55 protein-coding genes, 1 other RNA gene and 1 pseudogene (2 of these 57 only partly in view) are annotated in these 56392 nt (G+C 58.9%); 32 read left to right on the forward strand and 25 right to left on the reverse strand.

The genetic code is table 11. The features are described 5' to 3' along the window. Positions 1-318, reverse strand: the 5' end (the start) of a protein-coding gene (locus HDF12_RS01185) for a CADD family putative folate metabolism protein (protein ID WP_179580572.1). It extends 390 nt beyond the left edge of the window; 318 of the gene's 708 nt are visible here — the first part of the coding sequence; its start codon is at positions 316-318; its stop codon lies off the left edge, out of view. A gap of 277 nt (positions 319-595) precedes the next feature. Here HDF12_RS01185 and HDF12_RS01190 point away from each other — a divergent pair, with 277 nt between their 5' ends. Both HDF12_RS01190 and HDF12_RS01195 read left to right on the forward strand, forming a co-directional pair. Beyond that, positions 596-1645 carry a transporter family protein gene (locus tag HDF12_RS01190; RefSeq protein WP_179580574.1) on the forward strand — a complete coding sequence of 350 codons (1050 nt, stop codon included), beginning with the start codon at positions 596-598 and terminating at the stop codon, positions 1643-1645. A gap of 8 nt (positions 1646-1653) precedes the next feature. Continuing rightward, positions 1654-3216 carry a phosphatase PAP2 family protein gene (locus HDF12_RS01195; RefSeq protein ID WP_179580576.1) on the forward strand — a complete coding sequence of 521 codons (1563 nt, stop codon included), beginning with the start codon at positions 1654-1656 and terminating at the stop codon, positions 3214-3216. Between the two features lie 250 nt (positions 3217-3466). On the opposite strand, the gene folK is transcribed toward HDF12_RS01195, so the two are convergent. Together folK and lpxC are read right to left on the reverse strand one after the other, a co-directional pair. Next, positions 3467-3970, reverse strand: a complete 504-nt coding sequence (folK, locus tag HDF12_RS01200) for a 2-amino-4-hydroxy-6-hydroxymethyldihydropteridine diphosphokinase (RefSeq protein WP_373563826.1) — start codon at positions 3968-3970, stop codon at positions 3467-3469. Between the two features lie 90 nt (positions 3971-4060). Next, positions 4061-4978 carry a UDP-3-O-acyl-N-acetylglucosamine deacetylase gene (gene lpxC, locus HDF12_RS01205; protein WP_179580578.1) on the reverse strand — a complete coding sequence of 306 codons (918 nt, stop codon included), beginning with the start codon at positions 4976-4978 and terminating at the stop codon, positions 4061-4063. 152 nt (positions 4979-5130) lie between these two features. Between lpxC and HDF12_RS01210 the strand changes: the two genes are divergently transcribed. Continuing rightward, positions 5131-6267, forward strand: coding sequence for a M20 family metallopeptidase (locus HDF12_RS01210; RefSeq protein ID WP_179580580.1), 1137 nt, complete (start codon positions 5131-5133; stop codon positions 6265-6267). A 30-nt stretch (positions 6268-6297) separates the two neighbouring features. Here HDF12_RS01210 and HDF12_RS01215 read toward each other — a convergent pair whose 3' ends face one another. From HDF12_RS01215 to HDF12_RS01230, 4 genes are all read right to left on the reverse strand, one after another. Further along, the gene (locus HDF12_RS01215) at positions 6298-6897 is read right to left on the reverse strand and encodes a Maf family protein (protein WP_179580582.1); all 600 of its coding nucleotides are present in this window, start codon (positions 6895-6897) and stop codon (positions 6298-6300) included. Positions 6898-6964: 67 nt separating this feature from the next. Then, positions 6965-7873, reverse strand: a complete 909-nt coding sequence (locus HDF12_RS01220; RefSeq protein WP_257025296.1) for a D-hexose-6-phosphate mutarotase — start codon at positions 7871-7873, stop codon at positions 6965-6967. Between the two features lie 49 nt (positions 7874-7922). Further along, the gene (locus HDF12_RS01225) at positions 7923-8699 is read right to left on the reverse strand and encodes an NIPSNAP family protein (protein ID WP_373563901.1); all 777 of its coding nucleotides are present in this window, start codon (positions 8697-8699) and stop codon (positions 7923-7925) included. A 114-nt stretch (positions 8700-8813) separates the two neighbouring features. Beyond that, on the reverse strand, positions 8814-9917 hold the full coding sequence (locus HDF12_RS01230; RefSeq protein ID WP_257025297.1) for a nucleoside hydrolase: 1104 nt from the start codon (positions 9915-9917) through the stop codon (positions 8814-8816). 93 nt (positions 9918-10010) lie between these two features. Between HDF12_RS01230 and HDF12_RS01235 the strand changes: the two genes are divergently transcribed. After that, on the forward strand, positions 10011-10607 hold the full coding sequence (locus HDF12_RS01235) for a hypothetical protein (protein WP_179580586.1): 597 nt from the start codon (positions 10011-10013) through the stop codon (positions 10605-10607). A 26-nt stretch (positions 10608-10633) separates the two neighbouring features. Here HDF12_RS01235 and HDF12_RS01240 read toward each other — a convergent pair whose 3' ends face one another. The 3 genes from HDF12_RS01240 to HDF12_RS01250 form a co-directional block, all read right to left on the reverse strand. Further along, complete coding sequence (locus HDF12_RS01240; protein WP_179580588.1) at positions 10634-14332, reverse strand: TonB-dependent receptor; 3699 nt, start codon at positions 14330-14332, stop codon at positions 10634-10636. 259 nt (positions 14333-14591) lie between these two features. Further along, a complete protein-coding gene (locus HDF12_RS01245) occupies positions 14592-15281 on the reverse strand; it encodes an endonuclease III domain-containing protein (protein ID WP_179583211.1) in 690 nt (229 codons plus the stop codon). A 337-nt stretch (positions 15282-15618) separates the two neighbouring features. Further along, on the reverse strand, positions 15619-16539 hold the full coding sequence (locus tag HDF12_RS01250; RefSeq protein ID WP_179580590.1) for an isoaspartyl peptidase/L-asparaginase: 921 nt from the start codon (positions 16537-16539) through the stop codon (positions 15619-15621). A gap of 32 nt (positions 16540-16571) precedes the next feature. On the opposite strand from HDF12_RS01250, the gene HDF12_RS01255 reads away from it, so the two are divergent. Beyond that, positions 16572-16853, forward strand: a complete 282-nt coding sequence (locus HDF12_RS01255) for a KTSC domain-containing protein (protein ID WP_179580592.1) — start codon at positions 16572-16574, stop codon at positions 16851-16853. Beyond that, the gene (poxB, locus tag HDF12_RS01260) at positions 16834-18570 is read left to right on the forward strand and encodes a ubiquinone-dependent pyruvate dehydrogenase (protein WP_179580594.1); all 1737 of its coding nucleotides are present in this window, start codon (positions 16834-16836) and stop codon (positions 18568-18570) included. The genes HDF12_RS01255 and poxB overlap by 20 nt, the downstream gene beginning before the upstream one ends. Before the next feature lie 228 nt (positions 18571-18798). On the opposite strand, the gene HDF12_RS01265 is transcribed toward poxB, so the two are convergent. Both HDF12_RS01265 and HDF12_RS01270 read right to left on the reverse strand, forming a co-directional pair. Beyond that, entirely contained in the window at positions 18799-19437 is a 639-nt protein-coding gene (locus tag HDF12_RS01265; RefSeq protein WP_179580596.1) for a CDP-alcohol phosphatidyltransferase family protein, read from the reverse strand. An 89-nt stretch (positions 19438-19526) separates the two neighbouring features. Continuing rightward, positions 19527-20006, reverse strand: coding sequence for a GreA/GreB family elongation factor (locus HDF12_RS01270; protein ID WP_179583213.1), 480 nt, complete (start codon positions 20004-20006; stop codon positions 19527-19529). 76 nt (positions 20007-20082) lie between these two features. Here HDF12_RS01270 and HDF12_RS01275 point away from each other — a divergent pair, with 76 nt between their 5' ends. The 3 genes from HDF12_RS01275 (at position 20083) to HDF12_RS01285 (ending at position 22472) form a co-directional block, all read left to right on the forward strand. Further along, on the forward strand, positions 20083-20334 hold the full coding sequence (locus HDF12_RS01275) for a hypothetical protein (protein ID WP_179580598.1): 252 nt from the start codon (positions 20083-20085) through the stop codon (positions 20332-20334). Positions 20335-20434: 100 nt separating this feature from the next. Further along, complete coding sequence (gene mltG / locus HDF12_RS01280) at positions 20435-21442, forward strand: endolytic transglycosylase MltG (protein WP_179580600.1); 1008 nt, start codon at positions 20435-20437, stop codon at positions 21440-21442. A gap of 145 nt (positions 21443-21587) precedes the next feature. Continuing rightward, on the forward strand, positions 21588-22472 hold the full coding sequence (locus HDF12_RS01285) for a LolA family protein (RefSeq protein ID WP_218892279.1): 885 nt from the start codon (positions 21588-21590) through the stop codon (positions 22470-22472). A gap of 264 nt (positions 22473-22736) precedes the next feature. Here the strand turns inward: HDF12_RS01285 and HDF12_RS01290 are convergent, their stop codons facing one another. The 3 genes from HDF12_RS01290 to HDF12_RS01300 all read right to left on the reverse strand — a co-directional run bounded on the left by HDF12_RS01290 (position 22737) and on the right by HDF12_RS01300 (position 24636). Beyond that, complete coding sequence (locus HDF12_RS01290; RefSeq protein WP_179580603.1) at positions 22737-23222, reverse strand: DoxX family protein; 486 nt, start codon at positions 23220-23222, stop codon at positions 22737-22739. Between the two features lie 113 nt (positions 23223-23335). Further along, entirely contained in the window at positions 23336-24424 is a 1089-nt protein-coding gene (locus HDF12_RS01295) for a Gfo/Idh/MocA family oxidoreductase (protein WP_373563827.1), read from the reverse strand. Next, positions 24424-24636 carry a hypothetical protein gene (locus tag HDF12_RS01300; protein WP_179580605.1) on the reverse strand — a complete coding sequence of 71 codons (213 nt, stop codon included), beginning with the start codon at positions 24634-24636 and terminating at the stop codon, positions 24424-24426. Before HDF12_RS01300 ends, HDF12_RS01295 begins: the two co-directional genes overlap by 1 nt. Positions 24637-24763: 127 nt before the next feature. Here HDF12_RS01300 and HDF12_RS01305 point away from each other — a divergent pair, with 127 nt between their 5' ends. Beyond that, complete coding sequence (locus HDF12_RS01305; protein WP_179580607.1) at positions 24764-25582, forward strand: alpha/beta fold hydrolase; 819 nt, start codon at positions 24764-24766, stop codon at positions 25580-25582. Positions 25583-25764: 182 nt separating this feature from the next. On the opposite strand, the gene alr is transcribed toward HDF12_RS01305, so the two are convergent. Next, positions 25765-26961, reverse strand: a complete 1197-nt coding sequence (alr, locus tag HDF12_RS01310; protein WP_179580609.1) for an alanine racemase — start codon at positions 26959-26961, stop codon at positions 25765-25767. Positions 26962-27128: 167 nt separating this feature from the next. Here alr and HDF12_RS01315 point away from each other — a divergent pair, with 167 nt between their 5' ends. Continuing rightward, a complete protein-coding gene (locus HDF12_RS01315; protein ID WP_179580611.1) occupies positions 27129-28481 on the forward strand; it encodes an SGNH/GDSL hydrolase family protein in 1353 nt (450 codons plus the stop codon). Between the two features lie 377 nt (positions 28482-28858). Then, positions 28859-30220, forward strand: coding sequence for an FAD-binding oxidoreductase (locus HDF12_RS01320; RefSeq protein WP_179580613.1), 1362 nt, complete (start codon positions 28859-28861; stop codon positions 30218-30220). An 88-nt stretch (positions 30221-30308) separates the two neighbouring features. Here the strand turns inward: HDF12_RS01320 and HDF12_RS01325 are convergent, their stop codons facing one another. Further along, the gene (locus tag HDF12_RS01325; RefSeq protein WP_257025298.1) at positions 30309-30908 is read right to left on the reverse strand and encodes a TetR/AcrR family transcriptional regulator; all 600 of its coding nucleotides are present in this window, start codon (positions 30906-30908) and stop codon (positions 30309-30311) included. Between the two features lie 177 nt (positions 30909-31085). Here HDF12_RS01325 and HDF12_RS01330 point away from each other — a divergent pair, with 177 nt between their 5' ends. Next, positions 31086-31970, forward strand: a complete 885-nt coding sequence (locus tag HDF12_RS01330; protein ID WP_179580615.1) for an SDR family oxidoreductase — start codon at positions 31086-31088, stop codon at positions 31968-31970. Between the two features lie 570 nt (positions 31971-32540). On the opposite strand, the gene hpnI is transcribed toward HDF12_RS01330, so the two are convergent. The 3 genes from hpnI to HDF12_RS01345 all read right to left on the reverse strand — a co-directional run bounded on the left by hpnI (position 32541) and on the right by HDF12_RS01345 (position 36300). Further along, positions 32541-33722 carry a bacteriohopanetetrol glucosamine biosynthesis glycosyltransferase HpnI gene (hpnI, locus tag HDF12_RS01335; protein WP_179580617.1) on the reverse strand — a complete coding sequence of 394 codons (1182 nt, stop codon included), beginning with the start codon at positions 33720-33722 and terminating at the stop codon, positions 32541-32543. 66 nt (positions 33723-33788) lie between these two features. Next, positions 33789-35036 (reverse strand): ABC transporter permease, encoded by a 1248-nt coding sequence (locus tag HDF12_RS01340; protein WP_179580619.1) that lies wholly within the window; start codon positions 35034-35036, stop codon positions 33789-33791. A gap of 40 nt (positions 35037-35076) precedes the next feature. Next, a complete protein-coding gene (locus HDF12_RS01345) occupies positions 35077-36300 on the reverse strand; it encodes an ABC transporter permease (protein ID WP_179580621.1) in 1224 nt (407 codons plus the stop codon). 122 nt (positions 36301-36422) lie between these two features. On the opposite strand from HDF12_RS01345, the gene rnpB reads away from it, so the two are divergent. Continuing rightward, an RNA gene (gene rnpB, locus HDF12_RS01350) (RNase P RNA component class A) lies at positions 36423-36897 on the forward strand. Positions 36898-37505: 608 nt separating this feature from the next. On the opposite strand, the gene ruvA is transcribed toward rnpB, so the two are convergent. Beyond that, complete coding sequence (gene ruvA / locus HDF12_RS01355; protein WP_179580623.1) at positions 37506-38105, reverse strand: Holliday junction branch migration protein RuvA; 600 nt, start codon at positions 38103-38105, stop codon at positions 37506-37508. A 69-nt stretch (positions 38106-38174) separates the two neighbouring features. Between ruvA and HDF12_RS01360 the strand changes: the two genes are divergently transcribed. From HDF12_RS01360 to HDF12_RS01390, 7 genes are all read left to right on the forward strand, one after another. Continuing rightward, positions 38175-38825: a ribonuclease T2 family protein gene (locus tag HDF12_RS01360; RefSeq protein ID WP_179580625.1), complete on the forward strand. Its 651-nt coding sequence runs from the start codon at positions 38175-38177 to the stop codon at positions 38823-38825. Between the two features lie 36 nt (positions 38826-38861). Beyond that, positions 38862-40148 carry a bifunctional phosphopantothenoylcysteine decarboxylase/phosphopantothenate--cysteine ligase CoaBC gene (gene coaBC, locus HDF12_RS01365; protein WP_179580627.1) on the forward strand — a complete coding sequence of 429 codons (1287 nt, stop codon included), beginning with the start codon at positions 38862-38864 and terminating at the stop codon, positions 40146-40148. Positions 40149-40349: 201 nt separating this feature from the next. After that, complete coding sequence (locus tag HDF12_RS01370; RefSeq protein ID WP_179580629.1) at positions 40350-40997, forward strand: hypothetical protein; 648 nt, start codon at positions 40350-40352, stop codon at positions 40995-40997. 27 nt (positions 40998-41024) lie between these two features. Beyond that, positions 41025-41624: a nicotinate-nucleotide adenylyltransferase gene (gene nadD / locus HDF12_RS01375; protein ID WP_179580631.1), complete on the forward strand. Its 600-nt coding sequence runs from the start codon at positions 41025-41027 to the stop codon at positions 41622-41624. 168 nt (positions 41625-41792) lie between these two features. Beyond that, positions 41793-43184 (forward strand): class I SAM-dependent methyltransferase, encoded by a 1392-nt coding sequence (locus HDF12_RS01380; protein WP_179580633.1) that lies wholly within the window; start codon positions 41793-41795, stop codon positions 43182-43184. A gap of 151 nt (positions 43185-43335) precedes the next feature. Further along, complete coding sequence (gene rsfS / locus HDF12_RS01385) at positions 43336-43905, forward strand: ribosome silencing factor (protein ID WP_179580635.1); 570 nt, start codon at positions 43336-43338, stop codon at positions 43903-43905. Positions 43906-44142: 237 nt separating this feature from the next. Continuing rightward, a complete protein-coding gene (locus HDF12_RS01390; RefSeq protein ID WP_179580637.1) occupies positions 44143-44598 on the forward strand; it encodes a 23S rRNA (pseudouridine(1915)-N(3))-methyltransferase RlmH in 456 nt (151 codons plus the stop codon). Positions 44599-44657: 59 nt separating this feature from the next. Here the strand turns inward: HDF12_RS01390 and HDF12_RS01395 are convergent, their stop codons facing one another. After that, on the reverse strand, positions 44658-44900 hold the full coding sequence (locus HDF12_RS01395) for a hypothetical protein (protein WP_179580639.1): 243 nt from the start codon (positions 44898-44900) through the stop codon (positions 44658-44660). 353 nt (positions 44901-45253) lie between these two features. Between HDF12_RS01395 and HDF12_RS01400 the strand changes: the two genes are divergently transcribed. From HDF12_RS01400 to HDF12_RS01425, 6 genes are all read left to right on the forward strand, one after another. Beyond that, positions 45254-45421 (forward strand): hypothetical protein, encoded by a 168-nt coding sequence (locus HDF12_RS01400; RefSeq protein ID WP_179580641.1) that lies wholly within the window; start codon positions 45254-45256, stop codon positions 45419-45421. Positions 45422-45451: 30 nt separating this feature from the next. Next, positions 45452-46228: a hypothetical protein gene (locus tag HDF12_RS01405; RefSeq protein ID WP_179580643.1), complete on the forward strand. Its 777-nt coding sequence runs from the start codon at positions 45452-45454 to the stop codon at positions 46226-46228. 113 nt (positions 46229-46341) lie between these two features. Next, positions 46342-46764: a hypothetical protein gene (locus tag HDF12_RS01410; RefSeq protein ID WP_348641616.1), complete on the forward strand. Its 423-nt coding sequence runs from the start codon at positions 46342-46344 to the stop codon at positions 46762-46764. A gap of 81 nt (positions 46765-46845) precedes the next feature. Further along, entirely contained in the window at positions 46846-47685 is an 840-nt protein-coding gene (gene accD, locus HDF12_RS01415) for an acetyl-CoA carboxylase, carboxyltransferase subunit beta (RefSeq protein WP_179580645.1), read from the forward strand. A 19-nt stretch (positions 47686-47704) separates the two neighbouring features. Then, positions 47705-48562 carry a class I SAM-dependent methyltransferase gene (locus HDF12_RS01420; RefSeq protein ID WP_179580647.1) on the forward strand — a complete coding sequence of 286 codons (858 nt, stop codon included), beginning with the start codon at positions 47705-47707 and terminating at the stop codon, positions 48560-48562. Positions 48563-48679: 117 nt separating this feature from the next. Continuing rightward, complete coding sequence (locus HDF12_RS01425) at positions 48680-49246, forward strand: DNA-3-methyladenine glycosylase I (RefSeq protein ID WP_179580649.1); 567 nt, start codon at positions 48680-48682, stop codon at positions 49244-49246. 48 nt (positions 49247-49294) lie between these two features. Here the strand turns inward: HDF12_RS01425 and HDF12_RS01430 are convergent, their stop codons facing one another. The 3 genes and pseudogenes from HDF12_RS01430 to HDF12_RS01440 all read right to left on the reverse strand — a co-directional run bounded on the left by HDF12_RS01430 (position 49295) and on the right by HDF12_RS01440 (position 52013). Continuing rightward, entirely contained in the window at positions 49295-49696 is a 402-nt protein-coding gene (locus HDF12_RS01430; RefSeq protein ID WP_179580651.1) for a DUF302 domain-containing protein, read from the reverse strand. A 90-nt stretch (positions 49697-49786) separates the two neighbouring features. Then, positions 49787-51574, reverse strand: a pseudogene (locus HDF12_RS01435) (M20/M25/M40 family metallo-hydrolase). A gap of 121 nt (positions 51575-51695) precedes the next feature. After that, a complete protein-coding gene (locus tag HDF12_RS01440) occupies positions 51696-52013 on the reverse strand; it encodes a hypothetical protein (protein WP_179580653.1) in 318 nt (105 codons plus the stop codon). A gap of 19 nt (positions 52014-52032) precedes the next feature. Here HDF12_RS01440 and HDF12_RS01445 point away from each other — a divergent pair, with 19 nt between their 5' ends. From HDF12_RS01445 to HDF12_RS01465, 5 genes are all read left to right on the forward strand, one after another. Beyond that, on the forward strand, positions 52033-52803 hold the full coding sequence (locus HDF12_RS01445; RefSeq protein ID WP_179580655.1) for a hypothetical protein: 771 nt from the start codon (positions 52033-52035) through the stop codon (positions 52801-52803). Between the two features lie 166 nt (positions 52804-52969). Next, positions 52970-54082 carry a hypothetical protein gene (locus HDF12_RS01450; protein ID WP_179580657.1) on the forward strand — a complete coding sequence of 371 codons (1113 nt, stop codon included), beginning with the start codon at positions 52970-52972 and terminating at the stop codon, positions 54080-54082. A gap of 48 nt (positions 54083-54130) precedes the next feature. After that, positions 54131-54436: a thioredoxin family protein gene (locus HDF12_RS01455; protein ID WP_179580659.1), complete on the forward strand. Its 306-nt coding sequence runs from the start codon at positions 54131-54133 to the stop codon at positions 54434-54436. 520 nt (positions 54437-54956) lie between these two features. Continuing rightward, positions 54957-55595 (forward strand): helix-turn-helix domain-containing protein, encoded by a 639-nt coding sequence (locus HDF12_RS01460; protein ID WP_257025301.1) that lies wholly within the window; start codon positions 54957-54959, stop codon positions 55593-55595. 140 nt (positions 55596-55735) lie between these two features. Continuing rightward, positions 55736-56392 carry the beginning of a phytoene desaturase family protein gene (locus HDF12_RS01465; RefSeq protein WP_179580663.1) on the forward strand. It continues 888 nt past the right edge of the window, so 657 of the gene's 1545 nt are visible here — the first part of the coding sequence; its start codon is at positions 55736-55738; the stop codon falls past the right edge of the window.

The raw sequence follows: 56392 nt of genomic DNA on the forward strand, positions 1-56392 counted from the left end.
CATACCGGCAGCAAAGTCCATCCACAAATCGCTATGCGGACGAGCTGTAGCCGCATCCACGCCCTCTTCCTCCGCCAGATTGCGCAGAACCTCACGCCGCATCTCCCCATCCGGCAGCCGCGAGTGCAGCGCACTCAGATAAGTCGGAAACGCCGACACATGATGCCAGTACTCCGCCGCATACTCCCGCAGATCCTCACGCGTCAGCTCACCCTTCGACCACGCCTGATAAAACGGGTGCTGCAACAAATTGAACGGAGCAACACGCTCCTCGAAACGGCTCCAGAACCCAGCACTCCCAAACTCGATCGCAGACATAATCAAAGCTCCATTCAAAAATTTGCAAGCGAGCAGAACCGCCCGCGAGGATTCTCAGAGTGTACCCCGGCATACCCCCGGCACAAAGTCCGTCCCCCACACGATGGATAGAAAAACCATCCTTTGAGTTGAAGACAGCACCCGCGTGGGCGCATAAACTCCCTCGTGACCAGGGTATACGAATCTCTTCGCAGCCAGGCTTCGCAGTCACACGATGACCGCTAAGCTCCGCAAGAAGTCGTGCGTATGCTTTCCTCTCACGACACGGAGAACGACCATGACTTCGAATCACGCGCCAGCATCGTCCGGGTCTAAAAACCCGCTACCAAGGCGCCTGCCGCTCCTCTTCTCCCGTCGCCGATTCATCCTCGCCGAACGCAGCCCCAGACCCAAAGGGCGGAAGGCCACCCTTCCCGCCTGTCTTACATTCCTGTCTATGCTCTGCCCATCGCTTCACGCCCAGACCATCGACGACGGCATCATGCTGGCGAAGAGGTCCCTCTGTGCAGGCGCCCTCTACACGCACGACAGTTGGGACAACTACTGGCAGGGGAACCTCCAACGCGTCAACGGAAACATCGGCACCATCACGACGCAGACCGTCACCATGGCAGCCAACTACGGCGTGACCAGCCGACTCGACTTCATCATCAACGTTCCCTACGTTTGGACCGACGCAAGCAAGGGCGTTCTCCACGGCCAGTCCGGATTTCAGGACCTCACCCTCGCAGCAAAGTACAAACTCCTCAGCATTCCCGTCGGCAAATTCGGCGCGCTACGAGCGATCGCCGTTCTCTCGGGCACCCTCCCCATGACCAACTACACCCCCGACCTTCAACCGCTCTCGCTCGGCACCAACAGCAAGACTCTCTCCGGACGCGCCACCTTGAACTATCTGGGCAGGCGTGGCCTCTATCTCAACGGCACCGCCGCCTACAACTTCCGCGGCAACGTAACGCTCGACCGCTCCAGCTACTACACCAACGGACAGCTCTATCTCAGCAATCAGGTCGCGATGCCCAACCTCTTCAACTACGGCACCAGCGTCGGCTATCGCAAAAACGACGTTTCGCTCTTAGGCGACTTCTCCGTACAGCAAGCCCGCGGAGGCGGTGACATCCGCCCTCAGGATATGCCCTTCGTCTCCAACCGCACCAACTTCTCCAAAGCAGGCGCAACGATCAAGGTCCCGGTCCCGAAAGTAAGAGCCCTTCAGTACTGGTTCATCTACTCCAACACCTTTCAAGGCCGCAACGTTGGACAAGCCAACACCTTCACCACCGGCCTCATGTATACCCTTCCTTTCGAAAAGCGAGCCACCCCGTGACAATGAGAATGACCAGGAAAACGCCTCTCTTCCGCGCATCGATCTCAGCCGCAATCTTCCTTGCCCTGGCCCTGAGCACCTCCAGCTGTAGCAAGGACATCCCCTCTTCCGAGCCCTTGCCGACAGTCACTCCGGCGAACACCGACGCCAACGCCGGATCATGGAAGATGATCGTTCTCTCAGGTCCCACGCAGATCCCTGTGACAGCCCCGGCCCCTGTAAGCGACCCCGGCTATCAGTCTGAGTTAGCATCCATCAAGGCCGCACAGGCCAGCCTCACCGATGCGCAAAAGACCGCCATCACCTATTGGAGCAGCGGCGGCGTCCTCCGTTGGAATCAGATCATGCGGGAGATTGCAGCGCGCTCCGATCTGCCGCCCTCTCCAAATCCGGACGGAAGCTATCCCGTTCCAAATCCCGCAAATCCATTCGCGAATCCGCAATATCCGTTCAGTAACCCTCCCTACGCGGCACGCGCCTACAGTTACGTCTCTGTCGCGCAGTTTGAGGCCCTCAAGGCCGCGTGGTACTACAAGTACCTGTACAATCGCCCCTCCCCCTTCAAAGCGGACACCAGCATCAAGGCGCTGCTGCCGACCAGCGACATTCCCTCCTACCCCTCCGAAGATGCCGTCGAAGCAGGAGTCAACGTTGCTCTGCTCACGCTCCTCTTCCCCACCTCGGTCGATGAGATCAACGCCAAGGCAGCCGAGCAGCAACAAGTCGCCCTCATCTCCGGCAGAGCGTCCGCCAGCGACATCGCCGCGGGAGTAGCCCTGGGCAAAGCCGTCGCCGCCGTCTTCGCTGCCCGCGCCGCCTCCGACGGAATGAAGGCAGCCGGCGGAAACGCTGCTCTCTGGCAGTCCCTCGCCGACAATGCAACCGCGCGCGGAGAGATCCCCTGGATCAGCCAGGACGGTCCACCTCGCCCGCCCATGCTCCCCGTCTTCGGCAAGGTCAAGGCGTGGATGATGACTCCCAACGACATCGTGAACGAGCGGCCGGGTCCGCCTCCATCCACCTCATCCCCTCAAATGCAGACCGAAACCGCCGAAGTGAAAAGCATCGTCAACAGTCTTACCCGCGACCAGCAGGCGACGGTCTACAAATGGGCCGATGGAGTCAGTACCGTAACTCCTCCCGGCCACTGGGACGCCATCGCCGAGCCGTACATCAGCGCTGCCAGTTTCAGCGAGGTTCGCGCCTCACGCGTCTTCGCGCTGCTCAATATGGCACTCCATGACGCCGCCGTTGGCTGCTGGGATGCGAAGTACTTTTACTTCAACCCCCGACCCTCGCAGCTCGATCCCTCCATCAAGACCCAGACCGGACTTCCAAACTTTCCATCCTACGTCTCAGGCCACTCAGACTTCTCCGCCGCAGGCTCCGATGTCTTGTCCTATCTCTTCCCCGACGGGGCAACCTACTTTCAAGCGCAGATGCAGGAGGCCGCCATGTCCAGGCTCTACGCGGGCATCCACTATCGTTCGGATATCGAAGTTGGAATGGATCATGGCAAGAGAATCGGAGACTACACGGTCAGGTTTGCAAAGGCAGACGGAGCGAACTAAAAACGACAGACGGAAGACGTAAAACGCAAGCTAAGTCCGCGCAGCGCGAGATCACTATGGCCCTCCCGACCACTGGGAGGGCCACAGTGGATCGATTCGCCAATCAAGGGAAAGCCGAGTGCCCCATTCATCGCGTCGCACTTGCGCGATGAGTAGGCTCCGCTCTGCCGAAGGCCGGAGTGAAGGCGAAGCCGCAACGACTGAATTGCCTTCTTCCATCCGGCCACAACTCCGCCGGCTCATCAATGAATCAAGAATCCGAGCGTAAGCTATCCAGCATCTCCCGAACGGTCAGCCCAGACACCGGATGCACCATCTCCGGCGCAATCTCCGCCAGCGGCTCCAGCACAAATCTTCGCGCCTGCATCTCCGGATGCGGCAGCACCAGATCCTCGGTCTCCATCACCGCTGCATGCCCCTCTGCATCGACATATAGCAACAGATCCAGATCGATCACCCGCGGGCCCTTCGCCACAGCCCCAACTCGCTCCCGCCCCATCGCCCGCTCCACCACAAGCAGCTCCCTTAGCAAAGTCACCGGCTCCAACTCAGTCTCAAGCAGCAAAGCAGCATTCAGGAATCTAGGCTGATCCAGAAACCCCACCGGCTCCGTATCGTAAAACGACGAGACCGCCGTCACCTCACCCAGCGGTCGGATCAACCGCACCGCCTCCTCCAGATTCGCCTCACGGTCCCCGAAGGACGATTCCAGGTTCGACCCCAACGCGATCGCCGCCACAGCCTTCACGCCCACCCCGCTCGAAAACGGGGCTTAGCAGCCACACAAATCACCACATCGTCACCACGATCCACCATCAACAAACCACGCGTTTCGACCGCAAAATCACGAAACCGTAGCTGGTTGCAACTGGCCCATCACCCTGGCCGGCTCTGCTACCTCATCGTACCCATGCGCCAGCTCCCATGCCGACCTGTCTCGCATAAGTCGTTGCACAAGAGCAGTATGCATCGCATGTCCAGCCCGCTCGGCCACCACATGGCCCTGAATCCGACGCCCCGCCAACGCCAAATCCCCAATCAAATCCAGCACTTTGTGCCGGACAAACTCGTCATTGAAGCGAAGTGGCCCATTTACAACACCTTGCCGCGAAAGAATAATGGCGCTCTCATCCGAAACTCCACGAATCAGGCCCATATCCCGCAACATACCCTCATCCTCCTTAAATCCGAAAGTACGCGCGGGAGCAATTAATTTAACATAGTCCCCAGTCGCAAGATCCCCCCTAAACGTCTCATACCCAATAGGTTGCGGGAAGTCGATCGTGTACTGAATTCGATAGCCCGACCCCGGATAGACCCCGATAAACTTCGATCCCTCCCGCACCTCAACCTCTTTTAAAATCTTTAGGTACTCCCGTTTACGCCGTTGCTGCTTAAGCCCAACAGAATGAAATGCTTGCACATAGGGCAAAGAGCTTCCATCCAGAATCGGAACCTCGAGGTTATCCACCTCGACGATCACGTTATCCACACCAAAGCCGATGAGAGCAGAGAGCAGATGTTCAGTAGTTGAGATCAAAACACTCTGCCGCATCAGGCTCGTCGCGTAACTGACTTTGGCGACATTCCGCCCGATCGCTGCGATCTCGAAGTTGTCTAAGTCGGTGCGACGAAAGACGATACCAGATCCAGCCGGCGCCGGGACCAATCGCATCAGCACAGGCGCCCCGCTGTGTAAGCCGATACCGCTGAACTCTATCTCCGAACGAATTGTCTGCTCAAAATGAGCTTCCAATGCCACGAGTAGGCGTCTCCGGATAGAACCATCTCCGAGACTACAGCGGAAAGAACTCTTCCCGTTGTGGCAAATAAGCCACAGTTCCCTGAGAGGATGACTACTTTTTTCCTCAACATGTGGTCAACTAATCCTTTTGCTTGCTATAACATCCGTCCATGGACCCCAAAGCGATCCTCAGCGCCGTGGAGAACCAGGAGGGATTAATCGAAGAGACCCTCCGAGCTCTCGTCCAGCAGGAATCTCCAAGTGAAGACCCGCAGGCAGTTAACGCAGCCGTCGGCCTTGTCGAACAATGGGCTGAAGAGATAGGTGCCCGATCCAAACGCCATAGACAGCATCAATTCGGCGACGTTCTGGAGCTCCGCTTCGGCCCCTCGCGCTCCAAACAAAAACCTATCCTCCTATTGGGGCATCTCGACACCGTCTGGCCCCTCGGCACACTAAAGTCAATGCCATGGCGAAAGGCAAACGGGAGACTTTGGGGACCAGGCGTATTAGACATGAAGGCCGGAGTCGTAATGGCTCTGGCAGCCGTTAGATCATTGCAACAGTTGAAGTTAGCTCACCCGATAACGCTCCTGCTCAACAGCGACGAGGAGGTCGGAAGCACTATTTCGCGGCCAATAACCGAGAAGCTGGCCGGAGATTCGTCTGTCGTGTTGGTGCTGGAGCCGGCCCAGGGGTTGGCTTATAAGACTGCCCGAAAGGGCGTAGGCCAATACAATGTGCAGGTTACCGGAGTCGGAGCACATAGCGGCGTCGACTTTGAGCGCGGCCACTCCGCGATTCTTGAACTCACAAAGCTGGTCCAAACCATCTCCGGATTCACAAATCTGCAGCGCAAACTGACGGTGAATTGTGGTGTCATCGCTGGTGGAACGCGGTCCAATGTCGTCCCGTCGCACGCCTCCGCGGAGGTCGACGTCCGTATCGCGAAGGCTAGTGACGCCGCCTACGTCGACAGGCTTTTCCGGAAACTCAAGGTCTCAGACCCCCACTGCAAACTCACAATAACTGGCGGCATCAATCGTCCCCCGATGGAACGCAAGTCGGGAACCATCGCCCTCTTCAAAAAAGCGCGGGAACTCGCCGCCGAAATTGGCTTTAGCCTTGAGGAGGCGTCTACCGGCGGCGGCTCCGACGGCAACTTCACCGCTGCCCTCGGTGTGCCAACGCTCGACGGGATGGGCGCTGTGGGCGATGGCGCCCACGCCGCACACGAGTCCGTCGTCATCGAGCACCTCGTACCGCGAACGGCTCTGCTCGCGGCCATGATCGCCAGCATCGAGTGAGCGACCAGCCGGTATCAGCCAGTCGTCGATCTACACCTTCTCCGCGACGGGCGTATCCAGTTGAGCCTGAGCCAGCAACGCGATGGTGCGAGCGATCGGCAGGCCGACAACATTGAAGTAGCAGCCCTCGATCCGAGGTATCCACCGTGCTGCGTAGCCCTGAATCGCGTAGGCCCCCGCCTTATCGAGCGGCTCGCCACTGGAGATGTATCGTCCAACCTCCGCGTCAGTGATTACGTTGAATGTCACCTGAGTGATGTCGAGATCGCGCACTGTCTTTTTCGCCGTGATCGCAGCGATGCCCGTCAACACTGCGTGTGTGCGCCCGCTCAGCAACTCCAGCATACGTCGTGCATCGGCACTGTCGGCCGGCTTCCCCAGAATGTGTCCCTCTACAACGACGCACGTATCCGCGCCAAGAACTACCAGAGGATCCTCAGAACGATCCGACGCTCTGTGCGCGTTCCACACAGCTTGCGCCTTCTCTTCGGCAAGCCGTTGCACATAAGCTGCGGCAGCCTCATTCGGTAACAGGTCTTCGTTCAGGTTCGCGGCCTCGGCTCTAAAGGTGAGACCCGCCTGCGTTAGAAGTTCGTGACGACGAGGAGAAGCAGAGGCGAGGATGAGCATCACTCTCTGAGAGTATCGACACAGCGGCGGATCTGCAAAATCGTCGCCTCTGCTCTATCGAAGTCCGCTAGCCATGAAGCTTATCCAAGGTGACCCGCGCCTGCATGGTGTACGTAGCGCCCGGAGCGAGCGTGATCGCATCGGTCGCCGCGTTGACCGTCTCAATCGCGACAAACTCATGCCACTCCGAAGGGTCCATATCCGCCAACTTCGCCGCTCCCGACTCCCAGGGGTTCCACACGACCGTAGTGTTGGAGCCTGTCTTTGCAACAGCAATTCGCCGTTTGCGCACAGGATCACTCAGCGTGCAGGTAGCGGTCGTGTCCAGGTAGACGCGATCTGTTGGACCGGTCACGGTGATATCGCCGTGCTGCACCTTCTCCTTGAAGCTATCGACCTTGTCGAGATAGCTGACTCCATCCAGACCTGCAATGGCGATCTCGTGAACATCCGCGACTGCATAGTAAGTATGCAGCGCCTCCTCAAAGACAAGCGGTGTATCCGCATCGTTGGCCACCGTCAGCTGCATCGTCAGGGTGCGTCCGATGGTGAGCTGATAGCCAAGATGGAAGTGATCGTATCCGAGACTGCGGCTGAGATCGTTAGCCCCGAGCGTAAAGGTAAGGTGCAGATCCTCACCAGCCAGCGCAGCAAACGCGAGCGTCCAGTCCTGAATTCGCGCGAATCCGTGCGAAGGCCCTGTCTTTCCGTCGTGACGCGTTGCAAACCACGGAAACGCAATCGGCACTCCGCCGCGAATTGCCTTCCCTGGTGCCAGATCGGTCTTGCGGCTGGTAAAGATCGCAGGCTGATGGCCCGCAGGCTGCCACGCGGTCAGGTGCGCGCCTTGCAGGTATACGGTCGCAGTCGCGTGTGGCGTCGTAATGTCGGCACGTACAAGACCACCTTCCGTTGCGTGAAATGCGAGAACACCCGGCAGGCCAAAGTGTTCGTTCAATTGGTTGATATCCATCATTTCTTTTTTTCCTTACGCTTGCCTTGACGAACAGAATCGCTGGCGCGAGTCATATCTGCGAGTAAGCCATCGGGCTCAATATCAGATTTGAGATGTTACTCACGATCTCCTCAAAGTTATAACGCGGCGAGCTCTTCAACTTGGTCCACTCGGGATCGGTACGGAATTTGTCCCATTTGACGTTGAGCTCGGTCAGATCCGAAAAGCTGAGCATGTAGGTAAGGTTCGGCATTCGCGGACCGATTAGCGTATCGCCGTAGAAGACCTGGCCGAATCCTGCACGCTGAAAGATGTCGAACTCCCCGTGATGAAACATCTCGACCTTGCGAATATGGTCCTGATTGCTGGGACTTTCGTAGGTGCGCAGTTGAAATATTCTTTTGCCGTGCTCTACCGTTGCTACTGGCGGAGTCAACTTCGGCCAACCTTCAAACGCAATATGAAGCGAGCTCTCGATGCGCTGAAAGGCGGGTGCAGTCGCTGGCGCATTCCAGAACGGCTCTGCCGCCTTCATGAACTGCTCATCATGTACAAGTTGCAGTTCAGCCGAGACGAGCGTCTCCAGCTTTGAGCATGGCAGCAAAAGATATAGCGTCGGCGTCTCCGGCCCAATGTCCAGATGGAAGGCCCCAACCGGCGCAATGCCCATTCGATTCAATGCTGGAATCAATGCTTCTGATATGTAACTGTCGGTGAGCTTAATCTGTGGACCGGTCTGCAAATGGTACCTGCGAATCTCATAGAATTCGCGCGGTTTGCCGGATGAAGTCTGAGCCGACCCCTGATTCGCGAGTGCGAGCGCTGAAGTTGCAAGAGATGCGGTCAAGAATTCACGCCTTTCCATCAAGCCTCCCGTGGACCAATATCCCGTCGATACAGGACTGAGTCTCTCCTTACAGGATACAGACTCCGGCACGGGTTAACGCCAAAGCGCCTATGGTTAATTCACTGGAGAGCCAGGCTGAGGCGGCCCCTTCATCAGTTCGACGAAGAGCTTGTTGAATCGCGGCAAATCGAGGTCTGTCTGTACATGAACCAGCTGCAGATCGAGTTGAGGCTTGTTGGCCGAAGTCCACGAAAGCGTGTCTCCATAAAACGGCCCTCGAGTCAGGTCCACATCAACGTACAGCTTTTCCTCCTTGGTGATGATCGCTGGATCCAGCCACGCAGCGGCCGCAAGCTCGTCCCATAGGTAGTAAAACTCGCCCGTGTAAGCGGCCAGATACTTCGCTCCGGGGTTAGGCGAACGAGCAATCTCGCCCAGCATCTCCTTGGTGAAGCCTGTCTTGATGGAGATGTCGACCGTCGTCAGATCAATACGCGGCCAGTGGGCGCGAAGCGTAATGTGCGCGGCCTCGGGATCGAACCAGAAGTTGAACTCGTGTCGAGGATTGTTAGCAAACTCAGGATCGCCCGTCTGCGGACTCAGACTGCCACCCATGATCACGATGCCCTGCGTAAGTTCGGCGAAGTGCGGGTCAATCGTGATCGCGAGCGCAATGTTGGTGAGCGGGCCGGCGGCGTAGATCGTAACCTGATGCGGATGCGCATGGACCTGACGAACAAGGAAGTGCGCAGCGTCCTCCGCCAGGGGCTTCAGCGCAGGCTCGCCCTCAGCCAACTTCGGCACGACGTACGGCCCATGATAAGATTGCCGGCTCGTTGTCGCAGCAAGGTCGCCCCACGCCCCATACCAGGGAAAAGTCCCATAGAGTTGCTGCTGAACCTTCGACTCTTCCTCGGTCCTGACCAGCGGAAAGATCGCGCCCGGCACAACGGGAACATCCGGCCGATGAACCAGTTCGAGCATACGCAGAGTATGCTGCACCTCCTCCGGCTCCCACGCGTTCCCGCTCACCATGGTGATGCCCAGCACCTCGGCCTGCGGGGACTGCAGCAGCACCATCATCGCCATCTGGTTGGAGCCGCCAGGGCCGGAACCGTCCTGGTCGATCAAGACCATGCGCCTGGCCTGAGCGTTTGAAAGCTGCGAGATCGCAGCGAAAAAAACCGTGACGAGGAATAGAGAAGATCTTCGACTCATGATCAGCACAGATTACCAGCCATCCCGACAGATGGGGGTCGCAAAGATAACGAACAAGCTCTCCATCGCAACTGCCGTTATGCTTTAAACAACATGCGCCGAATTCCGCTCTGCCTGCTCCTCTTTGCTCTTCTTTTCTCTGCGCCTCACCCTGCCTCGGCGATCGAGGTGAAGGTCTCCGCGCAGGCCTTGGAGCGCACCCTGCGAGCACAGCTGTTCAACGGTCCACAGGGCCGCTACTACATCCGTGGCGATGCCGCCTCGCCCTGTTATGTCTACGCCGAATCACCCCACGTCACCTTCGTCCAGGACCGCATCGTCGTCCATGTTCATGCCAAATCGAAGCTTGGCACCTCTGTCCGTGGCGCCTGCCTCGGTGTCTCGCTCACTACCGACACCGACGTCTCGCTAATCCCCGAAGCAGAAGAAGAGAGCATCGGATTTCGCGACGCACGAATCGAAAAGCTCAGCGAATCCAGGGAGCTGAACTTCATCCTCGCACCCTTTCTGAGCCACAAGGTCCCCGCACAGATGAAGGTCAACGCCGCCGTGCTGATGCGTCAGCTCCTCAGCCGCTCGACCGAAACCACCGGCTACGCCCTCTCGCTCGACTCGCTGAAACTACACTCCCTGCTGGTCGAAGGCGAGTCGCTCGTGATGGACGCCGACGCAAACCTGAAGGTGAACTAATCCGAAATTTCAGCATGGCTCATCAGCTAGAACGAAAGACGGGCTCCAAACTGAAACTGACGCGGATCGGATGCTGCAGTCGGCGTACCGGCCGCGGTATAAAGCAGGTTCACATCCAAAGTATTGTTTTTGTTAATGATGTTGAAGACATCCATCGACACCTGCAGCGCGATCTCGTGCGGGAACATGAACGCCTTCGCTAGTCGAAGATCCGTAAACACGTTATACGGTTTCACCCCAACGTTGCGGCCAAGATTGCCGGCGTAATAGCTGCTCGCAGGCCCTGCATCTGGCGGCGCATCCGCGTAGCACGGCAGATTGAACGCCCCAGTCGGAGAGTACTTGGAGAGCACCGGAGCCGTGCCGCAGCTGGTGGGTGCGCTGTCACGAGCGACCGCGTTCGGCCGATCTGTCAGCGGATCGAAGTCAAAGTTCGTGTCCGTTCCCGTCAGGATGTTGAACGGCCTCCCCGAGGAGACCTCAAAGATCGGCGCCACCGTCACGCCGGAGAAAATCACAGGAACAAATCCCGAACCTCCAAGATGACCCGTGTTGTACACGCCCGAGAGTACAAAGCGATGGCGTTGGTCAAACGTCGAAGTGCTGCGTTCCGCATTCGGCGCGAAGTTGCTCTGAGGTGCATCTGACGTCGAAACCACATCAGTAGAGTCGTCGATCGCGTGGGACCACGTGTAGCTGACCAGAAACTCATAGTTCGTCGAAAGGCGCTTCCTCAAATTCACGCTCAGAGCGTTATAGCTCGAGCTTCCGGTCGTCAGATTGGGCGACATATCGCCGAACGGAACAGGAATGCCGACGCCTAGTCCATCCGCCGCAGCGATCTCGCTCGCCAAAGCAACGCACTGCCCACCGCCCACATTCGGATTCGCGAGGAACGTCGCAAGTGAAGTATTCAGCCCGGATGGGCGAAAGAAGTTCAGCAGCGCTGGCGTAACAAAGGGACCTGTAGGGCCCGCTCCACAGGGATTGACCCCAGCCGCCGTCCCGACAGTCAACGGATTCGAGGTCGGACTGGCCGTTCCAGGTGCTGCCGTTCCCGCCTTCACCGCGTTCACCGCATTGCGCCAGTTGGCTGTCAGCAACTGCGGATTCACAGGATTCACGTTGATCGGACGGTTCAGATGCCGGCCCCCAGTCGAAGTAAACGCGACGTTCAACGAAGTATCGTGCCCCAGATCCTGCTCAACTCCAAACGACATCTGCTGCACATAAGGCGTCTTGTAGAACAAATCTGCAGGCAAGCCAGAAGGAAGAATCGCCAAAGGGAATCCAGTCGCCAGAAAGTTCTGGTTGACGAAGACGGAGTTCGAGTTGTTAGGATCGAACCGCTGTTGGCTTGCAAGATAGTTCACCCCGGCCGCGCTCGCGCCAAGACAGTTCGGGTTCCCCAGCGATCCCTGAAACGCATTGGTGGCGTTCAAATTCAGCGGACTTGCCGCAGCATTTGGACTCGCTATGCTGCAAGGAGCTCCACCCCCGAGAATGACGAGCGGAACCTTCGTCGAATTGAAGCTCGTCGATTGCGATTCAAGATTTCCAGGGGCGCGATCATAGAACAGCCCGTAGTTAGCGCGAATTACCGTCTTCGCATCTCCCCGCAGATCATAGGCAATCCCTATTCTGGGAGCAAAGTTCAGAGGCTGCAGTCGAATGCCTTCGCGAATCCCATAGATTCTCTCGGCTTGATTCGTATTGCTGTTCAAAGCAAGCTGCGTCGGGAAAGCCTCAATGTCATACCGAACCCCAAGATTCAACGTCATTCTGCTGGTAGCGCGCCAACTATCCTGCAGAAAAGCACCAAGCGTCTTCAGGTCATACTTGTACGTCGTCTGTCCAATGCCCTGCGCGAAGGACTGCGGAATCCCCAGACCATAAGCCTGAATGGCCGAGAACCCTGGCAAACCCGCAAGCAACGGCGAAACATCGGTCGCATTCAAACCGGCAAAGGTATAGTCGCCACCACCATAGAGCTGCCCCTGCAGCAGATTGATCGGAATATACCGAAGATCGATACCCGCCTTGAACGTGTGAGCACCGCGCGTGTAAGTAAAGTTGTCCTGCAGCTGGTTCTGATTCTCAATGCGATTCACAATCGAAAAGGGAGTCTTGCCAAAGTACGCATACCCAGGGATATTCACCGCTGTGCTGCCTCCGCCGGGTGAGTTCGTGTTCGCGAATAGCACGGGGTGGCGCGCATACTGGAAACGCAGATCGTTCACCTTGTTGCTGCCGATAATAACCGTATACTGGGCCGCGATCGCAAAGTCGTGCAGACTCTGGGTGGCCGTGCGGGAGAAAGAATTCTCGCCAAGGTTCTGGTTTGCGGCACTCTCTTGTATGCCGGTGATGTAGCTAGGGCTCGCGCTGCCATGCAGAACGAGCTGCTGATTGCTGGTCAGCTTGTGATCGATCCGCAGCGAATAGACCTCGGTCTTTTCGGTCACCGGAAAGTTCCCGATCAGGCTGTTGAGCGGCGTAAACGAAGTTGGTGTTGCCTGGCCCGAAGTCGCGAAGTTCCTCGGGCCGATCGCAGACTGCAGAAATGCAGGATTCTGCCCAGTCGTAGCCAGCGAAGATCCCGATCCGACCAGAGCGATATATTGCTGAATTCCCGGTGTGTTCGGTGGAACGGCTGCATTCTGCAGAAACGCCTGCTGCTCCGGCGTACCCTGAATCGTAAGCGCACCGCCCGGAACCCCATAGAACCGGCTCACATCGATGCTGGTCAGCCCAAAGTTGTTCGATCCGATATCCGAAAAGCCCGTCTCCTGCCGCCGCGTAATCTCGGTTGAGAAGAAGTAAAACGTCTTGTCAGGTATGATCGCTCCGCCGAGGGTGAAACCCGCCTGAACACGCGTATACGCTGGCTGGTCCACGGTCGAAAATGGGTTCGTCGCCTGAATATAGCGGTTGCGCAGGAACCCGAAAGCACTCGCATGGGTCTTATTTGTGCCTGATTTAGTCACAATATTAACTACGCCGCCCGACGCCCTACCGTACTCCGCCGCAAAGCCATTCGTAATGATCTGGAACTCCTGCACCGCATCCTGCGATACCGTCGTCCGCGTGCCGCCAGAGATATAGTCCCCAGCATCGGCGCCATCGACATTGATCGAGTTAGACCGCGCCCGAACTCCGCCAAAGTTGAGCCCAGAGGTGGGAATCGCACCAACCGCAGGCGCAGCGTCGCGCGCAATCTGCGAGTTGGTCAAAGTGAAGTTGATGTAGTTGCGTCCGTTCGTCGGAAGGTTATCGATACGAAGCTGGTCGACCGTCGTGGACTGGGAGCTCCGCTGCGTCTCGACGATGTCCGCGCCTGAACTAACCGTAACAATCTGCGTCGTACCCACTGAAAGAGAGAGCGGAAGCTCGGCCTGTTCACCAGTCGTCAGAATCACATTCTTGCTGACGTACGTGTTGAAGCCGTTGGCCGTCGCCTTCACGGTGTACGTACCTGGCGGCAGCAGCAGCAGACGGTAGTTTCCTTGCGCATCCGTAGTCGTCGAACGGGAGAAGCCCTTCGATTCATCCGAGATCGTCACGGCTGCGTTGGGAATCACAGCCCCGGTCTGATCGTGAACAGTACCGTTGAGCTGCGCCGTAGAGATGTTCTGGGCCTGCAGAACAGTGGAGAAAAAGCACACCAGAAGAAGAACAGCGGCCAAAGCGTTGAAACAAAAAAGCCGCGAATTGGAATTGAACATGCGTGTTGCTCCCCATTGTGTCAGCCGGCCCAACTCCGTTGGCGACGGCCCGACTGACAACTTTAACGACGCGATGTTCTACATGAATGATCATTCAGTACGCAAGAGGAAACCGGGGACGGCGGGGTTACCTGTGCAATCCCTCTTAAATTCCGCTCCCCCAATACCCCTGTTTTGAGCGCTTTGCCTAACCTCGACTGCCTTGCTCCCACGTGGGCATATCGGAACAGGTCGCAACTTCCTTTGGCTTCGATTTGCTCTAACCACCTGCGCCGGCAGGACAGACGTCAAACACCGGACAAGCATGGCACTTCGGATGATTCTTCGTACAAACCTGCTGGCCGTGAAGCTTGATCAAAGTGTGGTGCTCGTCCAGCATCTCCGGCGACCACTCCGCAGGAGCCATCTCCATCAACCTGCTCTCCGTCTCCCGTGCGTCTGCACTCTTACCGACAAACCCCAGCCGCTGTGTCACCCGAAGATGGTGGCTATCGACGCAGATCGCGCGGCGTCGTAACGTACTGAAGTTCACCACTGCCGCACTGGTCTTCACACCTACGCCGTCAAAGCGTTCCAGCCACAAACGAATCTTCTCCGTGCGATACCCCTTGAGAAAATCCAGCGAGAGCGATCCGCACCGCTGCGTAATCTGCTCCAACGCAGCCTTCAGATTGATCGCCTTCGGTTCAGGAAATGTCACCGCCCGAATTGCATCTTCGATCTCCGGAATCGAGGCATTGCGAAGATTCTCCCAGCTTCCGAAGCGCTCTTCTAGATCGTCGATGACCTCCAGCGAGATCTCCGTCTTCGTCCGCGACGAAAGCATCGAGTATATGAACTGCTTCAGCGGATCCCACACCTCGCGCTCTGGTGGGCGACCGTAATACTCCACCAGCCGGCGATGAATCTCCTCCAAACGCGTATCCGTAAACAGCGGCGCGGCCAGCATCACTTCGAATTTATTTCCTTTGTAGCCAAGGTGCAACTACCGCGATCGTGACTGCTCCGTGTTCCTGACTGGCAGAGGAGACCGGCTTCAAGTATTGATCTTTGTTCTGAGCAAGCGGGATCTCGTGGACATAGTGTTCGTAACTCTGGCTAAGCGCTATGAGATGCACTACATCGCTGGCTTTCGGGACCACATAGGCTCTCGTCATTGCTGTCGGTATGCTCAGGTTTGTGGACGCGCTCGAAGTGTTTGCTTGCGCCGCAAGGCTACCGCCTCCAGAGCGCAGCAGTACGCATAGAGCCTCCGTAGGCCTACATCATATCAAGCCTCTCTAACTTCAATTCCGAGTCACGCCCAGTTGCTTCCCCGCAGGCGTCTGCAGTCCCCAGGCCATACGTGGCGTATTGTGGGCCATCCCCACGCGGCCATCTGGCCCCAGCAAAATAATCCCGCCGTGCCCACCCAGCCGGCTGAACAGATAATCGATAGCCTCGTGCGCAGCCTCGTCAGGGCTGGCTCCAGCCGCCACACGATCCACGGCCCACTTCCCCAGCACCAGCTTCATAATCGGCTCGCCCCAACCCGTCAGCGACACCGCCGCCGAGAGATTATCCGCATAGCAGCCACACCCGATCAACGAAGAATCCCCCACACGCCCGGGAGCCTTATTCAGCGTGCCGCCCGTACTCGTGCCAGCCGCAATATTTCCATGAACATCAAGCGCCACAGCCCCCACCGTATCGTGCGACTCAAGACTCCCCGAAAAGGTCTCATCCGGCAACCCCGCCAGTTCGTCGGCTTGAGCCTTATACAACCGCTCCCGCTCCCGTGGCACCACCAGCTCCGTGTTGTCGCAAAGCGCCATGCCATGCTGCCGCGCAAAACGCTCAGCTCCCGTCCCGACAAAGTACACATGCGGCGACTTATCCAGCACCAGCCGCGCCGCCCGTATGGGATTCCGCAGCCGCTCCACGCAGGCCACGCCGCCGGTGCGTAGGTTCTCGCCATTCATCAGCAAAGCATCCATCTGAACCCGGCCGTCCTGCGTCAGAAACGACCCACGCCCCGCGTCGAAGGTATCATCGTCCTCCATCACCGCAACCGCAGCCTCCACTGCATCCACTGCAGCAGCGCCTCGTTCGAGCAGTGCATAACCGGCAGCGAGCGCGTTCGCAATGCCATCTTCGTGGGCGGCGATGGCGTCGTCAGGCATCGCCCACGCACCGCCATGAATTAACAGAACTGGTTTCACACTCATCGCATCTCAAGTCTACGGGAGTCTTCCCTCTAATGCCCTCCAGTGTCATCGCCGCCATGTCCTACAACGACGAAGCCCGAGTCCTCACCATCGTCTATCGCGGGAAGCAGGGTGTCTACCGGTACTTCGGTGTTCCGCCGGAGGAGTTCGCGGCCTTTCGCGCTGCACCGTCCAAGGGCATCTACCTCAACGAAATCTTCAAAACAAGGCAATATCAATACGAACGCGTCGCAGACCGCCAAACACCCGTCACCAACCAGCACATTCACAAACAGAGCACTCTGGAGAAACTCCATGGCAAAGACAATCGCTGACCTGATCGTGGAAAGCCTGAGAAACGCTGGCGTAAAAAGGGTCTACGGCCTGCCAGGCGACTCTCTCAACGGATTTACCGATGCACTGCGACGAGACGGCACCATGGAATGGGTCCACGTGCGCAACGAAGAGGTCGCCGCATTTGCCGCGGGCGCCGACGCGCATCTCACCGGCTCCCTCGCAGTCTGCGCGGCAAGCTGTGGTCCCGGCAATCTCCACCTCATCAACGGCCTCTTTGACTGCCACCGCAACCGCGTACCCGTACTCGCCATCGCCGCGCACATCCCCAGCGCCGAGATCGGCACCAACTACTTTCAGGAGACTCACCCGCAAAACCTCTTCAAAGAGTGCAGCGACTACTGCGAGATGGTCGGCGTTCCCGAACAGATGCCTCGCGTGCTTGAGATCGCCATGCGCACCGCGATCAACCTATCCGGCGTCTCCGTCATCGTGCTGCCCGGCGATGTCCTCCTGCACAACGCCGTCGCCGAACACAATCTCGTTCCCATCCGAAGCGCGCAGCCCATCATCCGTCCCAACGACGACGAGCTGCGAGATGCCGCAGAGATCCTCAACTCCGCAGCAAAGATCACCATCCTAGGCGGAGCAGGTTGCAAGGGCGGGCACAAAGAGTTGATAGCCACCGCTGAAGCCTTAAAATCGCCTATCGTTCACGCGCTCCGTGGCAAAGAATACATCGAGTACGACAATCCCTACGACGTCGGACTGACCGGCCTCATCGGCTTCAGCTCCGGCTACCGCGCCATGGAAGACTGCGACGTGTTGCTGATGCTTGGAACCGACTTTCCCTATCCGCAGTTCTTCCCCAGGCACGCAAAGGTCATCCAGATCGACCTCCGCGGCAACCAGATCGGCCGCCGCACGAAGGTCGATCTCGGCCTCGTCGGCTCGATCAAAGACACGCTCTCCGCGCTCCTTCCTCTGCTCACAACAAAGACCGACCGCGCTCATCTCGACGCAAAGATAGAAGACTACAAAAAGGTTCGCGAAGGCCTGAACGAGTTGGCCGGTCCGGACGAAAACAAGACCCCCATCCACCCGCAGTACGTCGCGAAACTCATCGATCGGCTGGCAGCCGACGACGCAATCTTCACCTGCGATGTAGGCACTCCCACCGTCTGGTCAGCTCGCTACCTCACCATGAACGGACGCCGTCGTCTCCTCGGCTCTTTCTCTCATGGGTCGATGGCCTGCGCGGTCCCTCAAGCCATCGGCGCTCAAACAGCCTTCCCCACGCGTCAAGTCGTCACGCTCTCCGGCGACGGCGGCCTCGCCATGATGCTCGGCGACCTCCTCACCCTCCGCCAGCTCAAGCTTCCCATCAAGATGGTCGTCTTCAACAACGGCGCTCTCGCCTTCGTCGAACTCGAGATGAAGGCCGGCGGCATCGTCAACTATGCAACCGATCTTGACAACCCCAGTTTCGCCGATCTAGCCAACTCCATCGGCATCCACGGGGTCCACGTCGATCAACCAAACAACCTCGAGTCCGCACTAAGGACAGCGTTCGCGACTCCAGGGCCTGCACTGATCGAAGTCATGGTGAATCGACAGGAGCTCTCCATGCCGCCACACATCAGTTTCGACCAGATGAAGGGCTTCTCCCTCTATATGGCAAGAAGCGTTCTCAGCGGACGCGGCGACGAGATCATCGACCTCGCCAAGACTAATGTCCTCCAGCGAATCCTGCCCTAGGGTGTGTCAGTACAGAAGTGCGCCCTGCGCGGGCGGCGGTCACTTCGTGACTTGTATACCCCTTCGCTTGGCGCTCCCGTTGGTCGCGAACGAAGATGCTTCCGACCAACGGAAGGACCACGCGAAGCAGTAAAAAGGCGTGCGAACGGCCGCCCTCCGCGCAGGGCGCCCGTCCGGCAGGACACAGCTTCTCTCTAGAAAAAAGTGTCGAGATCAAATCCGCGTCGCCTATTTCGCCTGCGTCTCCAGCAGCTTCCTGCGCTCCGTCTCCAGATAGGTGTAGCGGATGCGGTGAATCACCGTCAGCGTCGCAAACAGCGCCAGCACCCACAACGCCGGAGCCATCACGCCCCACCGGTTGCACAGCGCACCCAGAATCACGCACACGATGCGCTCCGGCCGCTCCATGAAACCCACCTTGCACGTCCCGATCAGCGCCTCAGCCCGCGCGCGCGTGTAGCTCACCATCACACACGCCGTCATCACAAACGCCACCAGTCCCACATAAAACAAGCGGTTCCCGCGCGCGTAATAGATCAGCAATCCAAAGAAGATCGCGACATCCGAGTAGCGGTCCATCACCGAATCGAAGAACGCGCCGAACACCGAAACCTGATTCGTCTTCCGCGCCACCCGCCCATCGACCATATCGAAGACGCCGGCACCGATGATGATTAGCCCCGCATAGGCAAACATCCGATTTGCATTATTCGGCCGTGCAAATCCAAAGAAGCACGCGGCGATGATGTTGATCACCAGACCGATGAACGTCAGTGCGTTCGGCGAGATGCGGGTCAGCGCTAGGCCGTTCACGATCTTCTGCAGCAGCCAGCCGCTGCCTTTGCCGAATGCGCTTGTCCAGGTCAAAAAACTAATCCTCCGGGGACGATCCCCGTCTTTGCCGCTTTCTTGGTATCACATCGCCACACGTACACCACGCATGCGATGCCGTTTGTCTATTCTTCCTCGGGGGCGTCGTGAATGGTCAGTAGCTTGAGGATCTCAAGTTCGCGCTTGCCGTTCGGTGTAATCACCGTCGCAGACTCGCCAACCTGTTTGCCCAGCAGCGCACGACCGATCGGGGAAGTTGTCGAGATCAACCCCTTGGACACATCCGACTCCTCACTCGTGACCAGCTGATACTTGATCTCCTCGTCCTTGCTGGAGTCGAAGACCGTCACGCGCGAGCCGAACCCGACCTTGTCATTGGGGATATTGACGAGATTCACCATGGCCAGCTCGCCCATCCGCTTCTTCAACTGACCCAGGCGGGCGTTGACGAAGACCTGGCGCTGTTTGGCCATATGGTATTCGGCGTTTTCACTCAGGTCGCCCAGTGCGACGGCCTTCTTGATCTCAGCAGGGAGTTCGGTGGTTAGTTCGTGCTCCAGCAACTTGATCTCTTCTGCAAGCCTCTTTTTTACTTGTTCTGGCATGGGGCCTTCCGGATAGTACTGGCGAGCGCGCAACCCTTCGCGCGACAACGCTCTCTGATCAAAACTCGATTATACGATGGCGGACAGCAAAACCACCCCTCCGCCTTCGCCCAACCCGGCCGCCACTCTCTACGAACGCCCTCGCTCATCCGCCCTCGCCTCAAGAAACGACTGTAAAATCAACACCGCCGCCACCTGCTCGATTACCCCCTTCGTTCTCTCGCCGCGGGACCCGCTCATCCGTCAACCGCTCAAGATCCGTCTTCGATCTCTCATCGGTAGTCACAAACTTGAGTCTGCTGCGGGCCCACTCCCCGCTCAGCCGTAAAAGTCCGCCGTAAAATGAGAGCACGAGCCAGACGACACGGCCGAAGCGCGTCGGCAACCTGACGCTGACCATCCCACGCCAGAAAATACGGAGCGCGCACTTGAAGTTTCTCGGTATCCTCGTTCTGCTTCTGCTCATCGCCCTGGCCGTCGCCGCTGGCGTCATCTACCTCCCCTACGGTCCCTCCACCGAGACCTTCGTTGACATCGCCCCCGGCACCGGCACCGAGACCATCGCCTCCCAACTCCAGCGCAGCGGCGTCATCCGCAACCGGCTCGCCTTCTATCTCCTGCGTCTCAAGACGGGAGGGACCCTCAAAGCCGGCGAGTACCGCTTCGACGGCCAGCTCCCCATGACCGACGTCTACCAGCGCATCCTCCACGGCGACGTCTACACCCGCGCCTTCACCATCCCCGAAGGCTTCAACATCTTCGACATCGCCCAGGCAGCCGAGGCAGCCGGGTTCGGCCCCCGCGACGCCTTCCTCGCCGCCGAGCGCCAGCACACCGAGCTCATCGCCGCCTTCACGGCCGACGGACCGCCCCCCGTCTCTCTCGAAGGCTATCTCTTCCCCGACACCTATCAGTTCTCCCGCCATGCCACACCTCTCCAGATCCTCTCCGCCATGGTGCGCCGCTTCCACCAGGAATCCGCCCAGCTCGGCCTCACCAACGACGTCTCCCAGACCGTCATCATGGCCTCGCTCATCGAAAAAGAGGTTCGCCAGGACGCCGAGCGACCCCTCGTAGCCGGCGTATTCGTCAACCGCCTCGCCAAAGGCATCCCCCTCGCCACCGACCCATCCGTCATCTACGCAGCCCTGCTCGACAACCGCTGGCGCGGCACCATCTACGCCTCCGATCTGCAGTCCCCATCTCCCTATAACACCTACAAACACGCCGGCCTGCCCCCCGGACCCATCGCCAACCCCGGCATCGCCGCCCTCCGAGCCGCCACGCGCCCCGCCCGCACCGACTACCTATACTTCGTCAGCGACGCCTCCGGCCACACCCGCTTCTCCGCCACCCTTCAGGAGCACGCCCAGCAGGTCCAGTCCTACCGTCTCGCGCAGAAACATCAACTCTCCGGAACCGGAGTTACCCCTTAGCCAACCGCGCTTTAGCTGAGAAGTTTGAGAAGCGCATCGGAACCTCCAGACATCCAATTCGTATACGGAACCAGTACAAAAGAACCGCGTCACGGCCTGAACCAGAGGAACCGAGCCGGGAAAGATATACTTGAAGTTTGTGCTCATGAGGATAAAACAAGCGGCGGCGATGGCAATCCTTGGGCTGGCTCCGGCGCTGACCGGTTGCCTGACCCATACCCGCATCGTCCCCAAGACGCGCCCCGCCGACGTCATCCTCAACGCCGAGCTGGAAGATCTCCTCAAACAAGTCGACGTCCGCTTCAGCGCCGTTCAGACCATGAACGCGAGCGTCGAGATCGTCGCCACCACCGGCGGAGGCCGCCAGGGCAAAGAAACCCAGTATCCCAGCTTCAGCGGGTACATCTTCCTCAGAAAACCGCAAGACCTCCGCGTCCTGCTCCGCGTCCCCTTTCTCGGTTCGGTGGCCCTCGATATGGTCAGCGACGGCAAAACCTGGAGGTTCTGGGTCCCCAGGCGAAATCTCGCCATGACCGGCACCAGCGAGGTCACCAAACCGTCCAGTAACGGCCTCGAAAATCTACGTCCCGCGGTCTTTTTCGACTCGCTCCTCATCCACGGCCTCGGCCCCGATCAGGTCGTCTCCCTCACCCAGGACACGCGGGTCGTAGCAAACGAAAAAAACAATAAGGACCTCATTGAGGAACCCGACTACGACCTCGAGTTTCTCGCCCAGCCCAAGGGCCAGACCGCCCACACCGTTCGCGTCATCCACATCAGTCGCGCCAACCTGCTCCCCTACCAGCAGGACATCTACGGCCCCGACGGCACCGTCGTCACCCGCGCCTTCTACAGCAACTACCAGAAGTTCGGCGACACCCCCTTCCCCATGAAGATCGAGATCCGCCGCCCCCAGGATCAGTACACCCTGACCCTCACCCTCACCAAGCTCACCCTCAATCAAAAGCTAGAAGACGATCAGTTCGAACTGAAAATTCCCGACACCGTCCCCATCAAGAAAATGGACTAGCCTGCGCCTCGGTCGCCGTCGCTAAACTTGTTTAGTGACGCTTCCGCAGTCTGCTCTTTTGTTGTCATTCTGCAGCCCGCTCAGTGTCGCAAAGCTCGGCTTCGGCGAAGTCGTCATCACCCTCCCCCACTGGCATATATCGGCATATTGCGCTTTTGCTGGTTCATTACGATCGAAATACCAGAGAAGGTGTCATTCCGACCGGAGCGCAGCGGAGCGGAGGAATTTGCTTTTTCTCGTCAGCTCAAGAGTACGTTTGAAGCTCTAGTCCTCCGCCCACCGCGCCCCGGCATCAGCCACCCCATACGAGCCGCGCTCCGACCGCCCCTCGCGCTTGACGACCGAAACTAGCGCCCCCAGCAGCAGAGCACCACCCGCGTCCGCAAACACCGAGTAGCTCAGCGGCTGCTTGATCCCCACGCTCCACGTCATCGCCAACGCGAACAGCGCAAACAACCCAGCCGATCCATAAGCGACATACTCCAGCTTGTACCCAATCAACAGCCCCGCTCCAAACACAATCTCAAACCCTGTAGCAATCCACGCCAGCGCAGGAATCAACGCCTTCGGCGCGAAGCTGTTCACAACGCCGCAGTAAGCCACGAAGTGAGCCCAGTCGCCCCACGAAGCCCGCGGCGATCCATACGGCCCCCACAACCCAAATCTATCCGCCACGGCCGAAAGCAGCGTCACCGCCAGCGCAACCCGCCCCACCCATAACGCAAACGTCACAACGCGAGAAGATCTCATAAGCAAAGAATCAAACCGCAGGCTCCCCCTCCCAAACATACCGCACTCCGGAAGCCGCATCCACCAAACTAAGCGAACGATCTACGCCCTTTCCATTAAGGGAAATCCAGCCGTCACAGGTAGTCTTGCAACCCCGCCCGCGCTGCATGCCCCGCAATCGCCTCATTGATCTCGAGCGCCAAAGCAAGCGCTGCATGCCCATCCTCGCCCGAGACCAACGGTCGCGTGCGCGTGCGTACCGCCTGCAGAAACGCCTCAATCTCCAGCCGCAGCGGCTCGCCCAGCTCCACCGACACCTTCTTCAGAGACAGCCCCGCCGAAGGATGTCCGCCCAAAAGCGATCCCAGCTGCGCCCCCGCCTGTTGCGCCTTCTCCGCCATCGCAGCCAGCACCGCCGGATCCATCCCCGCAGCCGCCGTCACATCGATCATCAACAGATCCTGCCGCGCAAAATCCAGCGAGAGATACTGATGCGGCTGAAAAAATCGCAGCTTCCTCACCCGCTCCGTACTCACCCGGCTCGCCGTAAAGTTCGCAATGCAGCCATTCTCGAACTCCACCCGCACATTCGCAATATCCACCTTGCGCGACAGCACCGGCAACCCCACCGCGCGCACCTCGCGCACCGGCGAAGCCACCAGGCTCAGCACAATATCCAGATCGTGGATCATCAGATCCAGAACAACATCCACATCCAGCGAACGCGGCGTAAAGATACTCAGACGGTGCGCCTCAAAGAACATCGGCTTATGCAGATGTTCCCGCGCGGCAGTCACCGCGGGATTAAATCTCTCCAGGTGCCCCACCTGCACCACGCGCCCATGCTTGCGAGCCAGCTCCAGAATCAGATCAGCATCAGCAAGATTAGCCGCCAGCGGCTTCTCAATCAGCAGATCCACCCCAGCCGCCAACAGCGGCGCAGCCGCGCTCGCATGATGGACCGTCGGCACGCAAACCGACGCAGCATCAAGCCGCCCAACCGCAGCCAGGCAAGCCTCAATCGTCTCAAAGCCCGCCACACCAAACTTCTCCGAAGCCGCAGCCAGAGCCGCCGAATCCCGATCCACCACGGCCACAAGCTCAACCGCCTGCCCAGCGTGCTGTAGCTCCCGCAGCACCCGCAGATGATTCCGCCCAAACGCTCCCGCCCCAACCACCGCGACACGCAGAGCCTGCGTCCCAGCCACACCTTCTTGTGCCACTACTTCTTTTCGACCGGAGCCTCAACCGCCTCGCGGCAGCGGGCATACAGCTCAAGCAGATGCGTCACCTGTTCCTCACTCTTCGACGAGGTAGGCAGACCAAAACCAGTTGATCCCGCCGATTTGCTTCCAACATTCGCCTGCGATGCAACAAACTTGAGTAGGTCAAGCGCGATATCTTCGGTACGGCGCGCTGTGCTGATGGATTCCATGAAGTGGTTCCTCTCGTTTCTCTTAGCCTGATGTTAACGGCCCACATGCCATGCACGCAAATGGGTGCCGCTTCACCACAACGATAGACTTCTCCTGCAACGTCTACCAATGGAGGTGCACTTGGAAATGAAATTAGAGGACCATGACGACGACCTGACCAGGTTCGAAGCCGAAGGCGTCGCACTCCCGCCGCTCGAACACCACGGCCACGTCGAACACGAGGGAGCCCGCATCTGGTACGCGACCTACGGCTCCGGCTCGCCTGTCATCCTGCTCCACGGAGGCCTCGGCCACAGCGGCAACTGGGGCTATCAGGTCCCCGCGCTCCTCGAAGCCGGCCACCGCGTCATCCTCATCGACAGCCGAGGCCACGGCCGCAGCACACGCAACACCCGCCCCTACACCTACGAGCTCATGGCCTCCGACGTCCTCGCCGTCATGGACACCCTGCATCTCAAACAAGCGTCCCTCGTCGGCTGGAGCGACGGCGCCTGCACCGCTCTCATCGTCGCCGCGCAAGCCCCCACCCGCGTCGCCGGCGCATTTTTCTTCGGCTGCAACATGGACCCCAGCGGCCTGAAGCAAATTAACCAACACAACTCCCTGCTCTCCCGTTGTCTCTCCCGCCACTTGCAGGACTACGCCCAGCTCTCCGCCACACCCGATCAGTTCCACGAGTTCGCCGAGGCCGTTGGCATCATGATGAAGTCCCAACCCAACTACTCCACGCACGATCTATCCCAGATCGGCGTGCCAGTCCTGATCGTCCAGGCCGAACACGACGAGTTCATCCGGGATGAACACGCCCAGTACCTCGCTCAAAACATCCCAGACGCAAAGCTCCTCTTCCTGAAAGAAGTAAGCCACTTCGCCCCGCTGCAGCGCCCGCAGCAGTTCAACGCCGCCCTGCTCGCCTTCCTCAGCGAACGCCAACCCCAGCGTTAGATCGAAGCTCTGTCCTGCCGGACGGGCCCACTGCGCGTGGAGCGGGCGTTCACACGCCTCTCTGGAGCTTCGCGTGGTCCTCCCGTTGGTCGGAAATCATCTTCCCTCGCGACCAACGGGAGGACCAAGCGAAGCGGTATACAAGTCACGAAGTGACCGCCGCCCGCGCAGGGCGCACTTCCCTAACCGGCAATCCCACACCGATGCGCCGCCCGCACGCCGCAGACAATCTCATAGGCAATCGTGCCCGCCAGCCGCGCATGATCGTCCGCCGTCGCCCCGTCCCCCAGCACCACCACCTCATCCCCCACCGCAACATCTGCGATCCCGCTCACATCCACAACGGTAAGGTTCATCGACACCCGCCCCACAATCGCCGCCCTCTGCCCCCGCACCATCGCCCACCCCCCCAGCCGCGCGTTCGACGCCGAAAGCTCCCGTCGCAGTCCATCCGCATATCCAACCGGCAGCAGCGCCAGCCGCATCGCTCGCTCCGCCACAAAGATCCCGTTATACCCAACCGTCTCTCCCGCCTCCACCTCGCGCACCCCAATCACTCGCGTCTTCCACGTCATCACCGGCTGCAGCTCCCGTCGCACCGTGTTCAGCCCGCCACCCTCGATCGGAAGACAGTACCCATAAAGCGCAATCCCGGTCCGCACCATAGACTTTGCCCCAACCCCAGCCGCCAGTCCCCGCAGCCACGCAACATTTCCTTCTCCCCCCTGATTGTCCAGCGTCGAAGAGTTCCCCGCATGCACCCACACTGGCCGCAACCCCGCCGCCGCAACCGCACCCATCGCCTCCTCAAATCTCTTCCTCTGCGCCACCGTCTGCGCCGACCCCGCCACCTCCGACGACGCAAAGTGCGTCATCACCCCATTCACCCGTAACGCAGTCTGCCCCTTCACCCATCCCAGCAGCGCCTCCAGCTCCTCCCCCGGCGTCACCCCCTGCCGAGCCATCCCCGTATCGATCTCCACATGAACCGGCATCACCACTCCGCCACTCTGCCCGGCAGCCTCCACCAGCCACTCCATCTGCTCCCTTAGCCAAACCACCGGCGTCAGCCCATGCCGAATCACATCCCCCACATCCTCGCGCAGCAACCCCGACATCACCAGAATCTCCGGCTGCTCTCGCCGCGAAATCCCAGCCCCGGCCAAAGCCTCCCGCACCGCCGCACCCTCAGCAACATCGGTCACACCCAGCCACTCCGCACCCGCCCTAGCCAGCACCGGCGCACACACCGCCGCTCCATGCCCATACGCATTGGCCTTCACCACTGCCAGCACCGCAGTCTCCGCACCAGCCGCCCCTTGCAGCAGCCTGTAGTTTCCCGCCAGCCGCCGCTCCGAAACCTCCACCCAGTTCTTCACATCCCTATCCTACCGTCGCCGCCCGCTCCAGCAGATCCTCCCCAAATACCTCTTGTTCCCCATCGCACCCCGAGTGTGATACAAAGCCACGTCTGCAGAAAGCACACCCGCCGCGCCTCCACCCAGGGTCCGCGACGTCTCCAAGGGGTTTGTCCGTCGCCATGAAAATGAATAGCCGTTCAGTCCTGTTGCACTCCAGCCTAGCCGCTGCCCTCGCCCTTTCTTTCGCCGGTTGCAACAATAACGGCAGCAGCACCTCCAAGGAGCTCGCCGACCTCCAGGCCCAGCAGGCCAAGAACATCGGCAACTTCTCCAACACCGTCTTCCTCGGCGACTCCCTCACCGCCGGCTTCCAGAGCGGCTCCCTCCTCGACACCACTCAGGTCCATGGCTGGGCCCCCGTCCTCGCCGCCCAGGCCGGCTTCAACATCATCCAACCGCTCATCGCCTATCCCGGCGCCCCTAACGTCCTCCAGCTCGAATCGCTCGGACCACCGCCCGTCATCACGCAAGTCGAGCCCACAGTCACCACCAAAGGCCGCGACAACTTCGCCACCCAGGTCACCGACCTCGCGGTCCCCGGAGCCCTGCTCAACGACGTCATGAACACCCTCCCGCTGGTCAATCCGAGCACCCCCCAGCAGCAGATCACCCAACTTGTCCTCGGCTTCCCCGGTCTCGGCTACGGACAGGCCAACAGCCAGGCCACCTTCGCCATCAAGGCCCAACCCACCACCATCTTCCTCTGGATCGGCAACAACGACGCCCTCGTCGCCGACGAGACCGGCATGCCCTCCAGCATGACCTCCGTCGCCAACTTCACCAGCCAGTACCAGGCCCTCATCACCGAGCTCACCACGATGACCCCCGCTCACCTCGTCATCGCCAACATCCCCGACGTCACCAAAGTCCCCTACCTCACCCCCGCCGCTCTGGTCCTCGGCGAAGTCTCCGCCGAAACCGGCCTTCCCATCGCCGTTCTCAGCCAGATCCTCGGCATCGTCCCCGGCGACCTCGTCAATCCCACCGGTACCGCCGAGATCCCGCTCATCCTCACAGGCCAACAGAAAGGCCCCATCGACGACGCCGGCTTCCTCTCGGCCGCCGAGGTCGTGACTGTCCAGACTCAGGTCACAGCCTTCAACCAGGTCATCGCCTCTCAGGCAAAGGCCGCCAACGCAACCCTTGTCGACATCAACGCCCTCTTCAACCAGGCCTTCGCCAATGGCGTCACCATCAACGGTTACACCGGCACCTCCAGCTTTCTCGGCGGCATCTTCGCCCTCGACGGCATCCACCCCACCAACGTCGGATACGCCGTAGTCGCCAACACCTTCATCGACACCATGAACACCGCGATCAGCACCAAGATCCCTGACGTCCCCCTGGGCCCCGTCGCCGCCACCGACCCCTACTGGCCGCCCAACCTCGCCGCCGAGGTCGCCCCCTCCGCCCGCCCCAGAATCATGCCAGCCAACGCCGGAAAACACATCTCCAGCATCCTCGGAACGAAGCAGTAGATATCTAAAAAGGCCAGCCTCAAAACTCTGCAAATCGTCATTTCGACCGCAACCGCGCAGTCTCATCGCACAGCGGAGTGCAGAGGAGATTGTTTGCGAAACTCTATCCTCAGACACCAGCCCATCGCTGCCCATTTCCAAATTGCGGACAATCCAGTAGAAGACAATCCAGTAGAAAATGACGAGATCCTTGTTTCCCGGTGCCGATCCCACAACGAGGTGATACCCTCCGGATTGCCTATACTCCGACCGGAGTTCGGCGGCCAACTTCCACACCAGATTCACGCTTCCCGGTAACCGCGTCTGCCCGCAACAGCGTTCACCAGACCCCAAGGTGTTGATGCGAGCTCACTGAGCCGCGCTGGAGGAGATAACGAATGACGCCTCAAATTGATACGAGTGATCCGCAGGAATTGAAAAGCCTGGTTCGGGGCACAGTTCATCTCCCCGGCGGCGACGGCTACGATGAGGCGCGGCAGGTCTGGAACGGCATGATCGACCGCCGGCCGGCAGCGATCGTCTGCGCCGCCGGAGTCGCAGACGTGATCGCGACCGTGCAGTTCGCGAGTGAACGCGGTCTCCCGGTTGCCATCCGTGGCGGCGGCCACAACGTGGCGGGAACCGCGGTAGGCAATGGCAGCATCGTCATCGACCTTGCAAGGTTGAAGTCGGTTCAGGTCGATTCAGCCGAGCGCAGAGCGCGCGCAGGCGGCGGTGTCTTGTGGTGCGAATACGATCACGAGACGCAAGCCTTTGGCCTCGCTTCACCGGGAGGCGCGATCTCGACCACTGGCATCGCCGGCCTCACCCTTGGTGGAGGCTACGGCTACCTGTCGCGGCGTTACGGAATGGCTTGCGACAACCTCGTTTCCGCCGACGTCGTCACAGCCTCCGGGGAACTGGTGACCGCGAGTGCCGACTCCAACCCCGATCTCTTCTGGGCGCTACGCGGCGGTGGAGGCAACTTCGGGGTCGTCACGGCGTTCGAATTTCAACTTCATCCCGTCCGGGAACCGCTCGGCGGAATGATCGTGTTTCCGTTCGAGTTGTCGAAGACCGTATTGCAGCGATTTCGCGACCTGTCTCTCGAAGCGAGCGACAACCTTACGCTATTGGCCGCAGTCCTGCCGGCTCCGGACGGCGGGAAGGCCGTCGCCGTAGTGTTGAGCGATATCGGGACCGAAGGGGAGGGCGAACGCGCCCTTCAGTCTTTCCGCGAACTGGGATCGGTTCTGGTCGACACGGTCGCGCGCATGCCATACTGCGCGTTGCAGCAACAAGTCGATGTGTCCTACCCCAAGGGCCAGCGTCACTTCTGGAAATCCGCGTTTCTCAAAACTCTCACCGACGACATCTTCGACCTGATGATCGAAACCCTCAGCACGTCCCCTTCGCCACGGAACCTCATCATGATCGAGGTCTACGGAGGCGCGGTTGCACGGGTACCCACAGACGCCACGGCCTTCGGACACCGCGACGCAATGTTCAACCTGAGTCTTCTGGCCATCTCGGACGATCCCGCAATCGACACCGAACAAACGGCGTGGGCGCGGGATGGCTGGCAGAAGATTCTCCCCTACTCAACCGGCGGCGCCTACGTAAACTATCTCTCGGAGGGAGAGGACGTGCACTCCGCCTACAGCGACGCCCGCTTCCAGCGCCTCGCGGCGATCAAAGCGCAGTACGATCCCGCGAATCTGTTCCGCTTCAATCAAAACATTCCGCCCGCGAAGAGTTAGCCGCCCGACCACTCTCCGTCCGCAGGTCCGGAAACGGAAAGTAATCCAGAGGCCATTCGCTGCCTGGTTGGATAGATACAGCGCGCCCCTATTTTCGCCGCCTGCCGGGCGGAGTGGAGGGGTGCCTCGGCGTTGAGCGCGAACCTGCGATGAGGATGTCAACAAGACGGCGGGCGCTGGGCTCCCAGCCGGGCTGAGCAGCGGTGTGGAAGACGCCAACGAGGGCACGGACGAAGTCATTGGCGTCGGTGTCGGAGCGGAGATCGCCACTGGCGACGGCCCGATTTACGGAGGCTACAAAGGCGGTGTGGATGAGCGACCGGGAGCCTTCCATAAGCCGCACGGAGCCTCCAGCGATCGTATTCATGGCCGGGATGATGAGCATCTTTCCGGCGACATGGTCGATAAAGAGAAGCATCCACGCACGCAGCGCTTCTAGCGGTGGCATGGTGGCAGCGAAGCGCTGTTCGGCTGCAGCAAGCTTTTCGACTTCGCTGCGATAAACAGCTTCGATGAGGTCGTCGCGAGTTGCGAAGTGGCGATATAGGGTAGCGTTGCCGATGCCGGATCGGCGTGCGATGTCGTCGAGGCTCGCAGCTGCTCCATCGCGTGTGAAAACATCCTTGGCCACCTCAAGGATGCGCTCGCGGTTGCGCTCCGCGTCGGCACGGGGTTTGCGAGCAGGCAAGGGGCGCGACAACTTCTTTTTGGCCATAGAAGCGGAGACGAAAATTTTATGCAACCGGGGACTATCCCCGTTTATCTCATTTATGCGGGGACAGTCCCCGTTTTATAAGGCACCGGCCTGAATGTCAACTTGACGCGGGCTTGGTAGACTGCGCCACCAACAACAGGAGGAGTGACCATGCGTCTATTCGTAACGGGTTCGACGGGATTCATTGGGACGGAGCTGGTGAAAGAGTTGATTGAGGTAGGGCACCAGGTGCGTGGACTTACCCGCAGCGATGCCGGCGTGGAGCAGTTGAAGGCTGTCGGTGCCGAGGTCCATCGCGGCGACTTCCAGGACCTCGACTGCCTGCGCCGCGGAGCCGAGGGGATGGATGCTGTGGTAAACCTGGCCTTCAACCACGACGACTTTTCGAAGTTTGCGCAGAATGCGAAGGACGAGATCCAGGCGATTGAGGCCATGGGATCGGTCCTCGAACCAGGCAAGTTGCTGGTGATCACCTCCGGGGTCGGGCCCAGTGCACCGGGTCAGCTGCGCAAAGAGACTGATCCCCCGGCAGACTCGCCCGCGATGCCGCGCAGGCCGGAACAGGCGGCGCAGGCTGTGGCGGCAAGGGGTGTTCATGCGGCGATTGTGCGGCTACCGCAGGTGCATGACACGCGCAAGCAGGGGCTGGTGACGAGGTTGATTCAGATCGCTCGCGAGAAGGGTGTTTCGGCTTATGTGGGCGACGGCGCGAACCGCTGGGCCGCAGCTCCGCTAAAAGATGTTGCTCACCTGTATCGTCTGGCGGTCGAGAAGACGGGACCAGGCACGACGACGTATCACGCTTTGCAGGAAGAGGGCGTGTCGCTGCGGGATATCGCGGAGACGATCGGTAAGGGGCTGCAGGTGCCGGTGGTTTCGATCCCCGCTGAAAAGGCCGTCGAGCACTTCGGGATCTTCTTCGGGCACGCTGCAGCACAGAATATGCCGGGTTCAAGCGAGTGGACGCGCAAGACACTTGGCTGGGAGCCAACAGGGCCGGGGCTGATCGAGGATTTGACGAATAGGAAGTACTGACGATTCCGTTGGACGACTAAGACCGCCCAACGCCGAGGCCCCTGGGTCGTTCCGGGGCTTCGTTCTGTTTGCGAATCGTGCCGATCGATGTGTGTTGCTCACGCGTTGGTCCTTGCAAGTCGGCTTCCAGGAAGTTACGGACTCGAAATCAGGAAGATGGCCCGAACTCCGAAAAAGGCGACTCTCCAACCTCCCGTTTTCACAGTCAAAATCTTCTGTCAAGCCCTCATCACATCTATCTCATTTATCGTCAATGAGATCCACCTTGCGCATGAGTTATGGCAAATCCGCTATCATTGAAAGACAGAGCAAAAAAGAAGGCCCCCGCGATCGTCATCCCCGGGGGCTTTTTCTATTTCTGCTCGAATTATCGACGCTAACCCTTTTCGAAAGACGATTTTACCCGTAACCCCTTTGAATGGACGATTTTACAAAACGTCAAAAATGTTATGTCACTCATTCCAAAGATTTTATTACGAAATACCCCGGGGGGTACCCCCGGGCACGGCATACTCAAACCTGATCTCGGTATCCATGATGCAATCCGGACACATCGACGTCGCCCACCGTTCAGAGGCTCACAGGAGGCACAGGCGTGATCCGTCCATCCCGCAGCGCGAACAACTCCCCGCGCCACACCACGGTATTTCCGGCAAAGCTCCAGGCCCAGAAGCCCAGCCCGAAGAAATCCCGCAGCGGCAGCAGCCACAGGTCGCGCAACACCTGCTCATCGCCCAGCACGCCCACTCCGACCGAAAGCGCCACCGCAACCCGCGCCAGCAGCACCACACTCAGCAGAGAAAAGCTCCAAAGTGCAAGCCCACTCGCAACGCAGGTCATCACCGCCCATGGCACCGCATACGTAATCCCCAGTCCGAGGTATCCCAGCTTGCGCGAATCCCGCGTCGATCTCGCCCAGCGCAGTTGATGGTCCTTGAACCCGCGGTAGTGATACTCCGGCACAGTCGTCTCCACCACCTCATTCGCCAGCTCCACACGATACCCTGCCGCCGCGATGCGCGCGCCCATCTCGTAGTCGTCAGCCAGATACTCCGTCAGCGGCTCAAGACCCCCAGCCTTCGCCAGCACGCTCTTGCTGGTAGCAAGCGTCGATCCCAGCCCAAAGCGAATCCCGCCCTCCAGCTTGCGCGCCGTCAGCACACCCGGCAGAAAGTCCGTCGAAATACCCAACGCCTCCAGCCGCGACCACACCGTCAGGCCCCCGCCGCCCTCCGCAGTGCGGCCGATATAAGGAGCCGTCACCATGCCCACCTTCGCGTCGGAAAAACACTGCATCACCCGCGTCAGATACTGCGGAGAGACACGAATGTCGCTGTCGTTGATCAGCACATGCTCATACCGGGCCTCGCGCAGCATCTGCACCAAATTGCTCACCTTACCCGACGTACCCAGCCGCTCCCGGCACTCCACCAGGCGGATCGCACACGCAGGAAACTCAGCCTGCAGCCGCTCGATCTCACCAACGGCCGGATCGTTCAGGCTGCTTACGCCGAAGACAATCTCGAAGTTGCCCGCGTACTGCTGCCGGCAGTGACTCACCAGCCCCGCATACATCCGCTGGTCCACTCCCTTCACCGGCTTCAAGATCGTAACGTCGGGGGCGAAGCCAACATCGACCGCCTTTCGCCGCCAATAGTGTGCGAAGTCACGGGTACCCCACAGCGCCAGCAGCAGATAGGCGAGCCCGGCAAGCGTCAACAGCGTCGTGATCGCCTCAATTGTGATGGCCATCTCAGTAGTCTACCGAACCTACTCACACCGAATCACCACCCGCTATTCCGAGATCGGTCACCTACACTACTCATAACGCAAAGCCTCGATCGGATTCAGATTCGCCGCCTTCCACGCCGGATAAATGCCGAAGAGAAGTCCGATTCCGCACGAGCAGCCGAAGGCCAGGGCAACCCACAGCGCCGACAGCATCGACGGAAAGAAGAGGTGTAGCACGAGAGCGATCGCACTGCCGATGAGCACGCCAATGACGCCGCCGACAGCGCAGAGCGTAATGGCCTCCAGGGTGAACTGCGCGAGGATGGTTTGCTTGCTCGCACCGATCGCCTTGCGCACCCCGATCTCCCGCGTTCGCTCCGTCACGCTGACCAGCATAATATTCATCACGCCGACGCCTCCCACCAGCAACGCCACGCTGGAGAGCGCAAACAGCAGTAAAAACAGGCCACCTGTGATCGTGGTCCATAGACGAGTCAGCGAATCGGTTCCAAAGATCGCGAAGTTGTCCGGCGCCTCGTTCTTCACCTTCCGCCTGCGCCGTAACAGCTCCTCCAGCTCATCCTGCACCAGCGTCTTGTTCTTCTGGTCATCAAACTTCAGGCTGATCCAGTAATCCAGTATCTCCGGGTGGATCTTGTGGAACGTAGTCACGGGGAAGAACGCCTTGTTGTCCTCCGGGTTCTTGCCTCCCCCAAACGCCTGTTTCTGTTTGTCCATTACCCCCACAACGGTAAATGTCATGCCCGCGATGGTCACATCCTCGCCCACCGGATTCGTCGCGCCGAACAGCCCGTCCGCCGTATCGATCCCCAGCACGACAACGTTCGCTGCCCGCTCCACGTCGCTCTCGTTGAAGAAGCGGCCATCCTTCAAGTCGAGCTCATACACATCCTTCACGCTCGCCGTGTCACCCTCCAAGGTCGTCCCCTCCATGATCTTGGTGCCGTATCTCACCGCGACCGTGCCCTCCACACCGCTCTTGTCCCGATATTGCAATCCCGGCGTCACCGCCACAACATGCGGCAGCTCCTTCATCGCCATCGCGTCCTCGTAGGTCAATTGCTTCCTCGTCAGCATCTCGGTCGTTGGCCGCACCCCGATCACCGGAAACCGGAAGACCCAGATCACATTCGTCCCCAGCGACTCCACCAGGCCAGACACACTCGAGTTCAATCCGTTAATCACCGACGAGATGATAATCACCGTCATCACGCCAATCACAATCCCCAGAATCGTCAGTCCGCTGCGCAGCTTGTTCGCCCGCAGCGTATCCAGAGCCATCACTACCGTTTCTTTCGTATCGGCGATCCGCATCAATGACCTCCCTGCCCTCTGTCTCTGCCCAGCCCGTGCTTCACTCCGATCTCAGCGCCACGATCGGATCCAGTTGCGCGGCCTTTCGCGCCGGATAGACACCGAAGAAGATTCCCGTACCGGTGGCCATCACCAGCCCGGCAATGACGCTCCACAGCGCAATCGTCGAAGGAAATCCTGCCAGGATCGTAATCACCTGCGCCACCAGGATTCCCCCGATCACGCCGAAGACTCCGCCCACCAGCGCCATCGTCCCGGACTCGATCAAAAACTGCATCAGGATGTCCTTTGGACGCGCGCCCAGAGCCTTGCGGATACCGATCTCGCGCGTCCGCTCAGTCACGCTCACCAGCATGATGTTCATAATGACGATGCCGCCGACGACCAGCGAGATCAGCGCCACCGCCCCGGCCACCGCCCCAAACGACCGCGTCACGATGCTGAAGAATCCCACCAGCGTATTGTTCGTATCCAGCTCAAACGAATCCTCGGAGCCTGGAGCGTCATGCCGGCTCGATCGCACCAGAACCCTCACCTCGTCCGCCGCCGTCTCCAGCACCGGTCCAGCCTCGCCCGCCTTCACATAAATCGTCAGCGTCTTCGCCGTCCCATAGCTCTTCTGAAACGCCGTCAGCGGCACGGCGACCCAGTTGTCCTGGCTAGCACCAAACGTGCTCCCCTGTTTCTCGCTGATCCCAATCACCGTGTACGGAGTGCCGTCGACCCGCAACTCTTGTCCCAGCGGATCCACTCCCACAAAAAGATGGTCCTCAATATCGGTCCCGATGATCGCCACATGCGAGGCATGCTCCTGGTCTGCCTCCGTGAACCCGCGCCCCTGCATGATGTTCAGGTTCTGCAGCGAAGGCATCTGCCACGTATATCCCCGGATGTTCGTATCGGTCGTGGACTCCGTACCCCGCACGATCTTCCCCGTCACGGCCTGCTGCGCGCCAATCCCGATGCAGTGCCTGCAGTTCGCCGCCACATACTGAAAGTCCGGGTAGAGGATGTTCTTGCGCTTCTGATACCGCTGATAGTCCTCAGGGCTGGTGATGATCTGGGGCATCTTCGAGACGGTGAAGACATCTGCGCCGTAGCTGGCGAACTTTGTGGTGACGTAGGTGTTTGCGCCGTTGACCAGCGTCACCACCGCGATCACACTGGCTACGCCGATGACGACGCCGAGCAGGGTCAGGACGGAGCGGAGCTTGTTAGCCCAGAGCGACTGCAGCGCGATCTTTACGGCCTCTTTGAATTCCATTGCCTTGTCTACCTTGGGTACGCTTGAGACTACCAGCCAGAGGCCTCCAAAGCGAGACTTGCCTTGCTCTCTAATACGCAGCTGGACGGGTTTTGTTCGCTGCGTGGGATACACTTATAGCTGCAGGCGGCTGGATGATCGCTGCCGCCTTCACCGCAAGGTGTTTGGCGGGGGAGGAAAGTCCGAACTCCGCAGGGCAGTGTGCCGGATAACGTCCGGGACGGAGGTTTCAAGACCTCTGGACGGCAAGTGCAACAGAGAACGAACCGCCTCCGGTTGGTGATTTATTTCGGTAAATCCGCAAGCGGCCTGGGGTAAGGGTGAAAAGGTGCGGTAAGAGCGCACCGCGCGGCCAGTAATGGACGCGGCAGGGTAAACCCCACACGGAGCAAGACCAAATAGGCAGGGATCTTGCCGCTTCTCTTCAGGCGGCAGGAGCGTATCGGCCCGATGCGCCCAGGCGGAGAGACTCGAAATGGCGGTGACGCCGTCCAGAGAGCCGGAACTTGCGGGTAGGTTGCTAAAGCGCCGCAGTAATGCGTCGCGTAGAGGAATGATCGTCTAAAACAGAATTCGGCTTACGGGCCGTCTGCGAACTTATGGCCTCGAAATCGCTCAAACGGTTTCGAGGCCGTCTGATTTTCGGTGGGGATTTTTTTTGCTTGTGGTGGAGGGTGCTTTTTGCTGGGGTTTCTGCAAATTGTGGATGCAAAACGTGGTGTTTTGGATGGTGAAACGTGGTGTGGTTGTGGTGTTTTGCGTGGCTGTAGATGCAGGTTTTTTGAGCTGCGAAAAATGTGACATGTTTTTGAGATTTATTTTTGAGGTCGTGGCGGACACGGGCGAAATGCGGGGGGGGTCTCTCCACTGCACGACAGACGGTGAGACTGTCTGTCGCTTCGGTCGAGATGACGAGGTTCAGGGCGGTGACGAGGTTCAGGGTGACGAGGTTCTGGGCGGCGACGGTTCTGGGCGGTGACGAGGTTCAGGGCAGCGACCGGTTCAGGGCAGCGCCGGTCCAGGGCAGCGACCGGGTCCAGGGCGGCGACGGGGTTCAGGGCAGCGCCGGTCCAGGGCAGCGACCGGGTCCAGGGCGGCGACGGGGTTCTCGGCGGTGACAAGGCTCAGGGTGAGGAGTTTCTGGCGACGAGGTTCAGGGCGGTGGAAGGTTCAGGCGCGCGACGAGGTTCAGGGCGGTGACGGGGCTAACGGATGGCGGCCATGGCGGCGCGGAAGAGGCTTTCGAAGTCGTGGGAGGCAGCGGGATCTTTGGCGACGGCGGTTTCGATGGCTTTCTGGGCGACGGGGCGGGGGTAGCCGAGGTTGACAAGGGCGGAGAGGGCATCGTCGCCGGCGGGGCCGTGATGAGGGCCTCCCGTGGTGGTGGGGATGGCGACGGCGAGGTCGTCGAGCTTGTCTTTGAGCTCGAGGACAACTCGCTCGGCGGTCTTTTTGCCGATGCCTGGGATGCGGGTGAGGGTGGCGTGGTCGCCGGAGCGGATGGCGGTGATCAGGCGGCTGCCGTCGATGCCGCTGAGGACGGTGATGGCCAGCTTTGGGCCGATGCCGGAGATGGTGAGGAGCTTTTCGAAGAGACGCTTCTCCTGAGTTTCGGAGAAGCCGAAGAGCGCGATCTGGTCTTCACGGACGTGGGTGTGGATGTGCAGAGTCGCTTCTGCGCCTTCGTTGGGAAGAGCGGAGAAGGTAGTGACGCTGATGGTGACGTCGTAGCCCACACCAGCACACTCGAGGATGGCCTGATTGGGAGTTTTTGCGAGGAGGCGTCCGCGGAGGTGAGCGATCATGCTTCTGGTGATTGTAGCGTGTTGGGCGCTCCGCTCCGGCAAGACGAGGGGTGCATTAAGATGTGCCCTATGAGGACTTCCTTTCTTGTGCGGCTTGCTGGGGTTTGTCTGCCAATGATGAGTTGGCTGGCTGTTTGTTCGTCTGCGTGTGCGCAGGAGAGGAGTGAGCCGGGGAAGTTCGATTTTTATCTTATGAACCTTTCGTGGGGGCCTGAGTTCTGTTCGGTGCCCGGGGCAGGTCCGGAGTGTAAGGCGACTCGTGGATTTGTGTTGCACGGTTTGTGGCCACAGAACTACGACGGATCGTATCCGGTGAACTGCGCGGAGCGACCGGGACCTTTGCAGCCGGAACGGAATCTGGATATCACTCCTGACCTGCCGCTGCTGGAGCATGAGTGGAGTAAGCACGGCACCTGCACCACAATGTCGCCAGAGGAGTTCTTCGGGCTGGAACGTCAGGCGTTTCATTCGGTGAGGATTCCAAAGAAGCTGCGGAAGCTGAAGCATGAGGAGCCGATGAGGCCGAAGGATATTGTCGATCTGTTTGCGAAGGCGAATCCCTCGTTCCCGCAAGAAAGTGTGGTTGTGAGTTGCGCAGATCATCGGTTGACCGCGGTTGAGGTTTGTCTGGCGAAGGATGGCTTGATGCCTATATCTTGTCAGGGCTTGCGGGAGTGCGATGCGGATGCATTCCGCGTCGTGGCTCCGCCACTGAAGTAAGCGCGTGTGCGGTACGAAGAAGGTAGGATTCTGGTTATGGGTACGGAGCGGCTAAAGGTTACGGTTGGGGTTTGCGGTGGGATTGCGGCTTATAAGTCGGTGGAGCTGGTGCGGCTGCTGCAGGATGCCGGGTACGACCCGCATGTGGTGATGACGGCGGCGGCGGAAGAGTTTGTGAGGCCGCTGACGTTTGCGGCGATCTCCGGACATAAGGTGATTACTTCGTTGTGGGGCGAGGAGGCGGGGACTGGGTCGAGCGAGGATGACTCGTCGGGCGAGAGTGGCGGCGGAGCGCCGAGCAGTATCGAACATATACAGGCGGCGCAGTCGACCAAGCTGCTGGTGGTAGCTCCCGCGACGGCGAATATGCTGGCGAAGTTTGCCCATGGGTTGGCAGATGATTTTCTTTCGACGATGTACCTGGCGACGACGGCTCCGGTGATTGTGGCTCCGGCGATGAATGTGAATATGTGGGAGCATCCGGCTGTGCAGGCGAACGTGGCGACGCTAAGGGCGCGGGGCGTGAAGGTGATTGAGCCTGGGAGTGGGTATCTGGCATGCGGGATGGTGGGGGGTGGAAGACTGGCGGAGCCGGCGGCGATTGTAGATGCGATTGTGGAGACATTGGCTGAGAGCACGAAGGGCGCGGGGAGTGGGGGTGGGGATTTCACTGGTGAGACGGTGCTGGTGACAGCCGGGGGGACGCGGGAGGCGATCGATCCGGTGCGGTTTATCGGGAACCGGTCGAGTGGGAGGATGGGGTACGCGGTGGCTGCGGCGGCGAGGAGACGTGGAGCGAAGGTGGTGTTGATCAGTGCTCCGACTGGGTTGCCCTGTCCGGCGGGGGTTGAGGTGGAGCAGGTGGTGACGGTGGAGGATATGCGAGCGGCAGTGATGGCTCGGCTGAATGAGATGACCGTGGTGGTGATGGCTGCGGCAGTGAGTGACTACCGGGTGAAAGATGTTGCGGGGCAGAAGATGAAACGCGAAGGAGCGCAGGCAGTCTCGTTGGAACTGGCGGGGACTGTGGACATTTTGCGCGAGGTTGTTGGGCGGCGACGGGATGGGACTCTGGTGGTGGGGTTTGCCGCCGAGACCGAGAATGCTGTGGCGAATGGCCGCGCCAAGCTGGAGCGCAAAGGCGTGGATGCGGTGGTGGTAAACGATGTTTCGAAGGATGGAGTTGGGTTCGATTCGGAGCAGAATGCGGGCAGCTTTCTGACGAAGGAAGGCGCGGTTGAGTTTCCGGTGATGAGCAAGACGGAGATGGCAGAACGGATCCTTGACGAGGTGCTGAAGCTGCGAGAGGGGGCGGAGCACTGAGAAGCGGTCCTGCCGGACGGGCCTCCTGCGCGGAGGGCGGCCACTTCGTGACGGGTATACCTTTTTCGTGAAGCTACGATCTATCGTGGTCCTCCCGTTGGTAGGGATCCTCTTCCGTTGGCCTCCGGAGGCATTTTTTGCCGGGCACAATTCGCGGCTGCCGGTGCACTGTGGCCGCGCGAACTAGTAAACTAACGGCACATGAGTTTCCGCAAAGCGTTTCTCCTTCTTGCCATCGTTGCCCTTGTCAGTGCTTCCTCCGCTCACGCTCAATTTGGCGTTTATGGAATGTTCACCGTAGATCGGCTCAGCAATATTGCTTCGTCGCCGGAGCAGACTCCCAATGTAACCAGCACACGCGCCAATACGGTGGATCCGCTGGGTGGCACGGGCGGCGTCTACTACGATTTCAAGAAGCTTGGGCCGGTAACGCTGGGAGCGGATCTCCGTGGCAGTATTCTGACGACTAAGCGCGGGGCCTATCAGAACTTTAATGGTGGGGGAGCGAGAATTTACTCGACGCTGGGCGGCGTGAGGTTTGTCTTTCATACTCCGTTGGCGCCCCTGAAGCCTTATGCTCAGGGCTCGTTTGGCCTTGGCCGTACGGATTACGGGCTGTTGTACACCCAAGCCGGGGTCACCAACAGTGGGATCGTCGGGAACAGCCCAATTCTACGAAACAACTTTGAGTATGAGGGTATTGCCGGGCTGGATATCAAGTTGCTTCCGATCCTTGACTACCGCGTCGCCGAGTTCGCTTACGGCGGCCTGAACCCGTTTGGGGACAAGAGCCACAACTACCCGATCAAACAGGTCAGCATGGGGTTTGTCTTTCATCTTCCGTTCTAAGAGCGCGGGGTCGCGAGAGGATAGTGCATGCGCGTAGCTCTGTTCGGTGGCAGTTTCGACCCGCCGCATCATGGTCATCTCGCTGTAGCTACGGCGGCGGCGGATGCATTTGCACTGGATAGCGTTTTTTTTGCTCCTGCGGGCCGTCAGCCTTTGAAGCTTAATGGCACGGTAACTCCTTTTGAAGATCGGCTTGCGATGGTGGAGCTGGCGTGTCTTGGGGATCGTCGCTTTACAGCCTCGAAGCTCGATGCGCCGCGTGTAGATGGCGCACCGAACTACACGGTGGAGACTCTGAGCGAGTTGGCGCAGAGGATGCCGGAGGCTGAGCTCTTCAATCTGGTGGGGGCGGACAGCTTCCTCGGCCTGCCGCGATGGCACGAGCCCGAACGTCTGTTGCAGCTCGCGGAGTGGATCGTCGTGAGCCGGCCGGGTTTCCCGATTGCGAGTCTTTCTTCGCTGGAGCTTGATGCGCATCAGCAAAGCCGCGTCCATCTGCTTGGTAATGTTCATGACGATACTGCGGCCACGGGGCTACGCGAACGGCTGGAAGCGGGCGATCCTTGTATCGATCTGATCGCGCCGCGTGTTCTGGACTACATACAGAGTCACCACCTCTACCAATAGTGCAGACCCATTTTGGTTCTGCTGATTTCGTCTTCGTCGAAACTTTGTTTTCCTCGAAACTTTCCTGAATGGAAGTGTGTCTGTACAAGCATTGCGTCTTGATAGGGGTCCTCTTTTTGTTTGTTGAGCCGCCCCTTTAGTGCGTGCAGTAGCAGAACCGTAACTTCTATGACAGAGCTTTTGGCATATCCCGCACTCCCTACCTTTCGCGATCCTGCGGGCAGCGTCGAGGTTCGTCCGGATGGAGCTTACCGGAGCGTTCGCGCTCCCTTCGACGAGGAGATGCTTGCGTTTCTGGCAACGCCGCTGGCTTCAGAGCTGGTGGCCCAGGGAAGGCTCGTGGCGAGCGAGGTGGTGTCGCCTGAGAACGCGGAGACGCTTGTGCTGCGGCATCCGCGCATCTCTTTCCAGTCCTATCCGTGGGAGTGGAGTCCGGGGATGTGGCTTGCAGCGGCAGAGCTCACACTGGGTTTGTGCAGCGATTTGGTCGAGCAGGGTTGGCAGTTGAAGGACGCAACACCTTTGAACGTGTTGTTCCAGGGGCCGCGGCCGATCTTTGTCGATGTGCTTTCGATTGAACGCAGAGACCCGCATCAACCGATCTGGCTTGCTTATGGCCAGTTCGTCCGAACCTTTCTGTTGCCGATGCTGGCTTACTCCCGGCTGGGATGGCCCCTGGAGATCTCGCTGACACGCCGCGATGGATATGAACCAGAGGAGGTCTATCCGGCACTCTCGTTGGCTTCGCGGTTGCGGCGGCCTGCGCTGTCCACCGTTACGCTACCGTCACTGCTCGCGAAGACGAAGAAGGGTAAGGCCGGCAAGGTAACACCGCGATCCGTGAAAGATCCGGGGCTTGCAAAGCAAATTCTGCTGAGGACGCTGAGGACGCTGAGGACTGATATGCGGCATGTGACGCCGGGCCACCGCTCCTCGACCTGGTCGCACTACGCTGAGACGGCGTACCACTACAGCGACGAAGACCATGACGATAAGCGGAGGTTTGTGAGCGATGTGCTGGGGAAGGCGCGGCCTGCGAAGGTGCTCGACGTGGGTTGCAACACCGGAGTGTATTCGAACCTGGCCGCGGACGCGGGTGCCGAGGTGGTCTCGATCGACACGGATCTGCAGGCGGTCGATCGGCTGTACGCAGGCCTAAAGGTGAGCGGGAAGAATATTCTTCCGCTGTGTGTCGATCTGGCTCATCCTAGCCCGGCCACTGGATGGGAGAATCGCGAGAGTGCCTCTTTCCTGAGCCGCTGTGCAGGCCATTTCGACACCGTGATGATGCTCGCCGTGTTGCACCACCTGCTGCTCCGCAATCAGATTCCGATGAATCGTATCGCGGCGCTTTGCAGCGAGCTGACGACGCGACACCTGATCGTGGAATGGGTGCCACCGTCGGATCCGAAGTTTCAGGATCTTCTGCGCGGAAGAGATGCGATGTACGAACACATTACTGAGGCAGCATTTCGCGAGGCCTTTGCGAAGCATTTCACGGTCTTCGACGAGCTGAAGCTGGCGAATGGGCGCATCTTGTTTCATCTAGGGAAGAGATAAGACGCATGGCGGGGCACCCGGGGGTAGCGGTGAGCGAGCCAGTGTCTACGTCGGTTCAGGACTATTCCTGTGAGGCAGGAAGTTGCTGTTACCCTTGCAGACGCTGGCTTCAAGAGCCGCAACCCGCTACCATGGAACTCCAAGGAGTCTCATGCCCTCAATTGAAAGCAATCAGCTGCTGCTCGCTGCGGCTGCGGCCTGCGAAGACAAGAAAGCTGAAGATATCCGCATCCTCGCGCTGGATCCGGCCGAGAGCGGCCTGACCGATTACTTCCTGATCTGTAACGGAACCAACGACCGGCAGAATGTGGCCATCACGGACGAGATCGAGCTTCGCCTGAAGCGCGAGTTTGGGGTTTATCCCAACTCTGTCGAAGGACGCCGCCAGGCCGAATGGATTTTGATGGACTATGTCGATTTCATCGTCCATGTTTTCTCGGCCGAGAAGCGTGCGTTTTACGGATTGGAGCGACTGCGAAAGTCTGCGACTACGATCAGCGTGGCCGATCTCCATGCTGAAGTCAAAGCATCGCTCACGACGAGGCGCCCAAAGAAGACGCCCGCGCCCACGGCTCCGAAGAAGATCGCAGTCGCCAAGAAATCCAGCGCGGTCGTAAAGAAGGTTGCGGCGAAGAAGACAACGAAGAAGACTGTTTCCGCAGCCAAGAGCAGTAAGGTGACCGCGACTAAAACAGGCAGAAAGCCATCTACGAAGAAGTAAGACGGGGCTTTGCTGCAAGGGTGAAACCTGTCTTTGACTGGAAAGGTAAGGGCTGGGACTCATCTCGAGTTCGCCGCCTTTCTGCTTTGTGATTGATCGGCAGGTAAGGCTGCCGACAAAAGGATGGACGCGTAGAAGCATCGGTTACGCCAGTCGATTCGAGGATGCTGGTTGCGGCTCCGATCCTTTGGGCCGAGCGATGGTGCTGACTGCTCCGAAAAGAGGCACACTGTTGAGATGAAGCTGATTCTTGCAGCTGTGCTCGCCCGCCAGTTTCGGTCTAAATCGGAGGCTGGTGATCGACTGATCGATGAGTACATGAAGCGCACGGCTCGCTACGCCACTTGTACCTCTGAACTGTTTGATTCGGAGGCAGGGTTGCTGACATGGCTGGATCGACAGGCGGGGAGGACGCCGGCTTATGCGCTTCTGCTTGATAGTCGCGGACAGCAGTACAGCTCTGACGAGTTTGCTGGTCAGATTGGGCGGCTTCGCGATGAGGGGACCCAGCGGCTGGTGCTTGCGATTGGTCCGGCGGACGGCTGGTCGCCGGCGGCACGGCAGCGGGCAGATCTACTTCTTTCTTTGGGACGCATGACGCTGCCTCACCAACTAGCGCGGGTCGTGCTTGCTGAGCAGGTGTACCGCGCCTTTACCATCCTGGCCGGCCACCCCTATCACTCAGGTCACTGACCATCGGGGGTCATTGCTCAGGCGTCGGCACGGGCGCCATGTAGGTTGCGAGCACGCTCCTACTCGTCAATTCGTGCATCTTTGGCTTTGCGAGGTTTTGAGGTGATCGTTTCGACTATGCACTTTTCGGAGACGCGTTGCGGATTGGCGCATTTGCCTGCTGCCGCTCGCGTGAACGCACGATAGAGACGATCCACGTCCACCTGCCCTTTTCGGCCCTGTGCCTCGAGAGCGGAGTGCATGGCCGACAACAGCTCTGACCTTAGTTCATGGAAGATCTTGTCGATATAGATGTACGGCAATTGACCCTCCGCGGCCCTGTGCACACGATACATGGGCCACGCGTGGTGATGAGCGACAGAGGCAGGCCTCCGCCATCTGTTGCCTTTGCCTCACTTGGGCCAAAAGTGCCAGACTGGTACCCCGAAATAATGAGGGGCGGCTGGCTCTCGGGGTTATGGTCGAGTGTTGCCATCGAGACTCTCGGACAGCCGTTCGCTCTGGGCAGAGACCGTCATAATAGAGTGCGATCTTATCGTCCATCCCACAATAGATGGTTCTTTTGTGTAGGTTGAGCGCATGTTTTTTCTTAATTAGAAAGCGTCGATGGCCTAGGCTGATGCAAGCGCACATTTGCGCACTAGGAGCCTTCCCCATGAATAAGTCGATCCGCAATCTCGCGCTCACCGCCGCTGTCCTCTTCTCCACCGCTGCTCCCATGTTTGCAAACATGACAGGCGGCAATCCGCATCCGCAGGTAGCTTCTGTTGCTCTTTCTCTGGGCGACTACGCAAGTATCGTCATCTCCGTCTTCGGGCTGTAAGATCGTTCCGGATAAGCCTGCGAGGCAGGAATGAACTTTCCGGCTCTGGACAACATCATTTGGGCGGCGAACTTTGTCGGTCTCGCCGCCCTGCTGCTCGTGCTGCTGCTTCGTCAGCGGTGGAGGCGGTTCCCTGTCTTCACCGGCCTTATCACTTATTCGATCCTGGTGTCGATTGCACTTTTCCTAATTTCCCGTCACAGCACGCCGAAGATGTACAAGATCACGTATTGGATTCTCGCAGGCGGTGACTTTCTTTTTCAGCTTGGTATGATCTTCGAGATCGCCCGAGTCGTCTTGCGTCCAACTGGAACCTGGATTCGGGATGCACGTTCTTCGTTTGTGCTGGTCGGGATGACTGGCACAGCCATCGCGGCCGGACTTTGTCTTGCGATAAAGACACCTCCGGGTTCAACCGCGGGAATTTGGGAGATTCGGGGAGACCTTTTCACTGCGTTGCTCGACTGTGAGCTTTTTCTTGCGATGCTCTTTGCTTCCAATAGGTTAGGGTTGGAATGGCGTAACCATGTGATGGCTTTGGCCCAAGGGTTAACCCTTTGGGCGTTCGGTTCCGCCGTTAGCGACCTAGCCAGTATCTTTCTGGGGTGGACCCAGCAGTATCGAGTTGTCCAGCTTTTCCCCTCTTTCCTCTATATAGCCGTCCTACTGTATTGGATCGTCGCCTTTTGGAGGCCGGAACGTGTCCGCGCGCCTCTGTCGAACGAAATGAAAGATTATCTCGTTGCTCTTCACAGCCGAGTGCAGTACGATCTTCAGCAGGTCACTCGGACGCGCGACCACACGTAACCCATATGGCACCTATAGTCATTACCGCTCTGGTTACTATCCTGTTAGGCTGCGCGCTTCTCCATTCGTATTTGACGGCACGGCGTTTGGCTCGCTGTACGTGGGAGGAGCTGGTGGCGAAGCTTCATCCGGTTGAATCCAAGGGAGTCATGACTGTGGCGCTGAACCACCTTGTGCCGCAGAAGGACGCTCTTGAGCTGGAACCGGCAGAGATGTGGAGTTTGATGGGCGGCCTTGAAGGGGTTCAGCGTATGCGAGAAAACGCCCGGATCCTGGTCGCGCTCGCCTCCTATGTGGAACGCTGGAACTTCGACGAAGGCATCATCATTGCTGAACGTATGCGCCGCGATGGTTTGCAGCTGCGTCGCGCTGTCACGCAGATTATGCTGGCAACCTTCTTCGGAAGGCAACAGATGCGAATTCCTTTTTATCTCCATGAAGTGGCATCTTCGTACTACCTGATGCGGCAGAGGTTGCTGGTTCTGTATGAGACCAACCATGCCGGCCTCTACTCCCGTCTCGCCGAAGCGCTCTGACTCCAGCTCAACTACCAACACACCGCGCGAACTGTTCAGTCGTTACAATGAACAGGGCAGCGGTCGAAAGGGCATGCACGGATGAGTTGGTTCAAGCGCGAAGATAACGAGATCGTCAACGACTCGGAGAAGACGGTTCGGACCGAGGGACTGTGGATCCGTTGCCCCGACTGCGGCAAGATTCTATTCAAGGCCGAGCTTGAAGCGAACCAGCACGTCTGTTGGCATTGCGGTCATCACTTCCGCGTTGATGCTCGTACGCGCATTGAGAACTTGCTGGAGCCGGGGTATGAGCTTGTCGACCTGGAACTTCGCTCGACCGATCCGTTGAACTTTACCGATCTGAAGCCCTACAAGCGGCGGCTTGCGGAGGCACAGACGAAGACGGGCCTGAACGACGCAATCGTCAACGCAATTGGGCAGCTTGGGCCGCACAGCGTTGTCCTGAGCGTAATGGAGTACGCCTTTATCGGCGGGAGCATGGGCGCAGTTGTTGGGGAGACGATTGCGCGTGCGGTCGACCGCTCGCTGGCTACACGACATCCGCTAATCATCGTTGCGGCCTCGGGTGGCGCGCGCATGATGGAGGGCATCGCTTCGCTGATGCAGCTGGCGAAGATCTCTGCGGGCCTGGCGCGCCTGGATGACGCGAAGATTCCGTATATCTCCGTGATGACGGATCCGACTACTGGTGGTGTCACGGCAAGCTTCGCTATGCTTGGCGATCTGAATATCGCAGAGCCGGGGGCTTTGATTGGCTTTGCGGGGCCTCGCGTGATTGAGCAGACGATTCGGCAGAAGCTGCCGGAGGGTTTTCAGAGATCAGAGTTCTTGCTTGAGCATGGGTTTCTTGATGCGATTGTCTCGCGTAAGGAGATGAAAGATTATCTCTCGCAGACCTTGAGCTGGATGGGCGCTTAGGCGCCTTCGTGAATCGCATATGCAATCGGCGAGTCCATCACGCACAGCGCTTCGCGTAGCACTACGCCGCGCGGCGCACCAACTCTATGACGCGAAGCCCCTCGTCTTCGAGGATCCTGTTGCTGTTCCAATCCTCGGCGATTCCTACGCGGAGGAGTTGCGCCGGACGCCGACTCGCAATCCAGATCGAAAGGATCGTCCGTTCTCTGTTGGTCTGCGGGCCTTCCTGGTTGCACGTAGCCGCTACGCCGAAGACACGCTTGTTCAAGCTGTTTCACAGGGTGTCAGCCAGTATGTTTTGCTGGGGGCGGGCCTCGACACGTTTGCCCATCGCAATCCCTATCCGCAACTTCGCGTCTTCGAGGTGGATCACCCGGCGACGCAGCAGTGGAAGCGCGAGCTTCTTGAGAGCACTGCGCTATCTACACCAGGAAACCTTACTTATGTGTCGGTGAACTTTGAGGAGCAGACTCTGCTTGATCAGCTGCAGGCGGGCGGGTTCAACGCGAAGGCGTCGGCGGTGTTCGCGTGGCTTGGCGTGGTCCCGTACCTTACGCTTGAGGCCTTCCGCGCTACGGTGGGGTTCCTTGCATCGCAGGCCGCTGGCAGCGCGCTCGTTCTTGACTACGGTCAACCGCGATCCGCGCTCCCATTCTTTGAGCAACTGGCTCACGACTCTCTCGCTTCGCGGGTTCAACAGGCAGGAGAGCCGTTCAAACTCTTCTTTGCTCCACCTGAGATCGCAGCTGAACTCAGCGTGTTCCGCAGTCTCGAAGATCTTGGGTCTGCTGAGATCAACGCCCGCTACTTCGCAGATCGCGTCGACTCGCTGAAAGTCCTTGGGAATGCCGGGCGGCTGCTCAGTGCATGGCTTTGAGGATCGGTGCAGAGCTACCCATCGTAGGATTGAGTAACCAGTTGCGAACTGGCTTTCGACTGATCGACCGACAATGAGCGATGAGCGCTGCAAGCACAAACAGGAGACGACTGTCGCATGACGAAGACGAAGAACGCTGTTCACCGCTGCGCATGGGCCGACAACGATGCATTGACGCGGACTTATCACGACGAAGAGTGGGGCGTGCCGGAGCGCGACAGCCGCGTGCTGTGGGAGGCTTTGATGCTAGACGGTTTTCAGGCAGGGCTGTCGTGGCTCACCATCCTCCGGAAGCGCGAGGCTTTTCGCAAGGCATTTCGTAACTTCGATCCAAAGAAGGTTGCGAAGATGGGTGAAGCGGATGTCGAGCGCCTGCTACAGAATGAAGGCATCATCCGCTCGCGCGCCAAGATCGAAGCGACCATCAATGGGGCGCGGATTTATATGGCAATGGCGGATGCGGGAGAAGACTTTTCGGCTTACGTATGGAAGATGGCTGGTGGTAACCCTATTCAAAATAGCGGGCCGGTTCCGGCGAAGACTGAGTTGTCGGAGGAGATCTCTGCAGCGCTGAAGAAGCGTGGCTTCAAGTTTGTCGGACCCGTCATCGTGTACGCGTGGATGCAGGCTGTCGGCATTGTGAATGACCATAGCCCGGATTGCTTTCGGCGTAAGACCGTCTGAGCGGTCCGGCAGTTTTGGCAGAGGAGCGCTGTAGTGGCGGGAGTCCGGCTACTGTGCGGCTTTGGTGGCAAACATCCCTGCGACGGCGAGATTCGCGGTTAGCTCCGGTGGAAAGCCGTGTCGTTGCTCCAGCCACGCGGGATCGTTCCAAGAGAGCAGCACCTTGCCGTCGGCTCCTTCAGCAACGAGAATCTTTAGTGGAAGATCGAGGGCTGCACTGGGCGCGGCAAGCATGACGGGAGTACCTGCCTTCGGGCTTCCGAAGATCAACAGCTTTGTGAGGTGCATCTCCAAGCCCGCTGCGGCCGCTTCGCCGGAATGGTCTACGGCTGCAAACAGCTTGACACCCTTCTCTTTGAGGAGAGCCTCCAGCCGGGAGACAGTTTCGTCGACGGAGTAGCGGCTGGTGCAGGTTTTTATTCCTTCGCGGGTCTGCTGGTCAGTCATCATCAAACCTCCGAGATAAGTTTGGCCACCTAACGAAGATACCCCCTTGGAAGGGGGTATCTGGGGTTTCGTACTGAGAGTTCTTTTGCGTTTTTATTTCGCTCCGTCGGCGAGAGGAACTGCGTTCGGATAGATTCCGGGAATGGGCGCGGTCATTTGCTTCTCCAACTCCGGATGCGGGAAGGGCTTGCGCGGCATCATGGCCTCGCGCTCGCTGGTGTTGTAGAGGAAGATCGCCTCAACGACAGCTGCCTGCTCGAGGTCGAGCGCGTGCAGACGGTCGTAGGTGTCCATGTCGGAGTGGTGGGTTCGCGTGTCGTAATCCATCGGATCCTGAATGTACTGGAAGCCGGGTAAACCGACCGCATCGAAGGACAGGTGATCGGTGCCGCCGGTGTTGCGGTAAGAGATCGTCGTTACGCCGAGATCGGCAAGGGGCGCGATCCACTGCTTGAAGATCGGAGCGATGGCCCAGTTTTCCTGCGTGTAGACGCCGCGTACCTTGCCGGTCCCGTTGTCCAGGTTGTAGTAGGCGTCGAGGGTCTCCCACTCCTTTGTTGTAGAGAGAGCTCCGTGCTGACGCAGGAACGAGGGTACACTTGCCGGCTCAGGAACCTTTGGCTCGGCGAAGGTTCCGAAGTGCTGTTTGACGTATCCCTGTGAACCGAAGAGCCCTTGCTCTTCGCCGGACCAGAGCGCAATACGGATGGTGCGCTTCGGCTTGACGCCAAGCGACTTCAGGATTCGAACGGCCTCCATTGCGACGATCGAACCTGCACCGTTATCGGTTGCGCCGGTGCCGGAGATCCAGCTGTCGAGATGGCCACCAACCATGACGACCTGATCCTTCAGCTTCGGATCTTTTCCGGGAATCTCTGCAACCGTGTCGAAGCCATGCTCGTGGTCGCCGGTGAACTTCGTCTCGATGTTGAGCTCGAGCGTGACTGGGACGTGGTTTTCTACCAGGCGTCCGAGGCGGTTGTAGTGCTCGATCATCATTACAGCGTTGGGGATGGTGACTGCGTTTTCCTTCTTCTGCGCATCACGGGCGAGGTTTGCTCCGTTGTCATCGAAGACGATGCCGGTTCCCCCACCGTCGCCGCCATCGCGGCTCGGTGTCAGCACGGCGAGCGAGCCTTCGTCTGCCATCATCTTGAGTGCGGCTTTGCGAATCTCGGCGATCTTCATACGCTCGGCGAGAAACTTTGCAAACTCCGGAGAGCCCGGGGTGAAGCGTCCACCACGTGCCTCATAGGTTTCCATCTCCTTGAGCTCTGCGTCGGTGTAGCGGCGAAAGAGCGGCTCGGTGATGTCGGGCGTTGGGCGCATTGCGCCAAGGAGGACGATTTTGCCTTTGAGCGTGCCTTTGTACTTTTCAAGATCGCCCAGCTCCTAGACGTTCATGTAAACCACCTCGCCGGTGACTGGGCCGTTGGTGGACGGAGACCAAGGGGCAGCCTGCGCCCACAGCGGTTCGGGATCGGGCGATACCATTCGCACCCAGGTGTTGATCTGCTGCCAGCCCATCCCGAATTCGCCCCAGTCTTCGAGGTGCGCGTTTTCGAGGCCAATCTTCGTCAGGGTGTCGCGGGTCCAGGCGTTGGCCTTCGCCATATTCGGCGAGCCGGTAAGACGCGGTCCGATTCCGTCAGCCAGTGCTCCACCAAACTCCATGACGTGGGAGTGTTTGAAGCCCTCTTCGCGGATGCGCGCATACATCGTCAGATCGATGTTCTCGGTCGCTGGCTGGGGTCCGTAGTAGGAAGGCGTCTCGACCGCGGCATCTTTGGCTTTCTTGTCGGCGGCGACGGAGGGAACGGCGAGGCTCGCAATTGCGGCCGCACTGCAGCCCCAACGCGCAAAGGCACGAACGAATGACATACTTGATGGTCCTCCAGGAAGTGTTTCTGAGAGCGAAGAATAGCAGATATCACCGACCGACCGCATCGAGCCATTACCTCTCAATTTTGTTGGGCCGCTCGAATGCATTGTGGAGGGATTCTTAGCTTTTGCGAAGCTGCCGGCGTATCCAGAGGGTACCGAGGTACGAGAGCGTCACCAGCAACACCAGCACACCCACCGGGAGTCCGACCCGCGTGTAAGTTAGCGAAAAATCAACCGCGTGGTGTGTTGCCGTGTTGTAGAAGAGAATTCCGAGGATTGCGCAGAAGGTCGCCGCGAAGAAGGCCGCAAACCCTAGCGCAAAACTCATCAGAAGGCTGGTAAACCAGCCGAGGTCGCCCAAAGGCACACCAAAGAGATATCCCGCGCCAAAGGTTCGAGGTGAGGCCGAGGTTTCGTTCTGCGATGCTTGCGCCATACCAGTAGAATACTGCTTTATGGCAGAAGGCGTTCAGAGCGAGTTGGTGCAGGCGGCGCAGGTAATGCGCGAAGCAGTGGTGCGGCAGGCGCCAAACGGGATTCGCTATGCAGCATTTGGCGATAACACCCTCGAGAATAATGATCTTGAGCACATGGCCCAGGCCGTGCCGATCGCCATCGCCGGCGCGATTTCGCGCAAAACGTACTATTTTGTACCGCTTGCTTTGAGCGAGGCACGTGGCAGCGAAGCCACGATGGTTGCGCCGGCCTACACGCCCGAGCTAGGCGATCAGGCCATCTGCCATCGCAACGTAACGCACGATGGCACGGAAGGTGTCTTCATCTCTACGCGGCTGCTGGGGGACCGCTTCGCCCTGGCCTTCGAGTTCTTCATCAACGTCGGCCATGCCTTTGTCGATGCGGTCGGCGTTCCCCAGGCCTTTGACCAACTTGTCTGGGGACAGGCTCTGGCTGATGTTCGCGGCGAAACCAGCCAGGATGCCTGGGAGAGTCGCGGTCTAGCCCTTGGCGCTAAGACGGAAAAGATTGATGGCAAACCGGTGATCGACGAGAAGGCCAAGACTGCGTTTCTCGAATCCGCCTTCTCCGACGCAATCGCCATCTACCAGCTTTCGCTCTCTGTGGACTTCGACTACTCCGAACTTCGGGAGCGTGAGTATCCGCTACTCGCGCCGCTGGCCCTTGCGGACCGCCTTCGGCTCGTGGCGCGGCTTTTTCCCCCTAATCCTACGTACGAGTTTTCCATCCGATACCGCCGACGCGCCTGAGTTGTCCCTTCACGACAAGATTTCGGCGAGTTTCTTTGACTTCGAAGCGCGTACCTTTCTCTCAGAATCAAAGCGCGGCACAGACCCCGGCATTCAATCCTTCAAAGCAAAAGGGCGAAGCTTATAATTTCGCGAGCGGAGTCGGTGACTGGGATGGAGACGCGCTATGCGTTCGATGCGGATTTCGATTGCAACGACGGCATTCTGTATGTTGACCGGCTATGCTCAGCAATCGCCCTATGCGCAATCGGCGACGCCTAATTCGGTGCCAGCCGGAAACCCGACACTAGCGATTCAACCCGCTGTCCTGGCAGTGGCATCGGGCGATACGGTTTCTGAGGCTAACCGCGAGATGATATCCAAAGATTTGATGGACAAAGTGAGAAGGGCGGCGACCGAACAAAGCGTAAATTCACCGGAGTTTCGCATTTCGCAACATGCCGATTACTTTCCCATGCGGTATGGGCTCGAGCCAGTACTTCCCATGAGTTCGATTATTGAGTGGACGGGGCCTGGACGGGGTCCGGAACGGCTCTCAGTCGTTGAGTCGGTTGACGATTTGAGCTTGTCCACTTCGGTGATGGAGCGCGCAATTCAGATGAGCTGGGATGGTCACCGTCTCGCCTGGGAGAGGGATGGGCGTCTGCATCCGGGCCGATATCTGTGGCGCATTGCCGTCCACGATGGCAATGGAAGGGTCTTCGCATCGGCAGCACAGAAGATCGCAGTAGAGGCGCCTCAGAAGGCATTGATCGAGGTGAGCAGCGTGATCATGGGCAAGTCCTGCGAGGAGCAGGTTGGATCGGTGAATGGCCTGCGACGGCGAACGACAGTCGATCGCGAGGATGACGAAATACTACATTCGCAGATTGACCCGATGCGCGCGGTAGACTGCAGGATCAAGCCTGAGGCTTCCGATAGGTTCGCGCCATCAGACCGGCTTCATGCTTTTGTGCGGATCTATCCAAATGGGAAGCTCGAAAAGCGTGGAGCCTCGAGTTGGACCGCAAAGTTTATTTTGCGGTCAAAAGACAATCCCATTGCGACCGAAAAAGAGACGGCTTTCAGAGTCGATTCGGCTTCCGGCTACCTCGCTTACGTAGAGATGTCACTGGACACTCCCGGTATGCCCCCCGGTCAATACGCGCTGGACGTCGTCATGCGGGGTCCGGGTATTCGCAAGGAGCTAAAAGAGTCTCGTTCGATCTCGATTCAGCCACCCGTTGCTGCCCAAGAGAAAAATGCCGCGGCGGAGATTCGCAAACACGTTGACGAATGAGACCGAATCAGCCGAGACACACCCAATCGCTTAGGACGGAGGACGAGAATGCCTGCAATCCGAAACTGCAAACAGTGTTGCCAGAAGAACCGTATCGCCGCAAATCACCTTTCAGACACTGGCCGTTGCGGCTCGTGTAAAACTCCGCTGTCACCGCTCGATGAGCCGCTGCAAGTAGACGCGGCGCTCTTCGATGAGATTGTCCAGAGCTCTCGCGTCCCCGTTCTCGTCGACTTCTGGGTGGAGTGGTGTGGGCCGTGTCACGCCGCCGCTCCCGAGGTTGCACGCACTGCAAAGGATATGGCCGGCCACGCGCTTGTGTTGAAAGTTGATACCGACAAGCAGCAGCAGTGAGTGTACCCGGACATGCGTTACGTTGTGGACCTGAGACATCCGTTACAAGCCCCTTGCGGTGGCGATGGGTTCGCGTTGAGCGGGCACGAGAAGTCATATGTCCAGCCGTCGAGGCTGTGGGAATGTGGGAATCCCGAAGGGATTTCCAAAGAGTGTGGGAAGGGTGGGAAGCCGGCTTCATGGCTTTCCATGCTTTCCATACTCTGTCATTTCCATGGCCTGCTTTTTCGCGCGGCAAGTGCTGAATAATCCGATATGCCGCCACCCAGTGCACTGTGCCGCACTCGCCACGAGATGCCCATCGGTACTCATCCTTGGCAATGAGTGACTCGGCGATTTAGCACTCAGTGAAGAGGATTCGTGAAGAAAAACACTTTCTTTTACCAATTGAGTGCGCATGTGAGCTTGCCTCTAAAGATCATTACAGCGGATCCAAGATATTCTTGACAATAAGGCAAAAACAATTGAGTGTCAGTAAAGTGATAATGCAGATTCAATTGTCCGGTGGCATATGAAAAACTTGTCTAACTCCTTGAAAAAAAGGAAACATAATTCAAAAGCTACCGACGCTACCACTGTGGAAGAATCGATTCGGCCTTATGCAATTGCCGACAAGCTGCGCACCTTGCGCTTGCGCCGCAGCATGGGGCTCGCGCAGCTCGCCGAACACTCCGGATTTTCACCTGCTATGTTGTCGCGCCTCGAGAATGGCCGACTGGTGCCGACTTTGCCAACACTTACGCGTATTGCCTTGGTCTTCGGCGTTGGACTCGATTATTTCTTCACTGATCCGCGGAAGCGTCACGTTGTGGCCATCTCACGGTGCAATGAGCGCAAGGTATTCCCATCCGATCCGAAATCAACTTCTACCTCGTGGTCCTTCGAAAGCCTCGACTTCCGTGCTAACGAGCGGAAGCTGAATGGCTTCCTGGCACACTTCCATTCATTGCCTGAGCAGAAACTCACACCGCATTTTCATCCAGGTGTAGAGTTGCTGTACCTCATCGAGGGGGAACTGGAGATGACGATCGGTGTTGAAAAGTTCCAGCTCTCAGCCGGAGATTCTGTCTACTTCGATTCGCTGCAGAAACATGCCTATCGAAGTCTGGTCAAAACGCCGTGCACCGCAGTTGTGATCACTACGGCATCTTCCACGTAGGAGAGCATGCTGCGCATGCGAAATTGGACGTGTTTACGGATCAGCAATCAAAGCTGACTTCTTTGCTTGTGAAGCAAATGATTCCATTTTGAGAGCTCAACTCCCGCCGTAACCTCACCAGGGGAACCTATGGTTGGGGTATGAGCTTTGATCCAAGAGATAGAAAAAGACACATCGCAATCGTGGGAGCCGGACCTGGCGGACTCGCCACTGCGATGCTTCTTGCGCAGCGGGGCTTCCGGGTTCAAGTCTTCGAAAAGCAGGATGTCATCGGTGGCCGCAATGCAGAACTCCGCCTTGGCGAGTATAGCTTCGATCTGGGGCCGACGTTCCTGATGATGAAGTTTTTGCTCGATGAGCTCTTTGTTGAAGGAGGCCGCCGCTCGAGCGACTACCTGCAATTCCATCGGCTCGATCCGATGTACTCGCTCAATTTCCCGGACAAGACAATGCTTGCGCGCTCTGACCCGGATGCTATGAAGGCGGAGATTGAAAAGCATTTCCCTAGCGAAAGCGCTGGCTTCGACCGCTTCCTGAGGCGCGAGAGTCTTCGGTTTGAAAAGCTCTATCCGTGTCTGCAGCAACCCTACGGCACTCTCGCCAGCCTGATCAGTCCCACGCTGCTCGCAGCCGCCCCCCATGTTGCCGCAGGACGTTCGCTGCACAACGTGCTCGCCGATTATTTTCGCTCAGAAGAGCTCCGCCTCGCGTTTACGTTCCAGTCGAAATATCTCGGGATGTCACCGTGGGATTGCCCTGGTCTCTTCACCATGATTCCGTACACGGAGCACGCCCAT

The organism is Tunturiibacter gelidiferens, from assembly GCF_013410115.1.
In the GTDB taxonomy this organism is placed as follows: domain Bacteria; phylum Acidobacteriota; class Terriglobia; order Terriglobales; family Acidobacteriaceae; genus Edaphobacter; species Edaphobacter gelidiferens.

What these genes read in the sequence shown, in the direction of transcription:
- HDF12_RS01195 (WP_179580576.1), top strand. Translation starts at nt 1,654, where the DNA reads ATGACCAGGAAAACGCCTCTCTTCCGCGCATCGATCTCAGCCGCAATC.
- HDF12_RS01275 (WP_179580598.1), top strand. Translation starts at nt 20,083, where the DNA reads ATGGCGGACAGCAAAACCACCCCTCCGCCTTCGCCCAACCCGGCCGCC.
- HDF12_RS01215 (WP_179580582.1), bottom strand. Translation starts at nt 6,897, where the DNA reads ATGCTCATCCTCGCCTCTGCTTCTCCTCGTCGTCACGAACTTCTAACG.
- HDF12_RS01400 (WP_179580641.1), top strand. Translation starts at nt 45,254, where the DNA reads ATGAATAAGTCGATCCGCAATCTCGCGCTCACCGCCGCTGTCCTCTTC.
- HDF12_RS01250 (WP_179580590.1), bottom strand. Translation starts at nt 16,539, where the DNA reads ATGAGTGTGAAACCAGTTCTGTTAATTCATGGCGGTGCGTGGGCGATG.
- HDF12_RS01230 (WP_257025297.1), bottom strand. Translation starts at nt 9,917, where the DNA reads ATGAGTCGAAGATCTTCTCTATTCCTCGTCACGGTTTTTTTCGCTGCG.
- HDF12_RS01440 (WP_179580653.1), bottom strand. Translation starts at nt 52,013, where the DNA reads ATGGCGCAAGCATCGCAGAACGAAACCTCGGCCTCACCTCGAACCTTT.
- HDF12_RS01370 (WP_179580629.1), top strand. Translation starts at nt 40,350, where the DNA reads ATGAGTTTCCGCAAAGCGTTTCTCCTTCTTGCCATCGTTGCCCTTGTC.
- HDF12_RS01340 (WP_179580619.1), bottom strand. Translation starts at nt 35,036, where the DNA reads ATGCGGATCGCCGATACGAAAGAAACGGTAGTGATGGCTCTGGATACG.
- HDF12_RS01255 (WP_179580592.1), top strand. Translation starts at nt 16,572, where the DNA reads ATGCCCTCCAGTGTCATCGCCGCCATGTCCTACAACGACGAAGCCCGA.
- ruvA (WP_179580623.1), bottom strand. Translation starts at nt 38,105, where the DNA reads ATGATCGCTCACCTCCGCGGACGCCTCCTCGCAAAAACTCCCAATCAG.
- HDF12_RS01390 (WP_179580637.1), top strand. Translation starts at nt 44,143, where the DNA reads ATGAAGCTGATTCTTGCAGCTGTGCTCGCCCGCCAGTTTCGGTCTAAA.
- HDF12_RS01320 (WP_179580613.1), top strand. Translation starts at nt 28,859, where the DNA reads ATGACGCCTCAAATTGATACGAGTGATCCGCAGGAATTGAAAAGCCTG.
- HDF12_RS01405 (WP_179580643.1), top strand. Translation starts at nt 45,452, where the DNA reads ATGAACTTTCCGGCTCTGGACAACATCATTTGGGCGGCGAACTTTGTC.
- HDF12_RS01240 (WP_179580588.1), bottom strand. Translation starts at nt 14,332, where the DNA reads ATGTTCAATTCCAATTCGCGGCTTTTTTGTTTCAACGCTTTGGCCGCT.
- HDF12_RS01430 (WP_179580651.1), bottom strand. Translation starts at nt 49,696, where the DNA reads ATGATGACTGACCAGCAGACCCGCGAAGGAATAAAAACCTGCACCAGC.
- HDF12_RS01245 (WP_179583211.1), bottom strand. Translation starts at nt 15,281, where the DNA reads ATGCTGGCCGCGCCGCTGTTTACGGATACGCGTTTGGAGGAGATTCAT.
- HDF12_RS01455 (WP_179580659.1), top strand. Translation starts at nt 54,131, where the DNA reads ATGCCTGCAATCCGAAACTGCAAACAGTGTTGCCAGAAGAACCGTATC.
- HDF12_RS01300 (WP_179580605.1), bottom strand. Translation starts at nt 24,636, where the DNA reads ATGGAATCCATCAGCACAGCGCGCCGTACCGAAGATATCGCGCTTGAC.
- HDF12_RS01235 (WP_179580586.1), top strand. Translation starts at nt 10,011, where the DNA reads ATGCGCCGAATTCCGCTCTGCCTGCTCCTCTTTGCTCTTCTTTTCTCT.
- HDF12_RS01450 (WP_179580657.1), top strand. Translation starts at nt 52,970, where the DNA reads ATGCGTTCGATGCGGATTTCGATTGCAACGACGGCATTCTGTATGTTG.
- HDF12_RS01270 (WP_179583213.1), bottom strand. Translation starts at nt 20,006, where the DNA reads ATGCCAGAACAAGTAAAAAAGAGGCTTGCAGAAGAGATCAAGTTGCTG.
- poxB (WP_179580594.1), top strand. Translation starts at nt 16,834, where the DNA reads ATGGCAAAGACAATCGCTGACCTGATCGTGGAAAGCCTGAGAAACGCT.
- HDF12_RS01290 (WP_179580603.1), bottom strand. Translation starts at nt 23,222, where the DNA reads ATGAGATCTTCTCGCGTTGTGACGTTTGCGTTATGGGTGGGGCGGGTT.
- HDF12_RS01425 (WP_179580649.1), top strand. Translation starts at nt 48,680, where the DNA reads ATGACGAAGACGAAGAACGCTGTTCACCGCTGCGCATGGGCCGACAAC.
- HDF12_RS01380 (WP_179580633.1), top strand. Translation starts at nt 41,793, where the DNA reads ATGACAGAGCTTTTGGCATATCCCGCACTCCCTACCTTTCGCGATCCT.
- HDF12_RS01445 (WP_179580655.1), top strand. Translation starts at nt 52,033, where the DNA reads ATGGCAGAAGGCGTTCAGAGCGAGTTGGTGCAGGCGGCGCAGGTAATG.
- HDF12_RS01330 (WP_179580615.1), top strand. Translation starts at nt 31,086, where the DNA reads ATGCGTCTATTCGTAACGGGTTCGACGGGATTCATTGGGACGGAGCTG.
- HDF12_RS01220 (WP_257025296.1), bottom strand. Translation starts at nt 7,873, where the DNA reads ATGATGGATATCAACCAATTGAACGAACACTTTGGCCTGCCGGGTGTT.
- HDF12_RS01305 (WP_179580607.1), top strand. Translation starts at nt 24,764, where the DNA reads ATGAAATTAGAGGACCATGACGACGACCTGACCAGGTTCGAAGCCGAA.
- coaBC (WP_179580627.1), top strand. Translation starts at nt 38,862, where the DNA reads ATGGGTACGGAGCGGCTAAAGGTTACGGTTGGGGTTTGCGGTGGGATT.
- HDF12_RS01345 (WP_179580621.1), bottom strand. Translation starts at nt 36,300, where the DNA reads ATGGAATTCAAAGAGGCCGTAAAGATCGCGCTGCAGTCGCTCTGGGCT.
- HDF12_RS01315 (WP_179580611.1), top strand. Translation starts at nt 27,129, where the DNA reads ATGAATAGCCGTTCAGTCCTGTTGCACTCCAGCCTAGCCGCTGCCCTC.
- HDF12_RS01190 (WP_179580574.1), top strand. Translation starts at nt 596, where the DNA reads ATGACTTCGAATCACGCGCCAGCATCGTCCGGGTCTAAAAACCCGCTA.
- HDF12_RS01360 (WP_179580625.1), top strand. Translation starts at nt 38,175, where the DNA reads ATGAGGACTTCCTTTCTTGTGCGGCTTGCTGGGGTTTGTCTGCCAATG.
- accD (WP_179580645.1), top strand. Translation starts at nt 46,846, where the DNA reads ATGAGTTGGTTCAAGCGCGAAGATAACGAGATCGTCAACGACTCGGAG.
- hpnI (WP_179580617.1), bottom strand. Translation starts at nt 33,722, where the DNA reads ATGGCCATCACAATTGAGGCGATCACGACGCTGTTGACGCTTGCCGGG.
- nadD (WP_179580631.1), top strand. Translation starts at nt 41,025, where the DNA reads ATGCGCGTAGCTCTGTTCGGTGGCAGTTTCGACCCGCCGCATCATGGT.
- HDF12_RS01210 (WP_179580580.1), top strand. Translation starts at nt 5,131, where the DNA reads ATGGACCCCAAAGCGATCCTCAGCGCCGTGGAGAACCAGGAGGGATTA.
- HDF12_RS01285 (WP_218892279.1), top strand. Translation starts at nt 21,588, where the DNA reads ATGAGGATAAAACAAGCGGCGGCGATGGCAATCCTTGGGCTGGCTCCG.
- rsfS (WP_179580635.1), top strand. Translation starts at nt 43,336, where the DNA reads ATGCCCTCAATTGAAAGCAATCAGCTGCTGCTCGCTGCGGCTGCGGCC.
- HDF12_RS01420 (WP_179580647.1), top strand. Translation starts at nt 47,705, where the DNA reads ATGCAATCGGCGAGTCCATCACGCACAGCGCTTCGCGTAGCACTACGC.